General features: G+C 69.3%; 54 protein-coding genes (2 of these 54 running past the window's edge). 35 read left to right on the plus strand and 19 right to left on the minus strand.

Features of this window, described 5'->3' with window-relative positions:
• Window positions 1–521, minus strand: the 5' portion of a protein-coding gene (locus ACHZD8_RS10205; RefSeq protein WP_394770276.1) for an SDR family NAD(P)-dependent oxidoreductase. The gene continues 298 nt to the left of window position 1, outside the view; only the first 521 of its 819 coding nucleotides appear in the window; its start codon is at window positions 519–521; its stop codon lies beyond the left edge, outside the window.
• A 90-nt stretch (window positions 522–611) separates the two neighbouring features.
• Between ACHZD8_RS10205 and ACHZD8_RS10210 the strand changes: the two genes are divergently transcribed.
• Window positions 612–890, plus strand: coding sequence for a YciI family protein (locus ACHZD8_RS10210; protein WP_394770278.1), 279 nt, complete (start codon window positions 612–614; stop codon window positions 888–890).
• Here ACHZD8_RS10210 and ACHZD8_RS10215 read toward each other — a convergent pair.
• Entirely contained in the window at window positions 883–1743 is an 861-nt protein-coding gene (locus ACHZD8_RS10215; RefSeq protein WP_394770280.1) for an Fpg/Nei family DNA glycosylase, read from the minus strand. The genes ACHZD8_RS10210 and ACHZD8_RS10215 overlap by 8 nt on opposite strands.
• A 38-nt stretch (window positions 1744–1781) precedes the next feature.
• Window positions 1782–2651: an A/G-specific adenine glycosylase gene (locus tag ACHZD8_RS10220; protein WP_394770282.1), complete on the minus strand. Its 870-nt coding sequence runs from the start codon at window positions 2649–2651 to the stop codon at window positions 1782–1784.
• Window positions 2652–2710: 59 nt separating this feature from the next.
• Here ACHZD8_RS10220 and ACHZD8_RS10225 point away from each other — a divergent pair, with 59 nt between their 5' ends.
• Window positions 2711–3337, plus strand: coding sequence for a uridine kinase (locus tag ACHZD8_RS10225; protein ID WP_394770284.1), 627 nt, complete (start codon window positions 2711–2713; stop codon window positions 3335–3337).
• 6 nt (window positions 3338–3343) lie between these two features.
• Here the strand turns inward: ACHZD8_RS10225 and ACHZD8_RS10230 are convergent, their stop codons facing one another.
• Together ACHZD8_RS10230 and ACHZD8_RS10235 are read right to left on the minus strand one after the other, a co-directional pair.
• Window positions 3344–4342 carry a ketopantoate reductase family protein gene (locus ACHZD8_RS10230; protein WP_394770286.1) on the minus strand — a complete coding sequence of 333 codons (999 nt, stop codon included), beginning with the start codon at window positions 4340–4342 and terminating at the stop codon, window positions 3344–3346.
• 39 nt (window positions 4343–4381) lie between these two features.
• Window positions 4382–5812, minus strand: coding sequence for an MFS transporter (locus tag ACHZD8_RS10235; RefSeq protein WP_394770288.1), 1431 nt, complete (start codon window positions 5810–5812; stop codon window positions 4382–4384).
• A 69-nt stretch (window positions 5813–5881) separates the two neighbouring features.
• Here ACHZD8_RS10235 and ACHZD8_RS10240 point away from each other — a divergent pair, with 69 nt between their 5' ends.
• Genes ACHZD8_RS10240 through ACHZD8_RS10260 form a run of 5 tightly spaced genes read left to right on the plus strand, consistent with a single transcriptional unit; the run spans window position 5882 to window position 9215 of the window.
• Entirely contained in the window at window positions 5882–6508 is a 627-nt protein-coding gene (locus tag ACHZD8_RS10240; protein WP_394770290.1) for a TetR/AcrR family transcriptional regulator, read from the plus strand.
• Window positions 6505–7416, plus strand: a complete 912-nt coding sequence (truB, locus tag ACHZD8_RS10245) for a tRNA pseudouridine(55) synthase TruB (RefSeq protein ID WP_394770292.1) — start codon at window positions 6505–6507, stop codon at window positions 7414–7416. The genes ACHZD8_RS10240 and truB overlap by 4 nt, the downstream gene beginning before the upstream one ends.
• Entirely contained in the window at window positions 7413–7781 is a 369-nt protein-coding gene (locus ACHZD8_RS10250; protein ID WP_394770293.1) for a hypothetical protein, read from the plus strand. The genes truB and ACHZD8_RS10250 overlap by 4 nt, the downstream gene beginning before the upstream one ends.
• 10 nt (window positions 7782–7791) lie before the next feature.
• Window positions 7792–8253 (plus strand): hypothetical protein, encoded by a 462-nt coding sequence (locus tag ACHZD8_RS10255; RefSeq protein WP_394770295.1) that lies wholly within the window; start codon window positions 7792–7794, stop codon window positions 8251–8253.
• A complete protein-coding gene (locus tag ACHZD8_RS10260) occupies window positions 8250–9215 on the plus strand; it encodes a bifunctional riboflavin kinase/FAD synthetase (RefSeq protein WP_394770297.1) in 966 nt (321 codons plus the stop codon). The genes ACHZD8_RS10255 and ACHZD8_RS10260 overlap by 4 nt, the downstream gene beginning before the upstream one ends.
• A gap of 3 nt (window positions 9216–9218) precedes the next feature.
• Here the strand turns inward: ACHZD8_RS10260 and ACHZD8_RS10265 are convergent, their stop codons facing one another.
• Complete coding sequence (locus ACHZD8_RS10265; protein ID WP_394770298.1) at window positions 9219–9914, minus strand: TetR/AcrR family transcriptional regulator C-terminal domain-containing protein; 696 nt, start codon at window positions 9912–9914, stop codon at window positions 9219–9221.
• 240 nt (window positions 9915–10154) lie between these two features.
• Here ACHZD8_RS10265 and ACHZD8_RS10270 point away from each other — a divergent pair, with 240 nt between their 5' ends.
• From ACHZD8_RS10270 to ACHZD8_RS10300, 7 genes are all read left to right on the plus strand, one after another.
• The gene (locus ACHZD8_RS10270) at window positions 10155–11156 is read left to right on the plus strand and encodes an NAD(P)-dependent alcohol dehydrogenase (protein WP_394770299.1); all 1002 of its coding nucleotides are present in this window, start codon (window positions 10155–10157) and stop codon (window positions 11154–11156) included.
• Between the two features lie 22 nt (window positions 11157–11178).
• Window positions 11179–12099, plus strand: coding sequence for an alkaline phosphatase family protein (locus ACHZD8_RS10275; protein WP_394770300.1), 921 nt, complete (start codon window positions 11179–11181; stop codon window positions 12097–12099).
• A gap of 134 nt (window positions 12100–12233) precedes the next feature.
• Window positions 12234–14696, plus strand: a complete 2463-nt coding sequence (locus ACHZD8_RS10280; RefSeq protein ID WP_394770302.1) for an HAD-IC family P-type ATPase — start codon at window positions 12234–12236, stop codon at window positions 14694–14696.
• A gap of 23 nt (window positions 14697–14719) precedes the next feature.
• Complete coding sequence (locus ACHZD8_RS10285; protein ID WP_394770304.1) at window positions 14720–16051, plus strand: ATP-binding protein; 1332 nt, start codon at window positions 14720–14722, stop codon at window positions 16049–16051.
• Window positions 16051–17457, plus strand: coding sequence for a ferric reductase-like transmembrane domain-containing protein (locus tag ACHZD8_RS10290; protein ID WP_394770306.1), 1407 nt, complete (start codon window positions 16051–16053; stop codon window positions 17455–17457). The genes ACHZD8_RS10285 and ACHZD8_RS10290 overlap by 1 nt, the downstream gene beginning before the upstream one ends.
• Complete coding sequence (locus ACHZD8_RS10295; RefSeq protein WP_394770307.1) at window positions 17454–17894, plus strand: FMN-binding protein; 441 nt, start codon at window positions 17454–17456, stop codon at window positions 17892–17894. The genes ACHZD8_RS10290 and ACHZD8_RS10295 overlap by 4 nt, the downstream gene beginning before the upstream one ends.
• Window positions 17895–18055: 161 nt before the next feature.
• Entirely contained in the window at window positions 18056–18526 is a 471-nt protein-coding gene (locus tag ACHZD8_RS10300) for an Hsp20/alpha crystallin family protein (RefSeq protein WP_394770308.1), read from the plus strand.
• Between the two features lie 196 nt (window positions 18527–18722).
• Here ACHZD8_RS10300 and ACHZD8_RS10305 read toward each other — a convergent pair whose 3' ends face one another.
• The 3 genes from ACHZD8_RS10305 to ACHZD8_RS10315 all read right to left on the minus strand — a co-directional run bounded on the left by ACHZD8_RS10305 (window position 18723) and on the right by ACHZD8_RS10315 (window position 21048).
• On the minus strand, window positions 18723–19103 hold the full coding sequence (locus ACHZD8_RS10305; RefSeq protein ID WP_394770310.1) for a hypothetical protein: 381 nt from the start codon (window positions 19101–19103) through the stop codon (window positions 18723–18725).
• Window positions 19104–19202: 99 nt separating this feature from the next.
• Window positions 19203–19958 carry an SDR family oxidoreductase gene (locus tag ACHZD8_RS10310; RefSeq protein WP_394770312.1) on the minus strand — a complete coding sequence of 252 codons (756 nt, stop codon included), beginning with the start codon at window positions 19956–19958 and terminating at the stop codon, window positions 19203–19205.
• Window positions 19959–20052: 94 nt separating this feature from the next.
• The gene (locus ACHZD8_RS10315) at window positions 20053–21048 is read right to left on the minus strand and encodes a LacI family DNA-binding transcriptional regulator (protein WP_394770313.1); all 996 of its coding nucleotides are present in this window, start codon (window positions 21046–21048) and stop codon (window positions 20053–20055) included.
• Between the two features lie 172 nt (window positions 21049–21220).
• Between ACHZD8_RS10315 and ACHZD8_RS10320 the strand changes: the two genes are divergently transcribed.
• From ACHZD8_RS10320 to ACHZD8_RS10350, 7 genes are all read left to right on the plus strand, one after another.
• Entirely contained in the window at window positions 21221–22327 is a 1107-nt protein-coding gene (locus tag ACHZD8_RS10320) for a substrate-binding domain-containing protein (RefSeq protein ID WP_394770315.1), read from the plus strand.
• A gap of 90 nt (window positions 22328–22417) precedes the next feature.
• Window positions 22418–23482, plus strand: coding sequence for an ABC transporter permease (locus ACHZD8_RS10325; protein WP_394770316.1), 1065 nt, complete (start codon window positions 22418–22420; stop codon window positions 23480–23482).
• Window positions 23479–24279, plus strand: a complete 801-nt coding sequence (locus ACHZD8_RS10330; protein WP_394770317.1) for an ATP-binding cassette domain-containing protein — start codon at window positions 23479–23481, stop codon at window positions 24277–24279. Before ACHZD8_RS10325 ends, ACHZD8_RS10330 begins: the two co-directional genes overlap by 4 nt.
• A gap of 24 nt (window positions 24280–24303) precedes the next feature.
• A complete protein-coding gene (locus ACHZD8_RS10335) occupies window positions 24304–24648 on the plus strand; it encodes a putative quinol monooxygenase (protein WP_394770319.1) in 345 nt (114 codons plus the stop codon).
• A gap of 319 nt (window positions 24649–24967) precedes the next feature.
• The gene (locus ACHZD8_RS10340; protein ID WP_394770321.1) at window positions 24968–27277 is read left to right on the plus strand and encodes a glycosyltransferase family 2 protein; all 2310 of its coding nucleotides are present in this window, start codon (window positions 24968–24970) and stop codon (window positions 27275–27277) included.
• Window positions 27278–27288: 11 nt separating this feature from the next.
• Entirely contained in the window at window positions 27289–28818 is a 1530-nt protein-coding gene (locus tag ACHZD8_RS10345) for a chitinase (RefSeq protein WP_394770322.1), read from the plus strand.
• A 105-nt stretch (window positions 28819–28923) separates the two neighbouring features.
• Entirely contained in the window at window positions 28924–29781 is an 858-nt protein-coding gene (locus ACHZD8_RS10350; protein ID WP_394770324.1) for a universal stress protein, read from the plus strand.
• A gap of 6 nt (window positions 29782–29787) precedes the next feature.
• Here the strand turns inward: ACHZD8_RS10350 and ACHZD8_RS10355 are convergent, their stop codons facing one another.
• On the minus strand, window positions 29788–31251 hold the full coding sequence (locus tag ACHZD8_RS10355; RefSeq protein WP_394770326.1) for an SDR family NAD(P)-dependent oxidoreductase: 1464 nt from the start codon (window positions 31249–31251) through the stop codon (window positions 29788–29790).
• A gap of 231 nt (window positions 31252–31482) precedes the next feature.
• On the opposite strand from ACHZD8_RS10355, the gene ACHZD8_RS10360 reads away from it, so the two are divergent.
• The 5 genes from ACHZD8_RS10360 (at window position 31483) to ACHZD8_RS10380 (ending at window position 38997) form a co-directional block, all read left to right on the plus strand.
• Window positions 31483–33345: a hypothetical protein gene (locus ACHZD8_RS10360; RefSeq protein ID WP_394770328.1), complete on the plus strand. Its 1863-nt coding sequence runs from the start codon at window positions 31483–31485 to the stop codon at window positions 33343–33345.
• 54 nt (window positions 33346–33399) lie between these two features.
• Entirely contained in the window at window positions 33400–34329 is a 930-nt protein-coding gene (locus ACHZD8_RS10365; protein WP_394770330.1) for a nucleoside hydrolase, read from the plus strand.
• Window positions 34322–36823, plus strand: coding sequence for a DEAD/DEAH box helicase (locus ACHZD8_RS10370; RefSeq protein ID WP_394770331.1), 2502 nt, complete (start codon window positions 34322–34324; stop codon window positions 36821–36823). The genes ACHZD8_RS10365 and ACHZD8_RS10370 overlap by 8 nt, the downstream gene beginning before the upstream one ends.
• 87 nt (window positions 36824–36910) lie before the next feature.
• The gene (locus ACHZD8_RS10375) at window positions 36911–37582 is read left to right on the plus strand and encodes an esterase/lipase family protein (protein ID WP_394770333.1); all 672 of its coding nucleotides are present in this window, start codon (window positions 36911–36913) and stop codon (window positions 37580–37582) included.
• A 17-nt stretch (window positions 37583–37599) separates the two neighbouring features.
• Window positions 37600–38997, plus strand: a complete 1398-nt coding sequence (locus ACHZD8_RS10380) for an MFS transporter (RefSeq protein ID WP_394770334.1) — start codon at window positions 37600–37602, stop codon at window positions 38995–38997.
• A gap of 10 nt (window positions 38998–39007) precedes the next feature.
• On the opposite strand, the gene ACHZD8_RS10385 is transcribed toward ACHZD8_RS10380, so the two are convergent.
• Window positions 39008–39838, minus strand: a complete 831-nt coding sequence (locus ACHZD8_RS10385) for a UbiA family prenyltransferase (RefSeq protein ID WP_394770336.1) — start codon at window positions 39836–39838, stop codon at window positions 39008–39010.
• A gap of 35 nt (window positions 39839–39873) precedes the next feature.
• Complete coding sequence (locus ACHZD8_RS10390) at window positions 39874–40851, minus strand: NAD(P)H-quinone oxidoreductase (RefSeq protein WP_394770337.1); 978 nt, start codon at window positions 40849–40851, stop codon at window positions 39874–39876.
• 41 nt (window positions 40852–40892) lie between these two features.
• Between ACHZD8_RS10390 and ACHZD8_RS10395 the strand changes: the two genes are divergently transcribed.
• Window positions 40893–41375: a hypothetical protein gene (locus tag ACHZD8_RS10395; RefSeq protein WP_394770339.1), complete on the plus strand. Its 483-nt coding sequence runs from the start codon at window positions 40893–40895 to the stop codon at window positions 41373–41375.
• Window positions 41376–41385: 10 nt separating this feature from the next.
• On the opposite strand, the gene ACHZD8_RS10400 is transcribed toward ACHZD8_RS10395, so the two are convergent.
• The 3 genes from ACHZD8_RS10400 to ACHZD8_RS10410 are packed head-to-tail and all read right to left on the minus strand — an operon-like array spanning window position 41386 to window position 43748.
• The gene (locus ACHZD8_RS10400; protein ID WP_394770340.1) at window positions 41386–42324 is read right to left on the minus strand and encodes an alpha/beta fold hydrolase; all 939 of its coding nucleotides are present in this window, start codon (window positions 42322–42324) and stop codon (window positions 41386–41388) included.
• Window positions 42321–43364, minus strand: a complete 1044-nt coding sequence (locus tag ACHZD8_RS10405) for an aromatic acid exporter family protein (protein ID WP_394770342.1) — start codon at window positions 43362–43364, stop codon at window positions 42321–42323. The genes ACHZD8_RS10400 and ACHZD8_RS10405 overlap by 4 nt, the downstream gene beginning before the upstream one ends.
• A gap of 60 nt (window positions 43365–43424) precedes the next feature.
• On the minus strand, window positions 43425–43748 hold the full coding sequence (locus tag ACHZD8_RS10410) for a hypothetical protein (RefSeq protein ID WP_394770344.1): 324 nt from the start codon (window positions 43746–43748) through the stop codon (window positions 43425–43427).
• Between the two features lie 274 nt (window positions 43749–44022).
• Between ACHZD8_RS10410 and ACHZD8_RS10415 the strand changes: the two genes are divergently transcribed.
• Window positions 44023–44766, plus strand: coding sequence for a dienelactone hydrolase family protein (locus ACHZD8_RS10415; RefSeq protein ID WP_394770346.1), 744 nt, complete (start codon window positions 44023–44025; stop codon window positions 44764–44766).
• Here the strand turns inward: ACHZD8_RS10415 and ACHZD8_RS10420 are convergent.
• Window positions 44750–46552: a glycoside hydrolase family 15 protein gene (locus ACHZD8_RS10420; RefSeq protein WP_394770348.1), complete on the minus strand. Its 1803-nt coding sequence runs from the start codon at window positions 46550–46552 to the stop codon at window positions 44750–44752. The genes ACHZD8_RS10415 and ACHZD8_RS10420 overlap by 17 nt on opposite strands.
• A gap of 31 nt (window positions 46553–46583) precedes the next feature.
• On the opposite strand from ACHZD8_RS10420, the gene ACHZD8_RS10425 reads away from it, so the two are divergent.
• Window positions 46584–47951, plus strand: coding sequence for a glucose-6-phosphate dehydrogenase (locus ACHZD8_RS10425; RefSeq protein WP_394770350.1), 1368 nt, complete (start codon window positions 46584–46586; stop codon window positions 47949–47951).
• Between the two features lie 83 nt (window positions 47952–48034).
• On the opposite strand, the gene ACHZD8_RS10430 is transcribed toward ACHZD8_RS10425, so the two are convergent.
• The gene (locus tag ACHZD8_RS10430; protein WP_394770352.1) at window positions 48035–49078 is read right to left on the minus strand and encodes an App1 family protein; all 1044 of its coding nucleotides are present in this window, start codon (window positions 49076–49078) and stop codon (window positions 48035–48037) included.
• Between the two features lie 261 nt (window positions 49079–49339).
• Here ACHZD8_RS10430 and ACHZD8_RS10435 point away from each other — a divergent pair, with 261 nt between their 5' ends.
• The 5 genes from ACHZD8_RS10435 to ACHZD8_RS10455 all read left to right on the plus strand — a co-directional run bounded on the left by ACHZD8_RS10435 (window position 49340) and on the right by ACHZD8_RS10455 (window position 53280).
• On the plus strand, window positions 49340–49936 hold the full coding sequence (locus ACHZD8_RS10435; RefSeq protein ID WP_394770354.1) for a TetR/AcrR family transcriptional regulator: 597 nt from the start codon (window positions 49340–49342) through the stop codon (window positions 49934–49936).
• A gap of 141 nt (window positions 49937–50077) precedes the next feature.
• On the plus strand, window positions 50078–50911 hold the full coding sequence (locus ACHZD8_RS10440; protein WP_394770355.1) for an ABC transporter ATP-binding protein: 834 nt from the start codon (window positions 50078–50080) through the stop codon (window positions 50909–50911).
• On the plus strand, window positions 50908–51597 hold the full coding sequence (locus tag ACHZD8_RS10445; RefSeq protein WP_394770357.1) for an ABC transporter permease: 690 nt from the start codon (window positions 50908–50910) through the stop codon (window positions 51595–51597). The genes ACHZD8_RS10440 and ACHZD8_RS10445 overlap by 4 nt, the downstream gene beginning before the upstream one ends.
• Window positions 51594–52310, plus strand: coding sequence for an ABC transporter permease (locus tag ACHZD8_RS10450; RefSeq protein WP_394770359.1), 717 nt, complete (start codon window positions 51594–51596; stop codon window positions 52308–52310). The genes ACHZD8_RS10445 and ACHZD8_RS10450 overlap by 4 nt, the downstream gene beginning before the upstream one ends.
• Before the next feature lie 31 nt (window positions 52311–52341).
• On the plus strand, window positions 52342–53280 hold the full coding sequence (locus ACHZD8_RS10455; RefSeq protein WP_394770361.1) for an ABC transporter substrate-binding protein: 939 nt from the start codon (window positions 52342–52344) through the stop codon (window positions 53278–53280).
• 30 nt (window positions 53281–53310) lie between these two features.
• Here ACHZD8_RS10455 and ACHZD8_RS10460 read toward each other — a convergent pair whose 3' ends face one another.
• Both ACHZD8_RS10460 and ACHZD8_RS10465 read right to left on the minus strand, forming a co-directional pair.
• Window positions 53311–54009 (minus strand): DedA family protein, encoded by a 699-nt coding sequence (locus ACHZD8_RS10460; RefSeq protein WP_394770363.1) that lies wholly within the window; start codon window positions 54007–54009, stop codon window positions 53311–53313.
• A complete protein-coding gene (locus ACHZD8_RS10465; RefSeq protein ID WP_394770365.1) occupies window positions 54006–54815 on the minus strand; it encodes an aminotransferase class IV in 810 nt (269 codons plus the stop codon). The genes ACHZD8_RS10460 and ACHZD8_RS10465 overlap by 4 nt, the downstream gene beginning before the upstream one ends.
• A gap of 11 nt (window positions 54816–54826) precedes the next feature.
• Between ACHZD8_RS10465 and ACHZD8_RS10470 the strand changes: the two genes are divergently transcribed.
• Window positions 54827–56019, plus strand: the 5' portion of a protein-coding gene (locus ACHZD8_RS10470; protein WP_394770367.1) for an anthranilate synthase component I family protein. Its footprint extends 217 nt past the window's final position; 1193 of the gene's 1410 nt are visible here — the first part of the coding sequence; it begins with the start codon at window positions 54827–54829; its stop codon lies off the right edge, out of view.

Genomic DNA, 56019 nt, shown 5'->3' on the forward strand with positions numbered 1-56019 from the left:
TAGCGGCGATGGAGTTCCCGGGTGAAGAGGATGTTGGCGAGCTTGCCGTTGCCGTACGCCCGGTTTGCCGAGTACCGGTTGGCCAGGTCGAGGTCGTCGATGTCGATCCTGCCGTAGCGATTCGCCCCGCTTGACGTGTTGATGACGCTCGCCGAGCTGTCCACCAGGCGCTGCATCAGCAGGGTCGTGAGCAGGAACGGCGCGAGGTGGTTCACCTGGAACGTCTTCTCGTGGCCGTCGACGGTGAGTTCTCGATTGGCCATGATGCCGCCGGCGTTGTTGGCAAGCACGTCGATGCGGGGGTAGCGCGCGAGCAGCTCGGCCGCGAGCGACCGCACCTGGCCGAGGTCCGCGAAGTCGGCCGCGTAGCAGTCCACATCGAGCTCGGCCGCGATCGCCTGGGTCTTCTCGGGGGAGCGCCCGACCACGACCACGGTATCTCCGCGCGCCTTCAGGGCACGCGCGGCAGCCGCGCCGATCCCGTCGCTCGCCCCGGTGATCACTATGGTTCGTGCAGTCATTGTTGCCCTTCGTCGTCTCGCTCGATTAAAGCCCGGCGGCGCCGTTCTGCGCGGGTGCCGGGCGGGGATTCGCGGAATACGATGTCGTGCGTGTTGTACGTGAGCTTCTACGCCCCGAGTCCCGGTGGCTTCGATCGGGTGGGCGAGGTGTACCCGCGGCATCGGGCATACGTCGACGAGTTCGCCCTCGGCGGCGGGATCTGGATGATCGGCACCTTCGGCGACCCGGCGGCGGAGGGCGCGATGTGCGTCTTCCGGTCGCGAGAGGCCGGTGAGCGGTTCATGAGCGGCGACCCGTTCGTCACGGAGGGCGTCGTGCTGCCCTCCGCCGTGCGCGAGTGGGACCCGCTCGTGTACGACGCTACTTGAGCAGCCGGCTCAGCACGCGGTCGGCGAGCGGCCTGCCGCCGGTCTGGCAGGTGGGGCAGTACTGCAGCGTCGAATCGGCAAAGATCACCTGCCGCACGGTGTCTCCACAGATGGGGCAGGCCTCGCCGGTGCGGCCGTGCACGCGCATCCCTGACTTCTTCTCCCGCTTGAGCTCGGACGCGGCGAGGCCGTCCGCCCGTGCGATCGCGCCGCGCAGTTCTTCCTGCACGGCCGCGTACAGCCGGGACACCTCATCGGGCGCCATCGCCGCCGGCTTGAACGGTGACATCCTGGCCAGGTGCAGGATCTCGTCGGAGTACGCGTTGCCGATGCCGGCGATGATCGACTGGTTGCGCAGCACGCCCTTGATCTGAGCACGCCCGGCGGTGGCGAGGATGCCGGCGAAAACCTCCTCGGTGAAGGCGGGCGCGAGCGGGTCCGGGCCGAGCCGCGCGATGCCGGGCACGTCGAGCGGGTCGCGAACCAGCCAGAGGGCGAGGCTCTTCTTCGTGCCGGCCTCGGTGATGTCGATCCCGGACCCGTCGTCGAGCACGAGCCTCGCGGCGAGCGGTCCCTTGCCGAGGCCCTTCGAGGGCTGGGGCGGCCCCTCGCGCCAGCGGATCCAGCCGGCCCGGGCGAGGTGCAGCACGAGGTGCAGGTCGCCGATCGCGATGTCGAGGAACTTCCCGTGGCGCCGGAGCGGCCCGATCACCCGGCCGGCCAGGGCGGACACGGGCGGGTCGAAGGTCTTGAGGGCGGCGAAGGAGATCACGTCGAGCCGGTCCACGGTGCGGCCGGTGAGGCGCGCACCGAGGTCGGTGACGAGGGCGTGGACTTCGGGCAGCTCAGGCACGCCTCCAGTCTCCGCCCTGGCGGCGACATCCGGAATCCTCAGCCGGGAAGCTGGTATCCCTCTTGGTCCGAGCCGGAGACGAGGCCGTCGCCGAGCAGGCCGCGCAGCGCGCGTTCGCGCTGCGCGGCCTCCGGCCAGACCGAATCCAGCTCCGAGCGGGTCACCGGCACGTCAGACGCCCGCAGCTCGCGCAGGATGAGGCCGCGCACCTGCCGGTCGGAGCCCTCGAACTTCTTCTGCACCGGCTGGCGAGCGCCGAGGTATTCCGGGTAGCCGGCGGCCCGCCATGCGCACAGGTCGCGGATCGGGCACTCCTCGCAGCGGGGCGCCCGTGCGGTGCAGACGACCGCGCCGAGCTCCATGATCGCGGCGTTCGCCACCGTCGACTCCTCCACGTCGTGCGGCAGGATCGCCTCCATCGCCGCGAGGTCCCGCTTGGCCGAGGGCGGCGCAGGCTCGGCCTGGGCGCCGATGGCGCGGGCGATCACCCGTCGCACGTTGGTGTCGACCACGGGATGCCGGTGGCCGTAGGCGAAGACGGCGATCGCCCGCGCCGTGTAGTCCCCGACGCCGGGCAGGGCGAGGAGCTCGCCGACGTCCTGCGGAACGACGCCGCCGTGCCGCTCGGTGATGGCCACCGCCGTCGCGTGCAGGTTGAGGGCGCGGCGCGGGTAGCCGAGCCGTTCCCACGCGCGCACCGCCTCGCCGCTCGGCACCGCCGCGAGATCGGTCGGTGTCGGCCACCGGGAGAGCCAGGCCTCGAGCCTCGGAATCACGCGAACCACCGGCGTCTGCTGCAGCATGAACTCACTCACCAGGGTTCCCCACGCGGTGAAGCCCGGGCGACGCCACGGCAGGTCCCGGCCATTCGCTCGGAACCACGCGTTCACGGCCGGCACGATGCTCACCGTTCCACTCTAGATTCCGATTCCGATTCCGACGCCCGCGCCCGGCGTAGGCTTACGGCATGGCCAGATGGGCACCAGAGAAAAAGGACCAGCTCGAGGCGCTCGCCGGCGAGATCCTGCACAACTACGGCTCCGGTCGGGCGATCATCGCCATTGATGGGTCGTCCACCGCCGGCACGGCGGAGTTCGCGGCGGCACTCGCCGACGCGATGCGCGACACCGGACACAAGGTGTTCATCGCCTCCATCCGCGACTTTCGCAAGACGCACGCCAGGCGAGAGAGCCCGAGTGCCGAGACGGCCGAATCCTTCTACGCCGACGCCTTCGACTACTCGGTGTTCCAGCGCGTGCTGATCGACCCGTTCCGGGCCTCCGGCAGCACCGGTTTCGTGCTCGCCGCCTACGACGAGAAGAGGGACGCCGCGCTGCAGCCGAAGTGGATGACGGCGGGCAAGGACGCGATCCTCATGGTCGAGGGGGTGTTCCTCAACCGTCGCGAGCTGGCCGGCCTCTGGAACTATTCGGTCTGGCTCGAGGTGCCGCCGGCGGAGGACGAGGACGGGAGCGCCGAGCAGGGCGCCGACTCGCTCTACCGCGCCGAGGCGAATCCTCGGTCGGCCGCGGTCGCCATCATCGACAACCGCGATGTCGAGCACCCGCGCCGGGTGTTCGCCGACGCCTGCTGACCCCGGCTAACCGACTACAGCGGGCCGGTCGATTCTGGCGGCAACGTCGGCGGGGGCGATGAACTCACCGGTGCGTTCGACCTCGTGCACCATCTGCACCAGGAGGCGGTTGACCGGGGTCGCGACATCGACCTCGGAGCCGGTCTCCACGATCGCGCCGTTGAGGTAGTCGATCTCGGTCGGCTGGTGCCGGCGGATGCTCTGCAGCGTCGATCCCGGATTGGGCGTGCGACCCATCCTGGCCCGCATGAGCAGGGGGAGCGCCTGGCCCATCGAGGCCGGCAGGCGAACGAGCAGGCGCAGCATCCGGTCGGAGAGGCCCTGGAGTTTCTCGAACTCCACGCCCCGGGCGATCCCCACCCGTACCGCCTCGCGCATGCTCTCGGTCATGACCGCCCGCAGGGCGCGGTCGGCGATGACCTCCTGCGCGCTCAGCCCGGTGATGGCGGGCAGCGCGTTGACCTGGTTCACGATGAGCTTGGTCCACTGCGCGCCCTCGAAGTTGCCGGTGGACGTGACCGGCATGACCTCTCCGAGCACCCGGGACGCGTAGAGAGTGGGCAACAGGGCGCCGCCGAGGTAGGTGCTGCCCGCCGTGGTGACCTTCACCTGGCCGGGGGAGAGGAAGGAGGCGGCGAAGAGCGCCAGTCCGCCGACGATGTCGGATCGGGGGGCCGTGCGCGTGGCGACGACGATCGACCGGAGCCCGTTCTGCACGACGACGACGGGGATCCCGACGATCATCGCGGCGTTCGCACGCAGCGCGGACTCCGCGTCCTGTGCCTTTGCCGTGACGATGGCGAGGTCCGGGCTCCTGGTGAGCACGGGGGAGGCCTGCACGCGGGCGGTGTGCTCGCCCCACGCCCCGCTGAGCCGCAGGCCGTCTGCGACGATCGCCGCGAGGTGTTCGCCCCGGGCCGTCACGTCCACGGTGTGTCCCGCCCGGTCGAGCAGCGCGGCGATCGTGCCTCCCACGGCCCCCGCGCCGATGACCGCAACCCTCATGCTAGGAATCCTAGTTGCGGGTGCCCGTGGGCCGCGTGCCTACTTCGCGGGGGCGACCGACGGCAGCACGCGGCCGGACGGGAGGAGCAGCGCGACGAGCGCGGAGCCGAGCAGGGCGAAGGCGCCGACCGTCACGGCGGGGATCGCCGCGTCGACGTACCCGGTGGGGGTGAGCTGCCCGCCGGCGCCGGTGAAGACGGCAGTGAGCACCGCGATGCCGAGGGCCACGCCGATCTCGCGCAGCGTGGAGTTGGTGCCGCTCGCCTTCGCGCGGTCGGCGTCGACGATGTTCGCGAGCACCGCCGTCGACGACGGGGCGAAGACGAGCCCCATGCCCACGCCGGCGAAGAGGAACGGGCCGAGGAGGGCGACGTACTTCACGTCGGCGGTCATCACGCCGCCAAGCCAGAAGATGGCGATGGACTGAAGCAGCAGACCGGCCACGATGAGGGTGCGGGTGCCCACCCGGGGCGCGACCAGGCCGGCGAGCGGGGCGATCACCATGGGCGCGAGGGTCCACGGCATCGTCATGATCCCTGCCTGCAGCGGGGAGTGGCCCTGCACGATCTGCAGGAACTGGATGAGGATGAAGATCGACCCGAAGATGCCGAAACTGAACGCGATTCCCACGATGTTGGCGATGCTGAAGCTGCGGTCGCGGAACAGCCGGAGCGGCAGCAGCGGGCTGGGCGTGCGGGTCTCCCAGGCGAGGAAGGCGAGCACGAGCACGGCGCCGCCGGCTAGTGATCCGACCACCTCGAGGCTGCCCCAGCCCGCATCGTTGCCCCGGATGATGCCGTAGACGAGTCCGAGCACTCCCACTCCGACGAGGAGCAGACCCACGACATCCGCTCGCAGCCTGGCACCGAAACTGTTCGGCAGGGCGAGCAGAACCAGCGGCACGCAGACGATGCCGACCGGCACGTTGATCCCGAAGATGGCCTGCCAGTTCCAGCCCTCCACGATCGCCCCGCCGATGAGCGGCCCGAGGGCGACGCCGAGGCCGGAGATGCCGCCCCAGACGCCGATCGCCAGCGGCCGGAGCCTCGCGCTCACGGAGCCGACCAGGAGCGTGAGGGAGAGCGGCATCAGGGCGGCGGCGCCGACGCCCTGCACGGCGCGGGTGACGATGAGCATCCACGGCTCGGTGCTCAGCGCCGAGAGGGCGGAGCTCGCCGTGAAGATGGCGATGCCGATCACGAACACCGTGCGGCGGCCGTAGCGGTCGCCGAGGGCCACCGCCATGAGCATGAACGTGGCGAAGCTCAGCGTGTAGGCGTTGACGAACCACTGGAGCTCGGTGATGCCGGCGTTGAGGCTCGTGCGGATCACGGGGAGCGCGCTGGTCATGACGAGGTTGTCGAGGGTGGCCATGAACATGGGCAGGGAGGCGGCGAGGATCGCCAGCCAGACGGGAACCCGTCGGCGGGCGTTGGTGCCGGCCTGGACCGGGGCTTCGAGAGTGGTCATGATCCCTCACTTAGTTATCGGGCGATTACTTAATTCGACGATAAGGCATTGACTGATAACCTGTCAACCATGAGCGACGGAACCAGGATGCGCGCCGAAGACCGGCGAGAACTCATCCTCCAGGCGGCGACGACGGTGTTCGGCGACCACGGCTACGACGGCACGACCACGGCGCAGGTTGCCCGGGCGGCCGGCGTGAGCCAGCCCTATGTCGTGCGGGTGTTCGGCACCAAGGAGAAGCTGTTCCTGGCCGTGCTTCAGCGCGCGCTCGACCGACTGCTCGCGGCCTTCCGGGCCGCGCTCGCCGACACCGCCTCCGGCGTTCCCGTGCAGCGGCGCATCGGCCTCGCCTATGTCGGCCTCGCGGTCGACCGAGGGCTGCTCCTCTCGCTCATGCACGGTTTCGTGCTCGGTCGGGACCCGGAGATCGGGGCGGCGGCCCGCGAGGGTTTCATCCTCGTGTACCGTTTCCTACGCCACGAAGCCGGCTTCAGCCCGGACGAGTCCCAGCAGTTTCTCGCCGGTGGCATGCTCATCAACACCATGATCGGACTGCGGATGACCGACGACTTCGACCGCGATCCCGACGTGCACGAGCTGCTCACCCACGCCTTCCCGGAGAAGATCGACATCATGCTCGAGCTCGCCGAGACGGAGCGCACCGAGGCCGCCGAGCGCGCGGGGACCGGCGCGTGAGCGCGGCAGGGCGCAGCGGCATCCTGCTCGTCGACAAGCCCCAGGGCATCACGAGCCACGACGCCGTCTCGCGCACCCGCAAGCGCGCTGGAACCCGCAAGGTCGGGCACGCCGGCACGCTCGACCCGATGGCCACCGGGCTTCTCGTGCTGGGCATCAACAGCTCGACGCGGCTGCTCACCTACCTGGTCGGCCTCGACAAGGAGTATTTCGCGACCATCCGACTCGGGGAGGCGACCTCGACCGACGACGCGGAGGGCGAGGTCACCAGCACCGCGCCGCCCGGCGCCGTCGCTGCCATCGACGCGGGGGCGCTCGCCGCGGCGCTCGAACCGCTCACCGGCGAGATCAGCCAGGTGCCGAGCAGCGTGAGCGCCATCAAGGTCGACGGCAAGCGGGCGTACACCCTCGCCCGGGCGGGGGAGGCGGTCGAGCTCGCCGCCCGCACCGTGACCGTCTCCGCGCTCGAGGTGCTCGACTCCCGCTCGGTCGGCGACTTCCTCGACGTCGATGTGCGCGTCGAGTGCTCCTCGGGCACCTACATCCGCGCGATCGCCCGTGATCTCGGGGCCGCGCTCGGGGTGGGCGGTCATCTCACTGCGCTTCGCCGCACGAGGATCGGCCCGTTCTCGGTGGCGGATGCCGCAGACCTCGAGACGATGGATGTCGCCACCGCGCTGCTCGGCCCCGCCGACGTGGCGTCGCGGCTCTTCGACACCTATCCGCTCACCGAGTCGCAGGCGATCGATCTCGGCCACGGCAAGCGGCTCGTCGACGACGAGTGGTCGGGCGGGGCGGGGCCGCTCGCGGCGATCGCCCCGGACGGCCGCCTCGTCGGCCTCATCGGGTTCGACGGGCACACCGCGAAGCCGCTTGTCAACTTCCCCACCGACGAGGTGACCGCGTGATCGAGTGGTTCACCTGGCTGCAGGTGGGCGTCGCGGTGCTCGCCGGGCTGATCTGCCTCGCCCTCGGCTTCGCCGGCCGCGCCCCCAACGACTGGTCGATGGGCGCGGCGCTCCTGGTGGAGCTGCTCCTGGTGGTCCAGCTCGTTGTCGCGATCGTCGCGCCGGCCGTCGGCAACCCGCCGACGGGGAGCCTGCTCGAGTTCTACGTCTACCTCGTCTCGGCGATAATCCTCGTGCCGCTCGCCGGATTCTGGGCCCTGGTGGAGCGAAATCGCTGGAGCACGGTCATTCTCGGCGTCGCCTGTCTGGCCGTCGCGGTCATGGTCTACCGGATGTATCAAATCTGGACCGTTCAGGTGGCCTAATCTTGACGTGATGGCTGCCAACTCTTCCTCCCGCGCGGTCGGCGTCGGACGCGTGCTCGTTCTCGTCTACGGGATCCTCGCTCTTGCGGCGACCGGTCGATCCGTGTTCCAGATCATCGACCGCTTCTCCGAGGCGCCACTGGCCTTCTCGCTCTCCGCGCTCTCCGCGCTGGTCTACATCGTCGCGACCGTCGCCCTCATCGCGCCCGGACCTGTCTGGTATCGGGTGGCGTGGATCACGATCGGCTTCGAGCTGCTCGGTGTGCTCGTGATCGGCACCGTGAGCGTCGTGAGTCCGGCCGCCCTCGGGCTCACCAGCGTCAACCCGTTCGGCCGGGACTCCACGGTCTGGTCGGCCTTCGGGCTCGGCTACCTGCTGATCCCGCTGGTGCTGCCGGTGCTCGGGTTGCTCTACCTGCGCTCCCGCCGCCCCGCCTCGCCCGACGTCGTCAGCTCGGATGTGCCGGCATGAGGTTCTACTCCTCGCTCGCCGAGGTGCCTGCGGACTTCGGCCCCTCGGCGGTCACCATCGGAAAGTTCGATGGTGTGCACGCCGGTCACCGCAGCGTGATCGCGCGCCTGCGGCAGGAGGCCGCTCCGGCCGGCCTGGTCTCGACGGTGCTCACCTTCGACCGCCATCCGCTCGCCCTTCTGCGCCCGGACAAGTGCCCGGAGAGCCTCACCAGCAACGACCAGAAGCGCGCGATTCTGCAAACGACGGGCGTCGATGCGGTCGTGATGATCGAGTTCACCGAGTCATTCAGTCTCAAGACGCCCGAGGACTTCGTGCTGGACGTGCTCGTGAACTCCCTGCACGCGAGGGTCGTCTTCGTGGGCCCCGACTTCAGGTTCGGCCACCGCGGGCTCGGCACCGTCGAGTTGCTCGAACGGCTCGGCCGAAGCCACGGGTTCGAGGTGCGCATGATCGAGGCCGTGCGCCCGTACGGCGATCAGGTGATCTCCTCCACCTGGATCCGCGGCCTGCTGGCCGAGGGCCGGGTCGGCGAGGCCGCCGCCCTGCTCGAGCGCCGACCCACCGTGCGCGGAATCGTGGTGCCGGGGGAGCGCCGTGGCCGTGAGCTCGGCTACCCGACCGCGAACCTGTCCCGGTCGGTGGAGGGTTTCGTGCCGGCCGACGGGGTCTATGCCGCCTACGCGACGGTGGACGGCCGCATCATGCCCGCCGCCGTGTCCATCGGCAACAACCCGACGTTCGTCGGGGTGCCGGACAAGCAGATCGAGGCCCATCTTCTCGACGAAGACCTCGACCTCTACGGCAAGACGGTGGAGATCGCTTTCGTCGAGTACATCCGCGGCATGGAGAAGTTCGCGAGCGTCGACGACCTGGTCGAGCAGATGACGGCTGACGAGGCACGGGTGCGGGAACTCCTCGAGATGCCGGTGCGTTCCACCCCGATCGGCCCGCGCGCGTAGGCATCAGCCGGGATGCGACCGCTCCCGACCGAGGGCCGTCTCCAGGCCGTCGAGGATGAGCCGGATGCCGAAGCCGAATTCGTTGCCGTAGGCGTACCCGGGCTGCAGCACGAGCGTCTCGGCCATCTCCGCCAGGTTCGGGTAGGACTGCATAATCTCCCGCTGGGCCATGATGCCCTCCGTGACCGCCCCGATGTCGCCCGCCTCGTCGAGGGGAAGGGAGGCCTCCTGCAGGGCGAACCCGTGCACGTAGCTGTCCAGTAGCGACATCGCGTGGGCGGCCATCGCGATCGAGAAGCCCGATCCGCGCAGGGCCGCGATCGCGGCGTCGTGGTACCGCAGCGTCGCCCGGGTGGTGCGGGAGTCCATCAGGCTGATCGCCCACGGGTGCCGTCCGAGCGCGGCGCGGGCCGAGTCCGCGCGTTCGAGCATCGCAGTCTTCCATTCGGCAGCGGTTCCATCGGCACCGGAGGGCAGCGCCATCTCGCCGACCACCACTTCGACCATGCCGTCGAGCACGTCGTCCTTGCTCTTCACGTGGTAGTACAGCGACATCGCTTCGATGCCGAGCTCGGCCGCCAGCTTGCGCATGCTGACCGAGTCGATGCCGCCGGTGTCTGCGAGGGCCACGGCGGCACGCACGGCCCGGTCCCTGGTCACGGGCTCCCGGGAGGCGGCGTTCGTTCCGGACCCTGCCACGATGTCTCCGATCTCGTGATGCCGCACGCCGCGGCCCACTCCCTTGTCTACACCTTACAACGTATGGTATCGTCTTGTTCACGACCTTACACCGTATGGTCGACCGTAGGCCGCCGGCCGCGGGCGTATGTCATCCGAGGAGTCGAAATGAACCCCAGCGTCCGGTCCGCGTCAGAACCCGGCTGGACGTCCGCCAGAAACGCAACCGACAAGAAGGGGTCCACGACCATGAATGAACCAATGCCAGCCACCACCGCCTCCCACACTCGCACGATGAAGGCGATCGTGCAGCGGGAATACGGCACGTTCGACGCGCTCCGGCTGGAGGCCGTCGAGGTGCCGAGGATCGCGCCGGACGAGGTGCTCATTCGGGTGCGCGCCGCGAGCGTCAACCACGCGGACTGGGTGATGACCTCCGGGCGGCCCTTGATCGGGCGCCTCGCCTTCGGACTGTTCCGGCCGAGGCAGGCGGTGCGGGGCCGGGATGTGGCGGGCACGGTGGAGGCCGTCGGGGCATCGGTCACGCGATTCGTGCCCGGTGACGAGGTGTTCGCCGAGGTCGACTCTGGCAGCTTCGCCGAGTATGCGCTGGCCTCGGAGCGCCTGGTCTCGACGAAGCCGGTCAACCTCGACTTCGTGAGTGCTGCGACGGTGCCGCTCGCTGGTCGAACGGCCCTGCAGGGGCTCCGCGACGCCGGAAGGGTGCTGCCGGGCCAGAGGGTGCTGGTCAACGGGGCGTCGGGCGGGGTAGGCACGTTCGCGGTGCAGATCGCCAAGGCGCTGGGGGCCGAGGTGACCGCCGTGTGCAGCGCCCGCAATTCCGCCCTGGTGCGCTCGCTCGGTGCAGACCACGTCGTCGACTACGCCCGGGAGGACTTCACCTTGCGCACCGCGGGCTACGACGTGATCTTCGACCTCATCGGCAACCATTCACTCACGGCGCTGCGGCGCTCGCTCACCCCGGGCGGCACCCTCGTGCTCTCGAGCGGCACCGGCGGCCGAGTGTTCGGGCCCATGGGCCGCATCCTCCGCGCCCTCCTGCTCTCGCCGTTCGTCGGCCAGAACCTGCGCATCTTCGCGCCGACGCGGGGCGCCGAGAGCCTGGCTGCGCTGCGCGAGCTGATCGAGTCCGGTGCGGTCACGCCGGCCGTCGACCGGGTCTATCCGCTCGCCGACGCCGCGGGGGCCGTGCGCTACTTCGTGGAGGAGCACGCGAGGGGAAAGATCGTCATCACGGTGTGAGGTTGGCGGCCTACCATGAGGGATGCTTCGTCGCGCAGCAGTGCTGGCCTGTCTGCTGCTCGCGGCGCTCACGGGGTGCACGGCGGCCGCCCCGACACCCTCCGGGACGGCCCCGGCACCGGCGCCCACCTCGTCACCGTCCGCCGCCGTCGTCACCAAGGTGCTCGTGATCGTCGTCGAGAACCACTCCCTGGTGCAGATGACGGCCCAGATGCCGTACACCTTCGGGCTGGCGACCAGATTCGGCTACGCCACCCGCTACACCGCGATCCGGCATCCGTCCCTGCCCAACTACGTCGCGCTCGTCGGCGGCCAGACCTACGGGATCACCGATGACGGCGGCCCGTCGGCGAACGAGATCCGCTCGGGGGCGTCGGTGTTCGGCCAGGCGATCTCCGCCGGAAAGACCGCGGCGCTCTACGCCGAGGGGATGCCGGGCAACTGCTCCCTCGCTAACGGCGGCGACCGCTACGCGGTCAAGCACAATCCGTGGGCCTATTTCGCCGCCGAGCGGAGCCTCTGCGCACGCTACGACCTGCCGATCGGCGGCCTCGACGCGACGATCGCCGCCGGCACGCTGCCCACCGTGGGGATGGTCGTGCCCAACCTCTGCAACGATGCCCACGATTGTCCGCTCGGCACGGCCGACACCTGGATCAGGGGCTGGATGGAGAAGCTCTTCGCCGGCCCGGACTGGGCGTCGGGTCACCTCGCGGTGCTGATCACCGCTGACGAGGACGACGATTCGCCGGGCAACGCGGTGCTGACCGTGGTCGTGCACCCGAGCCAGACGGCGCACGTGGTGACCACGCCCCTCAGTCACTACTCGGTGACCCGGCTTCTGGAGGACGTGGCCGGGGTGCCCCACCTCTTCGGTGCGGCCTCTGCACCCTCCCTGTCGGCAGCATTCACGCTCCCGATCGGCGCCTCGCCCCAGGGGTGATGTGCCCCGGCCCGCTCGCTGTCAAGTCCTTAGTCCCCTAGTGCGAGGCGGTGCCGGGAGGCACACTGTGGGGAGGGACGGGCGGCCCATCGGTGGTCGCCGCCTTCCTGAGGATGCTGGGAGCACGGGACCGGATGCGCGAATCGACTGGCGAGGCGATCGCGCTGCCCGGCCGCGACGACGCGACGCTCGCGGCGGACGGTCTCGACGCCGACCAGGTCGCAGAGCGGGTCGCCGGCGGGCTCACCAACTACCAGCCGACGCCCACCAGCCGGAGCTTCTGGCACATCCTGCGCACCAACCTGTTCACCCTGCTCAACACGATCGTGATCGGCAGTGCCGTGCTGCTGCTTCTGCTCGGGCAATGGCAGGACGCGCTCTTCGGGCTCGCCGCCCTCGGTAACGCCCTCATCGGCGTCGTGCAGGAATACCGCGCGAAGCGGGCACTCGACAGGCTCGCGCTGTTCAACGCGCCCCACGCCCGGGTGCTCAGGGCGGGAGAGGTGCGGGAGATCGCCATGGCGGATGTCGTGCTGGACGAGGTGATCGTGCTGCACACCGGCGACCTGGTGCCGGCGGATGCCGTGGTGCTGCACTCGGAGGGGCTGGAGATCGACGAGTCGCTGCTCACCGGGGAGTCCGCCCCGGCGGAGAAGACGGTGGGGGACGAGGTGTCGTCCGGGTCCACGGTCGTCGCCGGAAAGGGCAACGCGCGGGTGGTGCGGGTGGGGGCCGACTCCTTCGCGAGCCGGCTCACCGTCGATGTCAAGCGGTTCTCCCTCGTCAACTCCGAGTTGCGCAACTCGGTGAACCGGGTGCTCCGCTGGATCAGCGTCGCCCTCTTCCCGCTCATCGTCATCGTGATCAACGGGCAGATGCAGGCGGCGGGCGGCTGGGCGGAGGCGATCGCCTCCGGCGCGTGGCGGCACGCGTCGGTCGGCGCCATCGCGAGCGTCGTGGCCATGATCCCGCTCGGACTCGTGCTCATGACGAGCATCGCCTTCGCGGCGGGGGCCGTGCGGCTGGGGCGGCAGAGCGTTCTCGTCCACGAGCTGGCGGCCGTAGAGGGGCTCGCCAGGGTGGATGTCGTCTGCTTCGACAAGACCGGCACGCTCACCGAGGGGGAGATCGTCTTCGACTCGGCGCACGAGCTCGAGACTCCGGCCGGCTCGGACTGGCGGCAGGTGCTCGCCTGGTTCGCGGCGGACGACAATGCGAACGCCACCACCCGGTCCCTCCGCGCCGTCTTCCCGCTCGCCGGGGAGCTTCGCGCGTCTGCCACCGTGCCGTTCTCGTCGTCGAGGCGCTGGAGTGCCGTCTCCTTCGACGGTGGGGCGGCGCAGGGCCTCTGGGTGCTCGGTTCCCCCGACGAGGTGGTGGGCGCGCAGCTGGCCGAGAACCGGCCGGCGATGCAGCTGGCGGCCAGCCTGGCCCTCACCGGCCACCGCACCCTCGTGCTCGCGCACTCCGCGCAGCCGATGACGGCGGAGCAGGCGGCTCACGACCTGCTTCCCGATACCCTTCGGCCAGCGGTGATCGTGAGCCTCGGCGAGAAGCTGCGACCCACCGCCGCGCGCACGCTGGCCTACCTCGTCGAGCAGGGGGTCGTCCTGAGGGTGCTCTCGGGCGACGACCCGCACACGGTGGCCGCGGTGGCCAGGCGGGCCGGCCTCAACTGGGAGGGGGACGGCTACGACGCCCGCAACCTCCCGCACGACCCGCAGTTGCTCGCGGCGATCATGGAGCGGTATTCGGTGTTCGGCCGGGTGACGCCGAGCCAGAAGAAGCGCATGGTGATCGCCCTGCAGAGCAGCGGGCACGTGGTGGCGATGACCGGGGACGGCGTGAACGACGCCCCGGCGGTGAAGCAGGCCGACATCGGGATCGCGATGGGCTCAGGGTCGGCGGCCACCAGGGCGGTGTCGCGGATCGTGCTGCTCGACAGCGACTTCGCCCACCTGCCCGGAATCATCAGGGAGGGACGGCAGGTGATCGCCAACATTGAGCGGGTCTCGATGCTGTTCCTCACCAAGACCGCCTACGCCGTTCTGCTCTCCGTGGTGTTCGGGGCACTCCTCTGGGAGTTCCCCTTCCTGCCCCGCCAGCTGTCGGCCTCCGACGGGCTCACCATCGGCATCCCGGCCTTCTTCCTCGCGCTGATGCCGAACTCGCGCCGGTACACGCCCGGGTTCCTCCGGAGGTCGTTGACGTTCGCGATCCCGTCTGGCGTCACCGTGGCCCTGGCGGTCATAGCGGTGAACGTCTACGCCCGGGCGACCGGCCGTTTCTCGGCGGGAGCGGTGCACACCGGCTCGATGATCGCGCTGTCCTTGGTGGCACTGTGGGTTCTGCTCATCCTCGCCCGGCCGCTCGACCTCAGGCGGGCGGCACTCGTGCTGGCGATGTACGTGGGAGTGGCCGGGGTGCTCATCGTGCCGTTCATCCGCGACTTCTTCGGCTTCGCGGTGCCGCCCGCGCCCCTGTTCTTGATGTCGTTGGCCGCCGGCGCGGTCGGAAGCGTCGTGGTGGAGCTCGTGCACCGCTACCTGGAGCGACGCCGACCGGACGACCCTGGTGGCGCCTTCTGGAGCCATTGACCCGTCCCCCAAACGCCGCCGCCATGGCACACTGTGGTGAACGGTCGTCGTCGAGAGGGAAGTGCAGAGTGCCATCGTTTCGGATCCGCGATTTCCACGCCGACGACGTCGAAGGCATCCTGCACCTGTGGGAGGAGATGCGGGCGTCCCCAGCCGAACCGGTCTACGGGCTGTCGGAGGTGCTCGCCTCCTGCCAGGAGGACCACGCGGTGGTCGCGGTGCACGACGAAGTCGTGATCGGGGCCGCCGTGGGTCGAGCGGCCCATGCGCAGGGCTGGATCGTCTTTCTCTCCACCACCGAGGCCTGGCAGCAGCAGGGGGTGGGCCGGGCGCTCCTGGCTGCGCTGGAGCGGCAGATGGCCCCGCACGGCCTGTCCAAGCTCTCCGCCCTGCTGCCGGACACCGCCATGCGCGTTGACGCCTTCGTCGACCAGGGTTTCGAGGTCAAGAAGAACCTTCGCTACTTCGAGCGGCAGATCCCCGTTCAGCGCAAGGAGCTCGACGCCCTCGCCGAGCTCGGCGGCCGGGTGCTGCCCCGTGGACTGTGGGAGGGGATCGGCGGCATGCAGCGGGAGAAGGAGCTGCTGGAGAGACGGCTGGTCATGCCGCTCGCCAAACCGGATCTGGCGGACAGCTTCGGCGTGGTGCCGCCGCGCGCCGTGATGCTCTTCGGGCCGCCCGGAACCGGCAAGACCACCTTTGCCCGGGCCATCGCGTCGCGGCTCGAGTGGTCGTTCATCGAGGTGTTCCCCTCCCGTCTCGCCGTGGACCCCAAGGGGCTCGCCGGGGCCCTTCGGGAGACCTTCCTCAAGATCGCGGACCTCGAGCACGCGGTGGTGTTCATCGATGAGGTGGAGGAGATCGCGGCTCAGCGCAGCGGCGAGCCGCCCTCGCCGCTGCAGGGTGTCACCAACGAGCTCCTCAAGATCATCCCCGCCTTCCGCGACCAGCCGGACAGGCTGCTCGTCTGCGCCACCAACTTCATCCGCGCCCTCGATTCGGCCTTCCTCCGGCACGGGAGGTTCGACTACGTGATCCCGATCGGGCTGCCGGACGAGGCGGCCCGCCGCTCGATCTGGGAACGCTACATTCCGGAGGCTGCAGCGGGCGCCATCGACCTCGAGTCGCTCGTTCGGCGAACCGACGGCTTCTCGCCGGCCGACATCGAATTCGCGGCCCGCAAGGCGTCCCAGGGCGCCCTGGAGAAGGCGTTCTACCGCAGCGGCGCCGACGACGGCGCGACGGGCCCGGTCACCGCGGACTACCTCGAGGCGGTCGCCGCCACCCGCGCGACGGTGTCGCAGGATGTCGCCGACGAGTTTCTGCAGGACATCGAACTGTTGGCGAGGCTCTGATGGCCATCGACGACACCGGCGCGATCCGCCTCTCGACTCCGCCACCCGACCACGAGGCGCGCTATCGTCGCCGGGCGAGGATCGGCGATGCGCTCGTCGTGGCGCTCTGGCTGTCCTCGGCCGTGGCGGTCGCGCTGTTTCTCGTCTCCGGCGGCACCGCACGCTTCGGTTCGGTGGCCGACGCCGTGACGAGCGTCGGCATCATGACGGGCCTGGTCGGGACGAACCTCGTGCTCGCGATGTTCATCCTCGCCGCGCGCGTGCCGTTCATCGACCGGGCCGTCGGCCACGATCGGGCCATCGCCGTGCACCGCGCCCTCGGCAAGCCCGCGTTCTATCTGCTGCTTGCCCATGGGCTGATCCTGCTCGTCGGCTACGGACTGGCCTCCGGAATCAACCCGATCGCCGAGATCGGGCCGCTGCTCGCCATCCCGGACATGCCGCTCGCGATCGTGGGGATGGCCCTCCTGGTCGTGGTGGTGGTGACCTCGCTCGGGTCGGTGCGGCGGCGGTTCAGCTACGAGACGTGGCACCTCACCCATCTGCTGAGCTACGCCGCGGTGATCGCCTCCGTTCCGCATCAGCTCAGCATCGGTAGCGTCTTCTCGCCGTTCAGCCTCGAGCGGGCATACTGGCTCGCGCTCTACGTGCTGGCCTTCGGCGCCATCCTCACCCACCGCCTGGTGGAGCCGCTCGCCTCGAGCCTCCGCCACCGGCTGCGGGTCGGCCGGATCGAGACCGAGGCGCCGGGGGTCGTGTCCATCTACCTCACCGGCCGTCGGCTCCGTTCGCTCGAGTCGGCGGGCGGCCAGTTCTTCGTCTGGCGCTTCTGGACCCTCGGAACCTGGTGGCACTCCCACCCGGTCTCCCTGTCCGCGCTTCCGACAGACACGGAGATGCGCATCACCGTGCGGGACCTCGGCGGGGGGAGCCGCAGCATCAGCGCGGTGCGTCCGGGCACCCGCGTGTGGTTCGAGGGACCGTATGGCGTGTTCACGGATGCCGGTCGCACGGCGCCGAGACTCGCGATAGTGGTGGCGGGCATCGGCATCACCCCGGTGCGCGCGCTTCTCGAGGACTCGAAGCTTCGACCGGGGGAGGCCACGATCCTGCTGCGCGCGTCGACGCTGGACGACACGTTCCTCTGGGGCGAGATCCTCCAGCTCGCGGAGAGGAAGGGCGTCGAGGTGACGACGATGATCGGGCCGCGGGCCAGAAGGGGGCCGGGCTGGATGACCCAGGCCGACGCCGACCGCGGGCTCACCATCCTCGGCCTGTTCCCCGACCTGCTCGAGAGCGACCTCTACCTGTGCGGGCCGACGCCGTGGCTCGACCTCGTCGAGGCCGACGCGCGGGCGGCCGGCATTCCCGACCATCAGATCCACGCCGAGAGGTTCGACTGGTGAGGGCGCGCGCGACGGCGGTGGGCGCCGTCGGCTCGCTCGCGGTGCTGGCCGTCGCCTGGCAGGTCGGCACGTTGCTCGACGCCGGCCAACCACCCGGCGGCGCGGCCTCCCCGGCATCCACGACCGCCGCCACGCCCGGCGCTACGGCATCGCCGGCGAAGGACGGCTCGTTCATCGGCGCGGTCGAGAACACCCGCTACGGCACGGTGCAGGTCAAGGTGGTGGTGGCCGGCGGCAAGATCACGAATGTCGTCTCCCTGCACCTCACCGACCAGGGCGGCAAGTCCGTGCAGCTGAGCAACTACGCCGCGCCGATCCTGCGCTCCGCGGTGATCAGGTCGCAATCCGCCCGGGTGTCGAATGTGAGTGGAGCCACCTACACGAGCAAGGCGTACCTGCTCTCGGTGCAGTCGGCCCTGGACAAGGCCGGGCTCTAGGCGCTGGGCATCCCGTACCGTGGCGCGGCGCTCGGGCCGTCCCGGCGCGGCGAAAACTTCGGGCAGACCGTGTGACATAAGTCCCTGTCGTTGCGGGACGACGCGCGTAGCGTCGGAGTGAGGGCCGTAGCGGGTGCGTGCCCCGGGTGAAGGAGAGAACGATGGCCGTTTACGTGGATACTTTTCGCAACGTCGACGGGGTTCTTGCCCTCCAGTTCGACGGGCACGGCCATCCGTGGAGCGTGCCGACCACCGCCCTGCGGGAGGACGATCGGGTGATCGTCTGCGCCGAGATCGCCGGCGTCGAACGCGAATCGACCGAGGTCGACATCTATGTCGCGGGGGAGTGCCTCACCATCCGGGTGAACGGCTCTCGCGCCGACGCGGCCACCGCTCGCCGCCTCACCTCGGAATGGGCCTCGGTTCCCGTGACTCCCGAGCTCGGCTCGGCGGAGGCCCTCGACCTGGAGGCGTTGACCACGAGCTACGAAGACGGCTCCCTGCGCATCGAGATCCCCGTCGTCAGCAGGCCGGCGAAGCGCCGCGTCTCGGTGCCCAGCGTGGCCCCGGTCGCCACCGTGGAGGTGAGCCCGCTGTCGTTCAACGCGGTCTCGCCGTTCCCCCGCCGCTGACGCCCCGCCGCTGACGCCCCGACGCTGAGGCCCCGCCGCTCCGTTCCGCCCCTTCCGAAATCCATGCATTTCTCGGCGACGCACGGCGTGTCTGTGTGACATCGAGCGTGTCGCGCCCGGATTGCATGGATTTCGGAAGGGGAATCTGGGGACGCGAGGCGGCCGCATGCTCAGGCCCGTGGTCTGAGGGCGAGCGTCACTTCGCCGGTGTGAAGAGCGCCACGAGCAGGGCGAGGAACACCAGAACGAAGATCGCCGGGGCGACGAACCGCACGACGGCGATCCACGGCCTCGAGGCGACGATCCGCAGGCTCAGCGCGGAGGGCGCTTCCACGTCGCCCATGTCCTCGATGATCGCCAGGCCCTCCCCGGCCACGGAGATCTGCACTAGGGCGCCGAGAATGCCGGAGGCGAGCAGGATGCCGACGGCCGCGAGCCGCACCATGAGCGGTGCGGACTGGAGCCCGGTGCCGAGCAGTGCGACGGTGACGATGAGCAGGAACGTCGGGGCGATCTGGGACACGATCAGGTGCCAGCGCGCCTTGATCCACAGCGAGATAAGCAGTTCCTCGGTCATGGTGGTGACTCCTGTCTTCGGGCGGTTGTCGGGGCTTGCCCAGGCCCCATTCTGGTGTGTCCACGGCCGCGAGCCGCCGAGGCCGCGCTGGGCGAGCCGTTATGCCTTGGGGCCGCCGGCGGCGTAGACGACCTGCCCCGAGACGAATCCGGCCTCCTCCGAGCAGAAGAACGAGGCGAGAGCGGCGATGTCCTCGGGCTGGCCGACCCGCCGCACGGGGATCTCCTTGGCCGCCTCGCCGAGGAAGTGCTCGAAGCTCACTCCGAGCCGCTCCGCGGTGCCGCGCAGCATGTCGGTGGCGATGAACCCCGGCGCGATCGCGTTGGCCGTGACGCCGAACGGGCCGAGCTCGATCGCGACCGACTTGGTGAAGCCCTGGATGCCGGCCTTCGCCGCCGCGTAGTTCGCCTGGCCGCGGTTGCCGAGCGCCGAGGTGCTGGAGAGGCTCACGATGCGGCCCCACTTCGCCTCGACCTGATGCTTCTGCACTGCGCGGGTCATCAGGAACGCGCCCCGCAGGTGCACGGCCATCACCGAATCCCAGTCGTCTTCGGTCATCTTGAACAGGAGGTTGTCGCGCAGGATGCCCGCGTTGTTGATGAGCACCGTCGGGGCTCCCAGCTCGCTGCGCGTGCGCTCGACGGCCCTCTCGACCCCGGCCAGGTCTGAGACGTCGGCGCCGATGCCGATGGCCTTGCCGCCGGCGGCGACGATGGCCGCCACGGTCTCGGCGGTGTCCGACTCCCGGAGGTCGATCACCGCGATGTCGAGCCCGTCGGCCGACAGCCGCCTCGCGATCGCCGCCCCGATGCCCCGTGCTGCTCCGGTGACGATGGCGACGCGGTTCCCGGTCATGGCGTGCTTCCTCTCGATGGTCGTTCCCCCATGATCGCCGAAGCTGCGCGGGAGCGCGAACGTCGGGGCGAGAGGGGCGGGCCGACCGGGGACGTCAGGACGGGCGGATCTCGCCCGAGCCGCGCACGATGAGAGCGGTCGGAACGACTGTCGTGCTCGGCGCGCTACGGTCACCATCCAGCCTGGCGAACATCCGCTCGACCGCCAGCTCGCCGATGCGTCGCGGGTCCTGCGCGACCACGGTGATGGCCGGCTCGAGCAGGTCGCTCAGTTCGACGTCGTCGAAGCCGACGAGCGCGATGCGGTGTTGCAGGCCGAGGCGCCGAAGCGCCCGGATCGCGCCCACGGTGACGAGGTTCTGGCTGCTGAAGATCGCTGTCGGGGGGTGTTCGCCCGCCACGAGCCTGGTGACCGCCTCGAAGGCGGCCTCCTCGCTGTGCAGGTCTTCCATCTGGGCGATGTCGCCGGTGGGGATGCCCGCCAGGCCGATCTCCTCCTGGAAGCCCCGGCGGCGCTCGCGGGCGGTCTGCAGGGCGTGGGAGTCTCCGATGTAGGCGATGTTGCGGTGACCGTGTTCGATCAGATGCCGGGTGGCCGTGGCCGCGCCGATCGCGTTGTCGCTGACCACGGCATCCGCGTCGATTCCCACGGGGGCGCGGTCGACGAACACGAGAGGTGTTCCGTGGCTCTGTTCCGGCAGCAAGTAGCCCTGGCTGCTCGTGGCCGTCGTGAGGATCAGGCCGTCGACGCGCCGCCGGAGGAAGGCGGTGACGGCGAGGCGCTCCCGCTCCGGATTGTCGTCCATGCTGGACGCGAAGACCGCGATGCCGCGCTCGATGGCCGCGTCCTCCACCGCACGGTGCATGGCGCCGGAGAACGGGTTCGCGACGCTGCCGACGAGGAGCCCCAGGGTGCGGCTTCGGCGGTCCAGTCGCTTGAGGTTGCCGGCGTGCACATCCAGCTCGTAGTTGAGCTGTGCCGCCGCCTGATTGACGCGCGCCGCGGTGGCCGCCGAGACGTTCGCCTCGCCGTTCATGACCCGGGACACGGTCTTGATGCCGACCCCGGCGAGGGCGGCGACATTCCTCATCGTGGGGCGGCGGGGCGGCGGGGCTTGTTCGGTTGGCGAACTTGACATCGTTGTCACGGATCGGTCTCCATTTCGGGGCTGAGCTTGACTATATAGGCAAAGATGCCCTAGACATAGTTCTGACACCGTTGTCAGGCACCCGCAGTGCCTCCTACCCAAGAGGGAAGTTTCAATGTCGATTCACACCGCACGCACCGTCAGGGCCAAGCGTCTCCTTGCCCTCGGTTCCATCGCCGCCATCGCGGCACTCGGCCTGGCCGGCTGTTCCTCCGCCAGCTCTGGCGGATCCGGCTCGTCGGACAAGGTGGGCATCGCGCTCATCGTCAAGACCACGACCAACCCGTTCTTCGTCGCCATGGAGGACGCGGCAAAGGCCGCCGCCTCGAAGGACAATGTTCAGCTGACCCTCGCCGCCGGCAAGAAGGATGGCGACGCGGCGACCCAGATCCAGGCCATCGAAGACTCGATCTCCCGCGGTGACAAGGGCATCCTGATCACCCCGACCGACTCCACCGTGAACAGCGCCATCACCAAGGCCCGCAAGGCCGGACTCGTCGTGATCGCGCTCGACACCCCGCCCGACCCCGCGAACACCGTCGACGTGACCTTCGCCACCGACAACTTCGCCGCCGGCCTCGCCATCGGCAAGTGGACCGCCGCTCAGCTCGACGGCAAGAAGGCCGTGATCGGCCTGGTCGACCTCTTCAGCAACCAGGTGGCCTCTGTCGACTACAACCGTGACCAGGGCTTCCTCACCGGCATGGGAATCGACGTCAAGGACAAGACCAAGAACGGCGACGAGGACAAGAGCGGCAAGTACACCGGTGGCAAGGGCGGCGACTATGTGATCGCCGGCAACCAGGCCTCCAACGGCAACGAGGCCGACGGTCGAACGGCGATGGAGACCCTGCTCTCGAAGAACCCAAACATCAATGTGGTCTACGCCATCAACGAGCCGGCCGCGTACGGCGCGTACCAGGCGCTCAAGGCCGCCGGCAAGGAGAAGGGCACGCTCATCGTGGCGATCGACGGCGGCTGCACCGGAGTGAAGGAAGTCACCGATGGCATCATCGGTGCGACCAGCCAGCAGTACCCGTCGAAGATGGCCTCGCTCGGCATGGAGGCCATCGTCAAGCTCGCCAAGTCCGGCACGAAGCCGTCGGTCTCGCCGGGTCTCGACTTCTTCAACACCGGATCCCAGCTGGTGACGGACAAGCCGGTCGACGGCCTCACGAGCATCACGAGCGCCGACGCAGCGAAGATCTGCTGGGGCAAGTAGCACCCGAGAAATCGCCGGGCTGGGCATGCGTTGCCCGCGTGTCCAGCCCGACCTATGGTGAGTGCAAGAACAAAGAAGTTCGGAGATGAAGTGACCACTAATACCTCGCAGTCCAGCACACCCGCTGCTGCCGGTCCTGAGGGTGGGGGAGTCGATCTCGCCACCGAATTCCTCGATCGGAGCACGCCCCTCAGCCGGATCCGCAACCTGCTCCACCGCTATCCGGCCCTCAGCCCGGGAATCGTGCTCGTCGTGGCCGTCATCGTCTTCGGCGTGATCAGCCCACGGTTCTTCCTGGCCAACAACCTCTCGCTGATCACCCAGCAGGTGGCAGTCGTGGGAACGCTCGCGATAGCCCAGACCCTCGTGATCCTCACCGCGGGCATCGACCTGTCGGTCGGCGCCATCATGGTGCTCGCGACGATGGTGATCGCGCAGACGGCGAGCCAGAACCACGTGCCGGCGGCGCTCGCGCTCGTGCTCGGCCTGCTGGTCGGTCTCGCCGCGGGGGCCCTCAACGGGGTGCTCGTGACGCGCCTCAAGCTCCCGCCGTTCATCGTGACGCTGGGAACCCTCAACATCTTCCTCGCGCTCACGCTGCTTTACTCGAACAGCGCCTCGGTCATCGGGCAGAACATCCCCCCGCTGATCACCTCAACCGGAGCCACCTTCAACCTCGGCGGCATCGGCATCACCTACGGCGTCGTGGCCATGCTCGTGCTCTACATCGTGATGGCCTTCATCATGGGCAAGACCGCGTGGGGCAGGCACGTCTACGCGGTGGGCGACGACAAGGAGTCGGCGCGACTCGCCGGTATCCGGGTCAACCGGGTGCTCCTGAGTGTCTACATCGCCGCGGGCGCCATCCTGGCCATCGGGGCCTGGATCCAGATCGGCCGCGCGGACGCGGCGAGCCCCAATGCGGGCAACGACCTCAACCTCGACTCGATCACCGCCGTCGTGATCGGCGGCACGAGCCTCTTCGGCGGCCGTGGCACCATCTGGGGATCCCTGCTGGGAGCCCTCATCGTCGGCGTGTTCCGCAACGGGCTCGCCCTCGCCGGCCTCGATGTGCTCTACCAGACCCTCGCGGTCGGGGTGCTCATCATCGTGGCAGTCTCGCTGGACCAGTGGATCCGAAAGGTACGCAAATGACTCTCTCTGAAGACACCCGCCCGGCGTCCACACTGCCGTACACGCAGCCGGTGCTCAAGGCGACCGGCCTCGTCAAGACCTACGGACGGGTCGTCGGACTCGATGGCGTCGACCTCGAGCTCTACCAGGGCGAGGTGCTCGCCGTGATCGGCGACAACGGCGCCGGCAAGTCCACGCTGATCAAGTGCCTCACCGGTGCCGAGATCCCCGACGAGGGCCAGCTTCACCTGCAGGGCAGCCCGGTGCACTTCAAGCGGCCCCAGGATGCGAAGCTGCACGGCATCGAGACGGTGTACCAGGGCCTCGCGGTCTCTCCGGCGCTCGACATCGCCAGCAATCTGTACCTGGGACGCGAACTGCGCAAGCCGGGAATCCTCGGCAGCGTCTTCCGCATGATGGACACGAAGACGATGAGGTTGAACTCCAAGCAGGAACTCGACCGGCTCGGAATCTCGACGCTCCAGGACGTGACCGTCGCGATCGAGAACCTCTCGGGAGGCCAGCGCCAGGCGGTAGCCGTGGCGCGAGCCGCCGCGTTCGGGTCGAAGGTGGTGGTGCTCGACGAGCCGACGGCCGCCCTCGGCGTTCGCGAGTCGAACCAGGTGCTCGAGTTGATCCGTCGGCTTCGGGACCAGGGCATCCCGGTGATCCTGGTGAGTCACAACATGCCTCATGTCTTCGACGTCGCCGACCGCATCCACATCCAGCGGCTGGGCAAGCGAGCGGCGGTCATCACGCCGCAGTCGCACACCATGACCGAGGCCGTCGCGATCATGACGGGTGCGGCGACCGCGTAACGCGGTCGCCCTGAAATCCGGGCGATGAAGTCGTTGTATGCCGAGTTCACGGCGCTGGAGGGCGCCGCGGACCTGGTGGAGCAATTGCTGAGGACGCTCGCGGATGCGGTGCGCCGGGAGCCCGGAAACCTCGTCTTCGACGCCTATCGCAAGTCGGACGATCCGCAGGCCTTCTTCGTGTACGAGATCTACGCGGACGAGGGCGCCTTCCACTCCCATCTGCGCCAGGAGCACGGGCGGGTCTTCAACGAACGGCTCGCGGGACTCGTGCACGGAGGGCGATCTCGACTCACCTGGCTGACCCCCGTCGCCCCCGCCGAAGCGGCGGATGGCCGGGGCCGGCCAGGCACGGCGGCGCCGCCGGCTTGAGCGCAGGCGGGCGCCTCGCCACGCGCGAGTCGTGCTCGAGTCGACCCTTTAACGGTCAATTCACAGCCGGGTGAACTGCGCAGTCGATGAGTCGAAAAGGTCGTGGTGTGCCGGAAGATTTCGCCCGACGGCGGCCTATCTACGGCACGTGACGATGTATTACATTCGTCTATTGCGAAAAATCCCCGGGATTCCGGGAAAAACAACCGTCCCCCCAACTGGGGACTCGGTGGGGGACATTTTTTGCCTGTAACGTTTCTTTTGGCCTCCCGAAAGCACGACCCGAATGCGTGCTGGCCGCTCTAGGAACCCAACCCGAATGATGATCCTTGGTACAACTTCGCCTGCCCGCAAACGCCAATGGGGCTCAGAGCGCCGAACCGCTCCGCTGCCCACCATCCATGCCACTCCGAGCGATCGCAAGGTCACCCTGGGCCGACTGGCCATCATCGCGACGGTGATCTTCTGGGTCGCCTACGTGATCTCCACGATCGTGCGCCAGTTCATCGAGAGCGGCAACACCTTCCGCTTCACCATGGAGGCGGTCTCCTACCTCATCGTGGTCACCTTCCTGAGCTTCTCGGCGCTGATGTACCTGGTCGCCCGGCAGGGTGCCCTCGAGCGATTCCGCAGCCACGTGCGGGTGCCCCGCGCCGAGCTCGACCGTCACTTCGCGAGCCACACCGGGTCGATGACGGTGCTCGTGCCGTCCTACGCCGAGGAACCCCAGGTCGTTCGGCAGACCCTGTGGTCGGCTGCGCTTCAGGAGTATCCGTCGCTCCGCGTGGTCCTGCTGCTCGACGACCCGCCGTTCCCCACCGAACCGGCGATCGCCGCGCGGCTCGACGAGACTCGTGCCCTGGCCGCCGGCATCATGGCGGCGCTGCGCGCCCCCTCTGAGCGGTTCGACACGGCGCAGCGAGAGTTCGCAGCGACGCCCGAATCCGGCTGGGTCGACAACGAAGACGTGCGCACCCTCTCCTCCCACTACGGCTGGGCGGCTCTCTGGCTCGAACGCATGGCCGAGGACGAGGACAACGTCGACCACGTCGACCGGTTCTTCGTCGACCAGGTGCTCGGCGGCCTCGCCGAGGAGTTCCGGCTCATCGCCGCCGCGCTTCTCGCCGCCGCCAACGAGGGCTCGGCCCCGTCCAGGGCCAGGATGACGGAGCTCTACCGTCGGCTGGCCTGGACCTTCAGCGCCGAGGTTCGCACCTTCGAGCGCAAGCTGTACGCGTCCGTGTCCCACGAGGCGAACAAGGCGATGAACCTCAACTCCTACATCGGCCTGATGGGGGCGAGCTACCGTCACGAGGGCACGCCGAACGGAACCGTTCTCCGACGGGTCGAGGACTCCGAGGTGGGCGACCTCGACGTGCCGGACTCCGAGTACCTGCTCACCCTCGACGCAGACTCGCTCCTGCTTCGCGACTACTGCCTGCGACTCGTGCACCTGCTCGAGCAGCCGGAGAACGCGAGGGTGGCCGTAACCCAGACCCCGTACTCGTCGTTCCGCGGGGCGGGCACGCGCATCGAGCGCCTGGCCGGGGCGACAACCGACCTCCAGCACATCCTGCACCAGGGGATGTCGCACTTCGGCGCGACCTTCTGGGTGGGCGCGAACGCCGTCATCCGCAAGCGCGCCCTCGAGGACATCGTGGAGACCGAGCAGGTGGGCGGTTTCGAGATCCGTCGCTACGTGCAGGACCGCACCGTGATCGAGGACACCGAGTCGAGCATCGACCTGGGGACCCACGGCTGGACCCTGGTCAACTACCCGGAGCGCCTCAGCTACAGCGCGACGCCACCGGACTTCGGCTCGCTCATCGTGCAGCGTCGGCGCTGGGCGAACGGCGGGCTGCTCATCCTGCCCAAGCTCTGGCGCCAGATGGCCGAGCGCAAGCGCAACGGCCAGCGCATCTCGCGCATCGAGCTCGCGCTTCGCCTCAACTACATGGCATCGATCGCGTGGGCGAGCTTCGGGCTCGTCTTCCTGCTCGCCTACCCGTACGACTCGCGGCTGCTGAGCCCGCTCGTGCTGTTCGCCGCCCTGCCGTACTTCCTCGCCATGGGCAGCGACCTGCGCTCGGCCGGCTATCGGTTCTCCGATGTGCTGCGCATCTACGGCTTCAACCTCATCCTGTTGCCGGTGAACCTCGCCGGCGTGCTCAAGTCGCTGCAGCAGGCGATCACCGGCAAGAAGATCCCGTTCGCCCGCACCCCCAAGGTGAAGAACCGCACGGCGGCGCCGGTGCCATACGTGGTCGCCCCGTACCTCATCATCGCGTTCTCGGTGTTCACGCTCTGGCGGGACATCGTCGAACAGAACTGGGGCAACGCCGCGTTCGCCGCCTTCAACGCGGTGCTCGCCACCTGGGCGACGCTGTCGTACATCGGTGTGCTCAACTCGATAGTGGATGTCTGGGTCGGCATGACCGGCTGGCTCTTCGTCGACAAGCCGCGGCGTTCGGTAGCGAAGGACGACCAGCCGACGGAGGCGCCGATCGACTGGCGGGCGGTGCTGTACCACGGCCACCCCGGCGCCGACCTGCCGGATGCCCTTCGGTCGGATCACCGCTCCGTCGGAGCCTCCGAGGCCGCCTCGACCAACGGGCAGGTGGCAGCATGAGCGCCCGTCGATTGTCCATACCCCGTCTCCTCGTCGCCGTCGTCGTGACGGCCGGCGTCGTGGCCGGCGGTCTTGTCGGTGCGCAGTGGGTCTCGGCCTCCTCCGAGAGTTCACCGGAGGCCTGGTTCGCCGGCTACGCGGATGTCACGGCCACGCCCACATTCGCCTTCGAGTCCCCGGCGAGCAAGGCCGGCAAGAACGTGGTGCTGTCCTTCATCGTTGCGACGCCCGGAGACAACTGCGCGCCCAGCTGGGGGGCGGCATACTCGCTCGACGACGCGGCGGCCTCGCTCGATCTCGACCGGCGGATCGCCCGGCTGCAGCAGCAGGGCGGCGACATCGCCATCTCGTTCGGCGGCCTGGCCAACGACGAGCTCGCCACAACCTGCACAGACGTGTCGAAGCTCGCGGCGGCCTACGCCTCGGTGATCGACCGGTACAAGGTGACCACCATCGACCTCGACATCGAGGGCGCCAACCTCGCCGACAGCGCGGCGAACCAGCGGCGCGCGTCCGCCATCGCGACGGTGCAGAAGCAGCGCCGCTCGCAGGGCAAGAACCTCGCCGTGTGGCTGACGCTGCCGGTCTCGCCCGCGGGGCTCGCGACCGACGGGCAGTCCGCGGTGCGCGACACGCTCGCCAGGCACGTCGATCTCGCCGGCGTCAACGCCATGACGATGGACTACGGCAGCAGCCTCAAGGCCGGCACGAGCGAGCTCACGGGATCGACCCAGGCGCTCACGGCGACCCAGCGTCAGCTCGGGGTGCTCTACCGCCAGGCCGGCACGCGGCTGTCGGACAAGACGCTCTGGAGCAAGATCGGTGCGACACCGATGATCGGCCAGAACGACGTGCAGAGCGAGGTCTTCACCCTCGCGGCGGCCAAGTCGCTCAACGCGTTCGCGCGCGACAAGGGCATCGGCCGGGTCTCGATGTGGTCGCTCAACCGCGACAAGACCTGCGGCTCCAACTACGTCACCCTCAAGCTCGTCTCGGATGCCTGCAGCGGCATCCGCCAGGGCGGCGTGCGCTTCGCCGACCTGCTCAGCGCGGGCGTCAAGGGACGGCCGCTCCTGTCGGCCGGGACCGTCACCACGCCGGAACCGGTGAACAAGAGCGAGACGAAGGACGACCCGGCGACGAGCCCGTACGCGATCTGGTCGGCCTCCTCGTCGTACCTGCAGGGCACCAAGGTCGTCTGGCATCGCAATGTCTACCAGGCGAAGTGGTGGACCCGCGGCGACCTGCCGGACAACCCGGTGCTCAACGAATGGGAGACCCCGTGGACCCTCGTGGGTCCCGTGCTCAAGGGCGAGAAGCCGATCCCGGTGCCGACCCTCGCGCCGGGCACCTACCCCGACTGGTCGGGGGCGGCCCAATACGACAAGGGAATCCGCGTGCTCTTCGACGGCGTGCCGTTCGAGGCGAAGTGGTGGAACCAGGGCGAGAGCCCGGAGGCGTCGTCGTCGAACCCCGACAGCTCGGCCTGGGTTCCGTTGACTCTCACGCAGATCAAGGAGATCGCCGCCGCGTCGAAATAGCCCGGGACCTTCGGCCCTCCGGCCGGGAACCGAGCCAGCCACTCTGGTGAAGGAGCCACCCGTCCCGCCCGGACGGGTGGCTTCCCGAGCGGGAGGGACGCGCCGATGGACGAGAAGACCGTGGTGGGCTGGAACGACTCGCTGCACGCCAGAGTGGCCCTCGACTGGGCAGTGGCCCGCGAACGGTCCCGCAAGGGCCGGCTTCGCATCGTGCGCGTCGTCGACGACTCGGCCGGCGACTACGACGCGTCCTCGCTGCAGGACGCGCTCAAGGAGGCGAAGAAAGCCGTCAAGGCAGAGGTCGCCCGCCTCGCGCAGGCCGCGCCCAGGGTGGAGGTGAGCGGGGAGGTCGTGCACGGAGAACCGGCGAGGGAACTCGGCCGGTTCTCGAACCCGAAGACTCTGTTGGTGGTGGGAACACGGGAGCGGGGAGGCCCGAGCGCCAGATTCGCGTGGTCGATCGGCGCGAGGCTCGGTGGGGTCGCCCGCGGGCCGATCGCGATCATTCCCACCGAGGTCGACGACACGCGAACGGGAGTCGTCGTGGGCGTGGACGAGACCGCGACCTCGAAGGCGGCGGCCGTCGTCGCGGCGGCGGAGGCCACCAGGCTTGGCGCCGAGCTCACGGTCGTTCACGTCTGGACGGATCCACCGGTCTGGCAGGAGGCCTACGTTCCCAACGACGACTTCATCGCCTGGCTCGAACGCCAGCACGGAGAGGTGCTGGATGCGGCGATCGCGGAGATTGCCAAGGCGAACCCCGGACTGCGGATTCGGCGGGTGCTCGCGCGCAACCCCCTGCCGGCCTGGGAGCTTCGCGAGGAGTCGCGGGGGGCCGCGATGCTCGTGCTCGGAAACCGGGGCCGGCGAGGGCTCACCCGCCTGCTGCTCGGTTCGGTGAGCCACACGATCGTGCTCAACATCGAGGTGCCGACCATCATCGTGGGGCGCAGCGCGGGCTGAGCCCAGCTACCAGGCGGCCGGTTCGTAGTCCTTGAGGAAGACGCCGCTCACGTCTTCGCCGAGCTCTCCCCGCACTATCGGGTCGTAGACCCGCGCCGCCCCGTCCACGAGGTCGAGCGGGGCGTGGAAGCCCTCCTCGGCGAGCCGCACCTTGGTCGGGTGCGGTCTCTCATCCGTGATCCAGCCGGTGTCGACGCTGGTCATGAGGATGCCGTCGCTCTCGAGCATCTCCTTCGCGCTCGTGCGCGTGAGCATGTTGAGCGCGGCCTTGGCCATGTTGGTGTGCGGATGCCCGGGACCCTTGTAGCCCCGCCCGAACTGGCCCTCCATGGCGGAGACGTTCACGACGTACTTGCGGCGGGCGGGGGACGCGGCGAGGGCCGGCCGCAGTCGCGACACGAGAAGGAACGGCGCCGTCACGTTGGCGAGCTGCACCTCGAGCATCTCGAGAGGGTCGACCTCGTGCACGAACTGGGTCCAGCTGTTCTGGTCGTGGTGGTCGGGCACCAGGCCGCCCGCGTCGATCGCCGTGCCGGCCGCGAGCCGGGCGAGCGACGACGAACCGGCCGCGAGGGCGAGCTCGGTGAGCTCGGCCGCCGAGAGACCGCCGGCATTGGCGAGGATGGGGTGGGAGCCGACCGAGGCCGCGAGCGCCTGCGGGTGGGCGTCGTTCGTGTGCCCGAAGGTAAGCAGCTCGGGAAGCGGCACATCCGGCAGCGGCGCGGATTCGGCATCCGCGAGTGGCGCGTACGAGCCGGGGGAGCGGCGCACGGTCTGGGCGGCATTGTTGATCAGGATGTCGAGCGGGCCGGCCTCGATCATCGCGTCGGTGAGGCCGATCACCTGGGCCGGGTCCCGCAGGTCGATGCCGACCACGCGCAGGCGGTGCAGCCAGTCGTGGGAGTCGGGAAGCGAGGCGAACCGGCGCACGGCGTCGCGCGGGAAGCGGGTCGTGATGGTGGTGTGCGCCCCGTCGCGCAGCAGCCGCAGGGCGATGTACATGCCGATCTTCGCGCGCCCACCGGTGAGCAGGGCGGAGCGACCGGTGAGGTCGGTTCTGGCATCGCGCTTGGCGTGGTTGATCGCCGCGCAGTCCGGGCAGAGCTGGTGGTAGAAGGCATCCACCTGCGTGTAGTGCTTCTTGCAGATGTAGCAGGGGCGCGACTTGAGCAGGGTCCCGGCGGTGGGGGCGGCCACGGTGATCGCGAGCGGGATGCCGCGGGTCTCGTCGTCGATGCGGTCGGGCGCCCCGGTGGCGGTGTTGGCCACCACGGCCCGGTCGGCATCCGCGATCTCCGCCCGCTTCTCGAGCCTCCGGTTCTTCTTCACCGACTTGAACATGCGCGCGGTGGCCTGGCGCACGGCGATGAAGTCGGGATGCTCCTCGTCGATGGTGTCCATCGTCGCGAGCACGCGCAACGTCACCTCGAGGTCGGAGGGGGGAATGCTGCGGGGAAGGGAATCACTCATGGGCTCAGGAAAGTCTACGGCCCGGTCCATCCCAACCGCCGCCCCGGGCGGGCCCGGGCGACCGCCGCGCCCGCTCGGGGCGAGTGGCCGCTCCGCCGGGCCGACACCGGCCGTTCGGCCCGTCTCGACGGTGAACTCGACCGTGAAATCACGGCGAGGGTAGGCTGTGCTCACGATTTCGCGCCGCCGCGAAACCGACATCGCGCAATACCTCTGCAGGGGAGGTGCAAGTTGTCCGACCGCGTCCCGTCCTTCGTGGAGGTGGTGGTCGTGCACGGGATGGGGCACCAGCGTTCGAGCGAGACCCTCCTGGAGTGGGCGGAGCCGCTGATCGAACGCATCCAGTGGCTCGCCGGCGCGGCGGCCGAGAATCAGGTGACCTTCGGCCGGGTGAAGGCCGACTCCAGCGACGAGGACGAGTACGTCTCCGGGCGGGTGCTCTACACCGACCTCGAGGGCGGAGAGCGCGATCTCGCCTTCGGCATCAGAGAGGCGCGCTGGGCGGACGCCTTCCTGCCGATGAAGCCGAGCCAGGTCTTCTCCTGGGGAGTCGACTTCCTCTGGCACACGACCCTGCGTCTCGGAACCTATTTCGCTCGAGTGCTGCGGCTCGGCGCGTGGCAGCTGGCCGAGCTGCGCCGACCGCCGACCCCGCCGGCGATGCGCGCGATTCTGCTCCTTCCGCTCGTCCTCACCTTTGCCCTGGCCTGGCTGGCCGTGGGCGTCATGTGGGTGCTCGTGATCGCGATCTCGCTGCTGGTGGCCGCGCTGCTGCCCGCCCTCAGCATCCTGCTGATCTTCCCCATCTTCCAGAACCTGCTGCAGCGGATAGTCGACGGGCTGGTGGAGTTCGTGGGCGACGTCGCCGTCTGGACCAAGCGCCCGGTGCGGGCCGCGGCGATGCGGGGGGTCGTGCGGGAGAGCCTCCGGAAGGCCAGGGCGTCGCTGGATGCCGCGGCGGCCGACCCCGCCGCCCGCACGAAGCTCGTGGTGCTCGCCCACTCCCAGGGCGCGGCGATCACCGCCGACACGCTCTTCGACGCCCTGAACGAGGAGCCGCTTCCTCGGGTGGACGCGTTCGTGAGCGTGGGAGCGGCGATCACGTTGCTGGGCGCGTCCCGGTGGCCGGACGGGGTGCGCGGCGAGGTCGTGAGGGCGGTCAATGGGGCGCCGCGGATGGCCATGGTGCCGGAGTTCAACCCGGTGGCGGCCTGGGCATCCGCCCCTCCCACCCGGTGGCTCAACTTCTGGGCGATCTGGGACCCCTTCTCGGCCGGCCCGGTCTCCACGAGCAGCGCGGCCAGGATCGAACGGTGGCGGCAGAGCTATCGCTGGAAGGTGCTCCCGGGTCTTCGGGTGACGGAAGACGTGGGGGTCACCGGCAGCGCGTGCGGGCCGGAGGAGCATCCGGTGCACAACACGGCCCTGCCGTTCACCGACCACCAGTCGTACTCCTCAAACATCCCGCAGGTGATCGACCCCGTGGCGCGCCTGCTTCTCGACCTCGAACCGTCGTCCAGCACTCGCACCGCGGACGGCGCCGACGTCACCCTCGCCGCCCCGGACTTCGACGGCCGGCGGGCCGAGCGGCTTCGCAACACCCTGCACGTGCGCGGCATCAAGGCGCTCGGGCTGCACAGACTGCTCGTGATGGCCGTGGCGGTCGCCGCGGTGGTGCTGCCGGCACCCGCCGAGACGATTCGCACGGTGGCGACCAGGGTGCTCGCGTTCCTCTTCGCGGCCGATCCGACCACGGGGTGGCTGGGATGGCTCGGCCGGCAGTCCTGGCTGGCCACCGTGGTGATCGTGGCGGGGGTCGCGATCATCGGGCTCTGGATCAACGCCCGTCTCTGGCGGTACCACCGCCGCAAGATCACCTGGCGCCGGGACGGCGAACTCGCCGGGGTGCACTGGATCGGCGGGCTCGTGCTGCGGGCCGTGCTCGTCGCTGTGCTGTGGTGGCTGCTGATCGTGGCGGCGCCGGGCGAGGTCATCCCGTGGCTGGCGATCGTGGCTGGCCTGGCCGGCGTCGCCCTCGTGGTGTCCCCGCTCCTCGGCCTGCGGCCCCTGGTGGTGCCAGAGCATCGCGGGTAGTCGAACCCCCGGATGATCGTCCCCCTCGCCCGCGCGATGTGGCACGGTTGACCCATGGCAAAGAAAATTCTGCTCGACTGCGACCCGGGACTCGATGACGCGCTCGCCCTGTTGCTGGCGCACGGGGATCCGAACCTCGAACTGGTGGGGGTGACCACCGTCGGCGGCAACGTGTCGCTCGAGCGGACCACCGCGAACGCCCTCGCCCTGCGCGAGTACCTCGGCTTCGGCGCCGTGCCGGTCGCGGCCGGAGCTCGCAAGCCGCTCGTGGGCGACGTGCGCGAGGCCAGCCATGTGCACGGCGAGACCGGGCTCGGCTCCGTCAGCCTGCCCGTCGCGACGATTCCGGTGAGCGAGCTGCACGCCGTGGACTTCATCATCGAGACCCTGCGCGCCACGCCGGGGGCGGTGCACCTCGTGGCCACCGGCCCGCTCACCAACATCGCGCTCGCCCTCGAGAAGGAGCCCGCGATCGCCCGCTGGGCCGCATCCTTCACGATCATGGGCGGCTCGTTCACTCGCGGCAACGCGACTCCGGCGGCCGAGTTCAACATCTACGCCGACCCGGAGGCCGCCCGCGTGGTGTTCGACGGCGACTGGCAGGTGGTGATGGTGGGCCTCGACCTCACCCACCAGGCCCTCGCGAACGGCCCCGTCGTCGAGCGGCTCGCCCGGCTCGGCACGCTCGCCCACGAACTCATCCTGCCGCTCGCCACCTACTACGCGAGCCGCAACAGCCACGATCCGGACGGCCAGGCGGTGCACGATGTCTGTGCCGTCGCGCACGTGTCCCGTCCAGACCTCTTCGCCTCGCGCGTGGCGAGGGTGGACGTGGAGACCAAGGGCGAGCTCACCAGCGGCATGACCGTCGTGGACTTCGACGCCCCGATCCCGAACGCCCTCGTGCCGGTCACCCTCGATGTCAACGGTTTCTGGGCCTACGTCGAGCACGTCTACGGCCTCGTCGCCACCCACCATGGTTGAGACGGCACTGCTCGACAGAATTCCCGCGAGCGATGACCCGGATGCCGTCTACTCGGCGTTCGTGGACTGGGCGCTCGGGCGTGGGCTGAGCCTCTATCCCGCCCAGGACGAGGCGCTCATCGAGATCGTCTCCGGCGCCAACCTCATCCTGAGCACCCCCACGGGCACCGGCAAGTCGCTCGTGGCGGTCGGGGCGCACTTCGCGGCCCTCAGCCAGGGCAAGCGCAGCTTCTACACCGCGCCGATCAAGGCGCTCGTCTCGGAGAAGTTCTTCTCGCTCGTCGAGATCTTCGGCGCCGAGAACGTCGGCATGGTCACCGGGGATTCGAGCGTCAACGCCGACGCCCCGATCATCTGCTGCACCGCCGAGATCCTGGCGAACCTCGCCCTGCGGCACGGCGCCGACGCCCCGGTCGACCAGGTGGTGATGGACGAGTTCCACTTCTACTCGGTCCCGGATCGCGGCTGGGCCTGGCAGGTGCCGCTGCTCACCCTGCCGCGGGTGCAGTTCATCCTCATGTCGGCGACGCTCGGCGACGTCGAGTGGCTCGCGAAGGACCTGCGCGAGCGGAACGGCCGGGACACCGCGGTCGTGGTGGGCGTCGACCGGCCGGTTCCCCTGCACTACTCGTACGCCACGACGCCGGTGCACGAGACCGTCGAGGACCTGCTTCAGACGAACCAGGCGCCCATCTACATCGTGCACTTCTCGCAGCTCGCCGCGCTCGAGCGCGCCCAGGCCCTCACGAGCGTGAAGATCGCCACCCGCGATCAGCGCGACGAGATCGCGGCCGCCATCGGCGACTTCCGGTTCACCACCAACTTCGGCCGAACCCTCAGCCGCCTCATCCGTTCCGGAATCGGTGTGCACCACGCCGGGATGCTGCCCAAGTATCGGCGGCTCGTCGAACAGCTCGCCCAGCAGGGGCTGCTCAAGGTGATCTGCGGCACCGACACGCTCGGGGTGGGAATCAACGTGCCCATCCGCACCGTGCTGCTCACGGCGCTCACCAAGTTCGACGGCACCAAGATGCGGCAGCTGAGCGCGCGGGAATTCCATCAGATCGCTGGCCGCGCCGGACGCGCCGGGTTCGACACGGCAGGCACCGTGGTGGTGCAGGCCCCGGACCACGAGACCGAGAACGCCAGGCTGCTCGCCAAGGCGGGCGACGACCCCAAGAAGGTGAAGCGGATCGTGCGCAAGCGCGCGCCGGAGGGCTTCGTCTCGTGGGGCGAGCCGAGTTTCGCCCGGCTGGTGTCCGCCGAGCCGGAGACGCTGTCCTCGAGCATGCAGGTGAGTCACGCGATGGTCCTCAACGTGATCGGCCGGGGCGGCGAACCGTTCGACGAGATGCGCGAGCTGATCGAGAACAACCACGAGCCGCGGGCGCGGCAGCTCGAGCTCGCCCGCCAGGCACTCGCGATCTACCGCACCCTGCGAACGGCCGAGATCGTGCAGCAGGACGCGAGCGGCGCGATCAGCCTGACGGTGGACCTGCAGCCCAATTTCGCCCTGAACCAGCCCCTGTCGCCGTTCGCGCTCGCGGTGTTCGACCTTCTCGAGCCGGAGTCGCCGAGCTACGCCCTCGACATGATCTCCGTGCTCGAGGCGACCCTCGACGACCCGCGCCCTGTGCTGTCCGCCCAGCAGTTCATGGCCCGCGGTGAGGCCGTCGCCGCGATGAAGAGCGAGGGGATCGAGTACGACCAGCGCATGGAGCTTCTCGAGGAGATCCGGCATCCGATGCCGCTCGAGGAGCTTCTTGGCCAGGCCTTCGAACGCTACCGCGCCTCCCAGCCGTGGGTGGGCGACTTCGAGCTGAGCCCCAAGTCGGTGGTGCGCGACCTCTACGAGCGCGCGATGACCTTCAATGACTTCATCGGCTTCTACAAGCTCAACCGTTCCGAGGGACTCGTTCTGCGCTACCTCTCCGACGCCTACCGGGCCGCGCGGCAGACGATTCCGGACGAGGCCAAGACCGAGGAGCTGCTCGACCTGATCGAGTGGCTCGGCGAGCTCGTGCGCCAGGTCGACTCGAGCCTGCTCGACGAGTGGGAGGAGCTCATCAACCCGAGCGCCGCGGTGGGGGTCGAGAGGGCGGCGCTCCCGCCGGCCCCGCACAACGTCACGACCAACGTTCGGGCGTTCCGCATCCTCGTGCGCAACGAGCTCTTCCGGCGGGTGCAGCTCGCCGCCCTCGAGAACTACCCGGAGCTGGGGGAGCTGGATGCCGCGGCCGGCTTCGATGCCGACGCCTGGGGAGACGCCATGGACGACTACTTCGACGCCCACAACGCCCTCGGCACAGGGGCGGACGCGCGCAGTTCGGCGATGCTCATCGTGGAGGAGGGCGCGGAGACCTGGACGGTGCGGCAGATCTTCGACGACCCGGCCGGCGACCACGACTGGGGGATCTCGGCCACCATCGACCTCGCCGAATCGAACGCGGCGGGGCTCGCCGTCGTGCGCGTGACCGCGATCGGGATGATCTAGTCTCGCGGCCCCGGGCATCGGGGACGCACGCTCGAGCGTAGAGTGCGAAGAAACGCCATCGTCGACGACCAAGGGAGGCGAACGCTCGTGATCACCGCGCGGGACCTGGGCGCCTTCGTCGCCGACCGGCTGTACCAGGCCCGCACGCAGTTCGGGCACCTGTTCCGCCGAAAGAGCGCCGACCGGTACCTCGGCGGCCGACTCGCGCCGGTGCTCCTGCTGCCGGGGGTGTACGAGACGTGGCACTTCCTGCGCCCCGTGGCGGACCGCCTGCACGCTCGGGGGCACCCCATCCATGTGGTCGCCGACCTCGGATACAACCGCCTCACCATCCCGGACTCCGCCGCGGTCGCGCAGCGCTACCTGGACGAGCACGACCTTCGCCGCGTGATCGTCATCGCCCACAGCAAGGGCGGGCTGATCGCCAAGCACATGATGACCATCGACGACGTCTCCGGCAGAATAGACCGGCTCATCGCCGTGAACAGCCCATTCGCCGGCTCTCCGCTCGCCCGGTTCGCCCCGAGCGCCACCCTTCGCGCGTTCGCGCCCACCGACAGCACGCTCGCCGCCCTCGCCGCCAACCGGGACGTGAACCGGCATATCGCCTCGATCTTCAGCCGCCGCGATCCGCTCATCCCGGGCGGCAGCCGCCTCGACGGGGCGACGAACATCGAGCTTTCGATGGTCGGGCACTTCCGGCCGCTCGGCTCGCGGGAGCTCTTCGACGCCATCGACCGTGTGCTCGACGCCGAGTAGACACCAGAATAGAAGCCATGCAGAAGCACCAGCGACTCGTTCTTGCCATCGCGGTCCTTGCCTCCTTCGTCGCCTTCCTCGACGGCTCGGTGATCAACGTCGCGCTGCCGGCCATCGTGCGTGAGCTGGGCGGGGGCCTGAGCACCCAGCAGTGGGTCGTCGACGCGTACCTGATCACCCTCGGCTCCCTTATCCTCGTGGCCGGGTCGCTCTCCGACGTCTTCGGCCGCATCATCGTGCTGCGCTGGGGGCTCGCCGGCTTCGGCGTCGCGTCGCTGCTCTGCGCCCTCGCGCCCACCGCGGAGGTGCTGATCGTGGCGCGGGGACTCCAGGGGGTGGCCGGGGCGCTCCTGGTGCCGAGCTCGCTCGCCATCATCCTGTCCAATTTCCGCGGCCCGGAGCAGGCGAAAGCCATCGGATCGTGGACGGCCTGGACGAGCGCCGCGTTCATCGCCGGCCCCCTGCTCGGTGGCATCTTCGTTGACCTGTTCTCCTGGCGCTACGTGTTCGCCATCAACGTGCTGCCGATAGCCGTGACGCTGTGGCTGCTCTTCGTGCTCAAGCAGAAGGACGAGCGCGAACCCGGCGTGTCGATCGACTGGCTCGGCGCGATCCTGGGGGTGTTCGGGCTCGGACTGCCGGTGTTCGCGCTCATCGAGCAGGGTCGATACGGCTGGACGAGTCCCGCGATCTACCTGCCCATGACCTTCGGCGTGCTCGCGCTCGCGGCCTTCTTCTGGCGGGAGAGCGTGGCGAAACAGCCGATGGTGCCGCTCGGTCTGTTCCGGGTGCGCAACTTCGCCGTGGGCAACGTCGCCACGACGGCGATCTACGGGGCGCTCTCCATCGGCGGGTTCCTGCTCGCGGTCTTCCTGCAGCAGGTTGGCGGCTACAAGGCGACCGTCGCCGGGGTCGCGATCCTGCCGGTGACGATCATCAGCATCCTGTTCTCGTCGTACATCGGTGCGCTGGCCGGCCGCTTCGGCCCGAGGATCTTCATGACGGTCGGCCCCATCATCGGCGGCCTCGGCTTCCTCTACTTCCTGCGGATGGGGGCGTCGCCGAACTATTGGACGGATGTGCTGCCGGGCGTGATCCTGTTCGGAATCGGGCTCACGATCACGGTCGCCCCGCTGACGAGCGCCATCCTGGGGTCCATCGACCAGCGGCAGGCGGGCATCGGATCGGCGATCAACAATGCGGTGTCGAGGGTCGCCGGACTCATCGCGATCGCCATGCTGGGCCTGATCATCGGACCGCTGCTCGACGTCGACGGCTTCCACCGGGGAATGATCGTCACCGCCGGCCTGCTGTTCACCGGCGGAATCGTGTCCGGCCTCGGCATCCGCAATTTGCCGCATCCGGCGGCGGCCACGGCAGTGGCATCTCCGGAGGGGCTGGCGCAACCGGAATAATCGGCCGGGGTCAGAGCAGGAGGCGCTCGCCGCTGAAGGCCAGCACCACCACGTTGACGAGCGCCGCGGCGATGATCAGCTGAAAGAGGAGCCTGGTCGGCGGGCGGCGGAGCGCCACGGCGACTCCCGCGGCGAGCAGCAGCGTGGCGGAGAGCCCGACCCACTGGAGCACCGAGCGGTCCCCGGTCGGCCCCAGGAAGGCCAGGATGCCGGCCGCGGCGAGTGCCAGGGTGATCACGACGCCGGACGCCCGGCGACCCAGTCGATGGGGGAGTCCGCTCACGCCCGTGCGTCGATCGTCGTCGAGGTCGGGCAGCACGTTGGCGAAGTGCGCGGCCACCCCGAGCAGGGCCCCGACGCCGATCGCCCAGGGAGCCGCGATCGCCGGGGGAAGGCGGGCGAGCGAGACGATGAGGGGGATGGTGCCGAACCCGACGGCGTAGGGAAGCACCGAGAATGCGGTGTTCTTGAGCCCGGCGTTGTACGTCCATCCGCAGGCGAGGAAGACGACGTTAGCCACGGTTGTCGCCGGCCCGAGGGCGAGACTGATCAGGATCGCCAGGGCGGCACACGCGAAGGCCGCGGCACGCACGGTGCCCGTGCTCACCAGCCCGAGCGCCACTGGCTTGTCGGTTCGCCCGACCGTGCGGTCCCGCTCGGCGTCCAGCCAGTCGTTGCTGAGCCCGACCGAGAACTGATTCGCGAGAAAGGCGAGCGCGAGCAGCGCGAGTCGCGCCGCGTCGAGGCCGAGCCCGATGCCCAGCACGACCGCGACGACGCTCACCGCGAGCGACGGCCCCGGGTGCGTTGAGCGCGCGAGCGCGGCGAGCTTGCTGGGCATTCCCCCATCGTATGGGCTGGCCCGGTCGAGCCTTTTCAGGGGATGAGCAGCAGCTTTCCGATGTGCTCGGATGCCTCGAGCCGCCGGTGCGCGCGGGCGGCCTCCGCGAGGGGGATCCGCTGGTCGATCACGGGGACCACCTGGCCGGCGACGACGTACGGCCACACGTTCTCGCGCACGCTGGCCATGATCTCGGCCTTCTCCTCGGTCGGCCGGGCTCGGAGGGTGCTGCCGTGGATCGTCGCCCACTTGCTCATCAGGGTGCGCACGTCCACGGTTCCCCGCGCGGCGCTCTGGTTGCCGATGATCGCCAGGCGCCCGCGCGGCGCAAGCGCGTTGAGGTTGCGGTCGAGGTATGCACCCCCGATCGCATCGAGAATCACGTCGGCGCCCCTGCCGTCCGTGGCGTCGAGAAGACGCTCGACGAAGTCCTCGGTTCGGTAGTTGATCAGGATCTCGGCGCCGAGCCGTTCGCAGGCGGCGAGCTTCTCGTCCGTGCCCGCCGTGGTGGCGACGAGAGCGCCGTGTGCCCTGGCCAGCTGGATCGCCGTCGTGCCGATGCCGCTCGAGCCGCCGTGCACGAGCAGCGTCTCGCCGGCCCGAAGCCCGGCGAGCATGAAGACGTTCGACCAGACAGTGGCCAGGGTCTCCGGGAGGCCGGCGGCATCCACCAGGTCCATCGAATCCGGCACGTCGAGCAGCAGAGTGGCCTCCGCCACGGCCAGGCTCGCGTACCCGCCGCTCGGCAGGAGCGCGCAGACCCGGTCGCCGATCGTGCGGCCGGCCACGCCGTGGCCGAGCCCGACGATCGTGCCGGAGACCTCCATTCCCGGCAGCGGGGAGGTGCCGGGCGGCGACGGGTAGTGGCCGAGTCGCTGGGAGATGTCCGCCCGGTTGACGCCGGCCGCGGCCACCTCGATGAGCACCTGCCCCGGCCCGGCGACCGGGTCGGGGTGTTCACCGAGGGTGAGCGCCTCCGGGCCGCCGGGCAGGGGGATCGATATCGCTCGCATGCGTCAACGGTACGCCCAGCCAGTGCGGCTAGGTTTGGGGTATGCCCAGCGCTCCAGACGAAGTCTCACTTACGCGCCTGCTCCCGGGAACCTGGCGGATCGGGGCCACCAATTTCCCCCTCTGGCTGAGCGGCGATCGATTGTCTCCCACCTTCACCTACGAGCTCGCCAGGACTCACCCGCTCGCCCTCCGCGACACCGTCGAGTGGACGACGCCGGACGGCCGGGAGAAACGCCTGGTCGGGGTCGACCGGTGGCGCGGCGACGGGTTCCGCTGGCGCGGCAGGGGCCTGCTCGCGGTCACGTCGAGCCGCTGGTCGGTGACCGGGGTGAGCGAGGATTCGACCATAGTCGTCATCCGCTTCGCCAAGAGCCTCTTCTCCCCGGCCGGCGTGGACGTCGTGACGCGGGAGGGCACGGACGCGCATACGCTCCGCACCAGGGTCGCGGAGTCGCCGGAGGGGCTCGGGCTCAGCCACGAGGAGTTCGCGAGCCTCACCTGGCTCGAGCTGCAGCCGGAGTGACCCCGAGCGGTCAGGCGTCGAGGTAGCCGAGGGCCACGAGAACGTCGACCGGACGCTCGACGGCGCCGAAGTGGCCGCAATCGGCGACCACGGTGCGAACGCTCGACGGCAGGAGGCGGCCGAGCTCGTCGAGGTCGGACTGCGTGACGAACACGTCGCGGTCGCCCTTCATCGCGCGCACCGGGCACTCGATGGCGGCCCACATGCCCTCGGCGTCGTATCCGCGGGTGACCTCCGCGGCGGAGGCGAACGAGCGCGGGCGAACCTCCTCGGCGAGGGCGAGCATCTGCGACCTCGGCACCTTCGTCCAGTGGCGGAACAGCGGGAACGTCGCCGGGCGCAGCAGCCCGATGGCGTGGAATCCGCGCACGATGGCCGGGCCGGCCGGTCCGATGGCGGCGAGAAACTGCATGACCCGCCAGAGCATGGTGAAACCGGGGAGCTCGGCGAAGTTGCGTACGGGGTGTTCGACGCTTCGGATGGTGGAGAAGGTGGTGCCGGACACGATTCCGACCGAGAGCACGCACTGCGGCCAGATCGAGGCCATGTGCAGCGCGATGAATCCGCCGAGGGAGTGTCCGACGAGGTCCCACTCGGTGTAGCCGAGCTCCTCCGCCATGTCCTTGACGAGGCTGCACACGGCGATCACGGTCTGGTCGGCACGGTCGCTCGAGAGCGAGGCGTCGCCCCAGCCCGGCAGGTCGAGCAGAACGACGTCGCCGAGATCCACACCGAGCCCGGCGGCGGTCTGCAGCAGGGGAGTCCACGTGGTCCAAGAGCCCGCCGCGCCGTGCAGGAAGATCGTCGCCCGGGTGGAGGTCCTCCGGGCGACGTGGCGCGCCACGCAGGTGCCGAGCGGGCTCGCCACCGTGGTGCTGACGAGCGCCAGGTCGGCCGCGTCGGTGATCAACTCGTGCGGTGAGTACCGGTCGACGAGGCGGATGGTCATTCTTCGGCTCCAATGATCTCTTCGCGAACGCGTCGAAGGTCCTCGAGCAGGGAGCCGACGAGAATCCAGTGCTGCGAATCGGGAGTGGCCACCACGAGCGGGGCCGTGAGCGCCGGCAGCTCCGCCGTGATCGGGGCGGTCAGCGGGGGGAGGGATCGGGGCGGCCGGGCGAGCAGTTCCAGGTCGTGGGCCGCCCGGTCGAGTTCGATGCCGATCGAGGCGGCGACCGGATCGTGCACGAGCTCCGAGTCGTACCGGTCGTGGAGGGCCCTCGCCATGCCGATCACCCGGGTCACCAGGGGGGACAGGATGGCGAGCAAGTCGCGGTCGTGCTCGAGCAGAGACCGATGCCGGCCGCGGCGCGGGTTGAGCATGAGGCTCTCTTCCGCGCGATCGAGCGCGTCGCCGGTCGAGTCCCTGAGCGTCCTCAGCGCCCGGGCCCCCTCGAGGATCGCGGCGAGTTCAGTGGCGTCCTGGGGTTGCCGCAGCGACAGGGCGAGCGCACGCAGGGATGCCGCGACCTGGGTGGCGAGGGACTGCACCGCGTCGTGCGCCGGGGTCAGCAGCACCGGCGGCACGATGGCGGCATTGACGGCGAGGCCGACGACGGCGCCGATCACCGTCTCGATGATGCGGTTCGCGGCGTAGCCGGGCGTCTGCACGCCGATGGCGAGCACGAGCATCGCGCTGATCGGGATCTGGTTGGCCGACCCGGGGGAAAGCCGCAGCGCCCACGCCAGGAGAAGCGAGACCACGATGATGCCGAGCACGATCCAGCTCGAGTGGCCGAAGAGGGCACCGGCGCCATAGGCGAGCAGCACTCCGAAGACCACGCCGACGCTGCGTTCGATTCCCTTCGCCAGGGACTGGTTCACGCTCGGCTGCACCACGAGCAGGGCGGCGATCGCGGCGAAGATCGGCAGGGGCTGGCCGAGCAGCAGGACGCAGAGCAGCCAGGCGACGATCGCGGCGACGGAGGTCTTCAACACCTGCAGGATGGGGCTGCGAGAGGATGCTCGAAGCGAGACGATCAATCGCATCCCTCCACAGTATCGCTCGGGCGGAGGGCCGGGACTCAGGCGGGGACTGCCTCGGTCGCGCTATTCGGTGGGGAGCTGAAGTCCCGGGAGATCGTTCGGCACCGTATCTGTCGGCACGGTCACGACCGGCGTCGGGTCGCCGGTCGCCGACGCTGCCGTCGCGCTGCCGAGAGCGACGCTGATCAGCAGCGCGCTCACGAGGACGCCTGCCGCCGACACTCCACTGGCGAGCAGCTTGACGGGGGTCAACCGCCCGGTACGGCGCAGGCGCCTGACCGCGATCGCGATGCCGACTAGTGCCACGGTCGCCAAGACGACCGTGAGCACTAGCGGCAGCGTGAAAGCAACCGTCGCCGCGGGCACGGCGACAAGAGCAGCGATCATGATCTGGCTGTTCCTTTCGGGTAAGGAACGATTCGTGTCGGGTTACACGAACAGTGCCGTCCTGTCCGTCTTTAGGGGGACATGAGGTCGGCAAAAATGAAGCTATCAGCCCCCTTTACTGGGGTCAAGCCGAGGACCGCCCCAGTTTGGGGGCACGGTTGTGTCAAAAGTCGCACCGCGACGAGGATCCCTCCGGGGGTCGCCGACTTGTCGTCGGCCGCCCGCGCGGGGATCGCCGGGGCGGGACGCCTAGACTGCTGGCACAGGAGGACCCATGCCGAACCCCGCCGAGGCGCAGACCATCGACATCCCCACCGTGCAGGGGGCGAGTCCCGGCCTCACCGGTGTGCTCGCGGTGCCGGCGGGCCCCGGCCCGTGGCCGGGGGTGGTGCTGGTGCACGAGGCGTTCGGCATCAACGACGTGATGCGCCGACAAGCCCAGCGCATGGCGGATGCGGGCTATCTCGCGCTCATGCCCGACCTGTTCACCAACGGCGGCGCCCGCAAGTGCCTCACCGAGACCTTTCGGGCCCTGACCGCGGGCGAGGGCAAGGCCTTCGCCGACATCGAGTCTGCCCGGCAGGCCCTCATCGCGCGAGTCGACTGCACCGGGGCCGTCGGCGTGATCGGGTTCTGCATGGGGGGAGGATTCGCCCTCGTCGCCGCGACGAAGGGATTCGACGCCGCCTCGGCCAACTACGGCAGGCTGCCCAAGGAGATAGACGCCGCGCTCGCCGGGGCCTGCCCGATCATCGGAAGCTACGGCGGCACGGACAAGTCGCTGAGGGGCGCGGCGGCGCGGCTCGACGGCGCTCTGACGAGGCTCGGCGTTCCGCACGATGTGAAGGAGTACCCCGAGGCCGGTCACGCCTTCCTCAACGAGGAGGAGACCGGACCGCCGATCATGCGTTTCGCCCTCAAGCGGATAATCGGAGCGGGGCCGAACCCGGAGGCGGCGGCTGACGCGTGGCGGCGGATCGACGACTTCTTCGCCGAGCACCTCACCCCGGCTGGCTGACCCGCGCAACCGTGTCGATCGCCGCGGATATCGCGTCGGCAGCGCGCACGAGGGCGAGGTGCGAGAAGGCCTGCGGGGTGTTCCCCGCGTGCCGCTTCGCCTTCACGTCGTACTCCTCGCTGAGCAGGCCGACATCGTTGCACAGGGCCACGAGGCGGTCCATCAGCTCGGTGGCGTCGTCGAGGCGGCCGCTGCGGGCGTACTGCTCGACGAGCCAGAACGAACAGGCGAGGAACGGATGCTCGCCCGCCGGGAGGCCGTCGACACCGCTCTGGGTCAGGTAGCGGAGCACGAGCCCGTCGTGCAGGAGCTCGCGCTCGATCGCCGCCACCGTGCCGAGCATGCGGGGGTCGTCCGCGGCGATGAAACCGATTTGGGAGAGCAGCAGCAGCGAGGCGTCGACACTGGTTCCGCCGTAGTACTGCGTAAAGGTGTTGCGCTTCTCGTCGAAGCCCTCGGTCTCGATCTCCTCGCGGATCACGTCGCGGAGCCGCTCCCAGCGTTCGACCGGACCGTCGAGGCCCGACTCCCGTACCGCGCGCACGGCGCAGTCGAAGGCCGCCCAGACCATGGCGCGGGAGTGGGTGAAGTGCTGCTTGGCCCCCCGGATCTCCCAGATCCCGTTGTCCGGCCGGCTCCAGTTGTCCTCGATGAAGGACATGAGCGCGCGCTGCAACGGCCAGGAGAACTTGGTCTCATTGAGCCCGACTCTTCGTGCCGACTGCAGGGCGAGCATCACCTCGCCGAAGATGTCGCCCTGGTACTGGCGCCACGCGTCGTTGCCGACCCGCACCGGGGACGCGCCGTGGTAGCCGGGCAGGCTCGGCACCTCCCACTCGGAGAGTCGGCGTTCGCCGGAGAGACCGTACATGATCTGGATGTCGCCGGGGTCGCCGGCCACCGCCCGCAGGAGCCAGTTGCGCCAGGCGTCCGCCTCCTGCTCGAACCCGTGGCCGAGAAGCACGTCGAGCGTGAGCGACGCGTCCCGCAGCCAGACGTAGCGATAGTCCCAGTTGCGGCTGCCGCCGAACTGTTCGGGAAGGCTCGTGGTCACGGCCGCGACGATGCCGCCCGTCTCCGCGTGGCTGAGGGCCCGCAGCACGAGCAGCGAGCGGTGCACCTGTTCGTGATAGTGCGGCGACGCGATGCACATCGACGCCCACTCCTGCCACCACTTCTCGGTTTCTGCCTGGCGCTTGTCGACCTCCAGCGGTGCCGGCGGCTCGCGGTGCGCGTGGAACCAGGTGAGGGTCATGTTCACGGTCTCCCCGGCCGACACCGTGAACTCGGCGGCGTGCGAGTGGTCCCTCGGACTCAGCTTGGGCCCGCGAAGGACCACGGCGTCGGGTCCGGCGACAGCGAGCAGCGCCGGCCCGCCCGCCTCGTGAACCTGCCGCACCCAGGGAATCGCCTCGGCGTAGGCGAAACGGATGCGCACATCCTCCACCATGCGCACCGAACCGGTGATGCCGCGCACCCGGCGCACGACGTCGGCCCGACGGTCACCGATCGGCATGAAGTCCGTGACCTCCACCTCGCCGGTCTCGGTCACCCAGCGGGTGATCAGCACAAAGGTGTCCTCGAGGTAGTGTCGGCTGGTCTCGAGCACCCGGTCGGCGGGGGCGAGCAGCCAGCGGCCCTGGTCCTCAGAACCGAGGAGTGCGCCGAACATCGACGGGGAGTCGAAGCGGGGGAGGCACAGCCAGTCGATGCTGCCGTCCCGGCCGACGAGGGCGGCGGTGTGGCAGTCGCCGATCAGGGCATAGTCCTCGATGTGCATGGGCATTCAGTCATCCTCCCAGAGGTAGCCTGTCGGGATGGTAGACGGCATCGGCACCCTGGTCATCCTCGGAGCGGGGGGAGACCTCGCGAAGCGGCTTCTTCTCCCGGGGCTCGGGCAACTTCTCGACGCGGATCGCGGGCACGACTTGCGGCTCATCGGCGTGGGATTCGACGAGATGACCGACGACGAGTGGCGCGCTCGCGTCGCAGACTCGTTCGCGGCAGGCGAGGCCACCGGCCCGCGAGCCACTGCCGTGGCGCGCGAGACCCGGTACCTGCAGGCCGACGTGACCAACCCGGCCGACCTCCGCCGCATCCTCGCGAGCGTGACCGGTGTGCCTGCCCTCTACTTCGCGCTGCCTCCGAAGGTCACCATCGCGGCGTGCGCGGCCCTGCGAACCGTCGGCGTGCCGAAGGGAACGGTTCTCGGGCTGGAGAAGCCGTTCGGCACCGACCTCCGTAGCGCCCAGGCCCTCAATCGCAAACTCATCAAGCTCGTGCCCGAGAAGCACATTCACCGGGTCGACCACTTTCTCGGCAAGTCGACAGTGCTCAACCTGCTCGGCCTGCGTTTCGCCAATCGGATCTTCGAGCAGGTCTGGAGTTCGGAGCACGTGGAGCGGGTCGACATCCGCTTCGATGAGACCCTCGCCCTCGAGGGCCGCGCCGGCTATTACGACAAGGCGGGGGCGCTCGTGGACATGATCCAGAGCCACCTCCTGCTGGTGATGGCGATCGTGGCGATGGAGCCCCCGTCGAGCCTCGACGCGGACGACCTCCGCGGGGCGATGACGCAGGTTCTGAGGGCGACGAGGGTGTGGGACGGGGATGCCGCGACCGGGAGCCGACGCGCGCGCTACGGGGCGGGCTCGATCGACGACCACAAGATCCCCGCCTACGACAAGGAGCCGGGCGTGAATCCGGACCTCTCAACCGAGACCCTCGCGGAGGTCACGGTGGGCATCGAGAACTGGCGCTGGGCCGGGGTGCCCTTCCACCTGCGGTCGGGCAAGGCGCTCGCCGACAAGCGGCAGGAGATCGTGCTCACCTTCAAGGACGTTCCGCACCGGCCGTACGGGTTCACCGGCAATCCGGGTCCGGCGCGCCTGCGGATCTCGCTCAACCCGGACAGCATCGAACTCGATCTCAACATCAACGGCGAGGGCAATCCGTTCACTATCGACCGGGTGAGCCTCGACGTCAACTTCGCGGCGGGCGAGATGGCGCCGTATGGCGAGGTGCTGCACGGCATCCTCTCCGACGACCCGACGCTCTCGGTGCGGGCGGATGCCGTGGAGGAGTGCTGGCGGATAGTCGCCCCGGTGCTCGCGGCCTGGCGCAAGAATGCGGTGCCGCTCGACTCCTATCGGGCCGGCTCCGCCGGGCCGACCGCCTGGCGTTAGCGATGCGGCCGTAGTCCGCTTCTCCAGCCGAGCCAGCCGGGTGCCGGCCGGAGATGAGTCGGTTCTGGCAGCAGACGTCCGCGCTAGAGCAGTCCGAGATCCTCGAGTCGCTCCGCGAGACCGGCTCCGTCGGTCGCGTAGACCCACGGCGCGCTCGTGTGGGCGGTCTCTTCGCCCTTGCTGCGCCCGCCGGCCAGCACCGCCTCGCTGTTGGACAACTGCCGAATCGCGATGCCGGTGACGTTTTCGGGATGCGCGATGGCGAAGTTGCCGTAGATCTCCTCGTCGTGCTGCCCGTCGTCGCCCACGAGCAGCCAGCGCACGTCGGGGAATTCGTCGGCCAGCCGGCTGAGCGTCTCGACCTTGTGGGCCCGGCCGCTGCGGAACCAGCGGTCGTGGGTCGGGCCCCAGTCGGTGAGCAACAACGGGCCCGGCGGATAGAGGTTGCGGGAGAGGAACCGGGAGAGCGTGGGCGCCACGTTCCAGGCACCGGTCGACAGGTAGAACACGGGGGTCCCCGGGTGCGCGCGGGTGAGGCGCTCGTACAGCACGGCCATTCCGGGGACCGGCCGACGCGCGTGCTCGTCGAGCACGAAGGTGTTCCAGGCCGCGAGGAGCGGCCGGGGGAGGGCGGTGACCATGACGGTGTCGTCCACATCCGAGATGATGCCGACATCGACGCTCGGGTCGACGATGAAGACGGGGGCCTCCACCATCTCGGCGTCGTCGGTGTGGATGGCGATCGTGTGCCAGCCCGGTGCCAGATCGACCCTGATCACCGTGTCGACGACTCCGCCGCGGTCGGCGACGACCCGCTGGCTGGTTCCGCCGATGTCGATGGTCACGGCCACGTCGTTGACGGGCACGCTGGTGAAGCTTCGCCAGCCGCGGATCTTCTTGTAGCGGATCCCGCCGTCCGGCGTCGGCTTGGTCAGCAGCACCCGGCAGAGCACGCGAACCCAGCCCGGAGCGCCGTAGCCGGTGTAGGGGATGACGGTCGGCGTGTGGCCTCGCTTGCGCGCCCGTTTCTCTCGAAACTCGTGCATCGCGTCTTCGGCTCGCGCCGCGAGATGGATGATCGGCTCGGCACTGGACGCGCCTGCCAGCGTCTTTCGGGTCCTGGCCATTCGGCAAGTCTTTCACGTCTCGGCTCCGATCCCCTGATCGGCGGTGCGGAGCAAGAACTGGGGACTTGTCACATTGCCGAAATGGGAGTAGTACGGCAATCTGAGATTCTTCCACGATCTTTGGGCTCGAGTCGAAAATAGCCGCGCCCCCGCGACGGGGGCACGATATGATGCGAGTCGACTTGAAAGGGAGTTGCATTGGACGCCGTTGACCCGACACACCCCGTACCGGAAGGTGCGACGCTACTCCGAAATGAGCCGGTGCAGGCACGCAGCACCGCGAGGATTGCGAGCCTGCTCGACGCCGCCGCGGCGGTCGTCGACGAGATCGGCTACGAGCGGCTGACGACCGCTCTCGTGGCCGAACGCGCCGGTGCGTCGATCGGAACCGTGTACCGCTACTTCCCGGACCGCATTGTCGTTCTGCAGGGCCTGAGCGCCCGTTTTCTCCGCGACCGCATCGAGCGCACCCAGCAGACGCTCCTCGACCCGGCCCGTCTCACCTGGCAGGACGCCATCGACGGCGTCTTCGACGACCTGATCGACGCCTTCCGTACGATTCCGGGTTTCCGGTCCCTGCGTTTCGGTGACGTGCTCGATCTCAAGCCGGACCCGGCGGGCCGATCGGGAAGCGCGATGTACGCCGGTGTGGTGGCTGCCGCTCTCTCCGGGCGGTTCGGGCTCGCCGACGATCACGATCTCGCGGTGCGCACGACGGTCGTCATCGACATCATCGACGCCCTCTTCTCGCGCGCCTTCTCGGTCAACGCCACCGAAGACGACCGCTACGTCGACGAGGCTCGCTCGATCTGCCACAGCTACCTCGCTGGGTTTTACGGGGAGGCCACGAACTCCTGAGCCATCGGTGCCGGCTCGCACCTTCTGTCTCGAATTCGTAATGTTGACCAGTCGGGAATGACGGCGGCGCCGAATAGTGTTTAGCTAGAAAGCGTCCGGCAAGTGTCGATTCGTGTAGCCCACGAGGAATGAGCCGCCCCGATGATCGAGTTCGTCAACGTCTCCAAGCAGTTTCCGGATGGCACGGTTGCTGTCGAAGACTTCAGCCTCGTGATGCCCTCCCGCAAGACGACGGTGCTCGTGGGGTCGTCGGGCTCGGGCAAGACCACCCTGCTGCGCATGATCAACCGCATGGTGGACCCGACGTCCGGGCGCATCGAGATCGACGGTGAAGACACCTCGAGTCTCGAGCCGGTCGCCTTGCGACGGCGCATCGGCTACGTCATGCAGAACTCCGGTCTACTGCCGCACTTCAAGGTCATCGACAATGTCGCCACGGTTCCGGTGCTCAACGGAGTGCCGAGGAAGCAGGCGCGCGAGCAGGCGCTCACCCTCCTCGACACCGTCGGCCTCGACCGTTCCCTCGCCGACCGCTATCCCAGCCAGCTCTCCGGGGGGCAGCAGCAGCGCGTCGGGGTGGCCAGGGGTCTCGCCGCCAACCCGAACATCCTGCTCATGGACGAGCCATTCGGCGCCGTCGACCCCATCGTGCGGGCCGAGCTCCAGGTCGAGCTGATCCGCCTTCAGCGTGAGCTCGACAAGACCGTGGTGTTCGTCACCCACGACATCGACGAGGCGTTCCTGCTGGGCGACCAGGTCGTGATCCTGGAGACCGGAGGACGGGTGGCCCAGGTCGGGTCCCCGACTGAGATCCTCTCCGACCCGGCGAACGAGTTCGTGGCGAACTTCATCGGCGCCGAGAAGGGCAAGCGCGCCCTGAGCATTCGCAAGACGCCGCGCGGGCAGATCCTGGTGGACACCGAGGGCCGCGCGGCGGGAGTGCTGGTGCCCGGTCCGGACGGAACACCGGCGTGAACTGGATCGTCAACAACCTTCCCCAGGTCTGGCAGCTCACGCTCCAGCACCTGGCCACTGCCCTGCCGCCGATCGTGCTCAGCTTCGTCATCTCGGTGCCGATCGGCTGGGCGGCGAACCGGTTCCGCTGGAGTCGCGGCTTTCTGCTCACCGTCTGCGCGCTGCTCTACGCCGTGCCCTCCCTGCCCCTCTTCTTCGTGCTCCCGGCGCTCATCGGCACCGGGCTGCGGGACTCGATCAACGTGGTCATCGCGCTCACCCTGTACGGGGTCGCCCTGATGGCGCGCTCGACCGCCGACGGTCTCGAGTCGGTCGACTCGGACATCCAGCTGTCGGCCACGGCGATGGGCTTCTCGGGCTGGAGCAGGTTCTGGCGCGTCGAGCTTCCCCTCGCCGGGCCCGTGCTGCTGGCCGGCATCCGGGTCGTCGCGGCGAGCACCATCAGCCTCACCACCGTCGGCGCGGTGCTCGGCATCCCGAGCCTCGGCATCCTCTTCACCGACGGCTTCCAGCGTGGCATCGTCGCCGAGATCCTCACCGGCATCGTCGTGGTGATCGCCATCGCCCTGCTGGTGGATGCCCTGCTCGTGCAGATCGGCCGGCTCCTCATGCCGTGGGGTCGCGCTAACGCGACGGCTCGCACCGGGCGCCCCGGCCGCCGGGCCAGACGGGCGGCGACCGCATGAACTTCTTCGTCGAGGCGATCGCCTGGATTCTCGACCCGAGCCACTACGGCGGCGAGAACGGCATCGACACGCGCATCGTCGAACACCTCGTGATCAGCTTCGGCGTCGTGCTGATCGCCGCCCTCATCGCGATTCCGCTCGGCTACGCCATCGGCCACACCGGTCGGGGCCGGGCGGCGGCGATCGCACTCTCCGGCGGGATCCGGGCGTTGCCGACCCTCGGCCTGCTCATCCTCATCGCCCTCGGTGTCGGCATCGGTCTCACCGCCCCGTTCATCGCGCTCGTGGTGCTCGCGATTCCCTCGATCCTCGCCGGTGCCTATTCCGGATTTGAGGCCGTCGACCGGCGCACCATCGACGCGGCCCGATCGGTGGGGATGACCGAGTGGCAGATCGTGGGGCGAGTCGAGGTGCCCCTTGGCCTGCCTCTGCTCATCGGGGGCCTGCGCGCGGCCTCCCTGCAGGTGATCGCCACCGCGACCCTCGCCGACTACGTGGGCGGCGGCGGACTCGGCCACTTCCTCTTCCTCGGCCTCAAGACCAACGACTACCCGCAGGTGCTCGCCGGATCGATCGTCGTGATCGTGCTCGCGATCGTCTCGGAGATCCTGTTCGGCGTCATCCAGCGCCTCGTCGTTCCGGCCGGAGTCTCGGCCGGAATGTCCACCAACGTCCGCGTGAGATCACCCCGGTCTCAGGCGGCAACGGGTTAATCAACCCCTGACAGTTAAAGGAAACGCAGCTATGTTCACAGCAGGAAGAGGCCGGCTCGTCGCACTGGGCGCAGTCGTGGTTGGGGCGGCAATAGCCCTTTCAGGGTGCGCCACGAGTAACCCGCTCGCCACGGGGGCGTCGACGCCCGCCGGCGGAACGCTCGTCGTCGGATCGCAGGCGTACTACTCCAACGAGATCGTGGCCGAGATCTACTCCCAGGCCCTCGAGAACGGTGGCTTCAAGGTGGACCGCCAGTTCAAGATCGGCCAGCGCGAGGTGTACCTCCCCGAGATCGAGGCCGGCAAGATCGATGTGTTCCCGGAGTACATCGGCAGCCTGGACCAGGCCATCTACAAGGGCCTCAACAAGGAAGCGGCGGGCGGCGTCGAGGACGCCGTCTACAAGGACCTGACGTCTGTGCTCCCCAAGGGACTGCGCGTGCTCAAGCCGGCCGAGGCAGCCGACCAGAACTCGTGGACCGTGACCGAGGCCTTCGCCAAGAAGTGGAAGCTCACCGACATCGCGTCGCTCAAGAACGTCACAGACCCGATCATCGTCGGCGGCAACTCCGAGCTCGAGACGCGACCGTACGGGCCGACCGCGCTCAAGTCGAAGTACGGCATCACCACTGCGGGCTTCAGCGCGGTGGAGGACAGCGGCGGGCCGCTGACGGTGAAGGCGCTGGTCGACAACAAGATCCAGCTCGCCAACATCTACACGGCCGACCCCAACATCAAGTCCAACAACCTCGTGGCCCTCAAGGACCCTGACGGGTTGTTCTTCCCGGACAACATCGCCCCGGTCGTCTCCAAGAAGGTCACGGACAAGGCCGCCGCGATCCTCGACAAGGTGAGTGCGAAGCTCTCCCAGAGCGACCTCGTGAGCCTCAACTCCGAGAGCGTGAACGAACAGAAGTCGGCCGACGTCATCGCGAAGGACTGGCTGACCAAGAACGGCCTGCTCAAGTAGCCGTTCGGCACGTCACGGCGGGACCAGCGGCTAAGGAGCCCTGGTCCCGTCTTCGTCGTGCGGCATGTCCGCATCCGTGAGGTCCGGCCCTGGCACGTCCATGTGCCGCGCCTCCGAGCGCACGATCAGCTTCTTCGCGAGCAGGGCGAGCAGGAGGAACACGGCGATGATCGCCGCGAACAGGTAACCCGCATAGTGCAACTGCGACGAGAGCTGGCGGTACGACCCGGCGGCGAGCCAGCCGACGGAGACGTAGGCGCCGGCCCAGAGCACGCACGCCGGTGCCGTCCAGGCCAGGAACTTGCGGTAGCGCATCGCACTCATGCCCACGGTGAGCGGAATGAGCGCGTGCAGCACCGGCAGGAAGCGGGAGACGAACACCGCAACCCCACCGCGGCGATCGACGTAGTTCTTCGCGCGCACCCAGTTGACCTCGCCGAGCCTGCGGCCCAGGCGGCTCACCCGGATGCGCGGGCCGAAGTACCGGCCCAGGGCGAAGCCGAGGCTTTCCCCGGCGAGAGAGCCCACGACCACGGCCGCGAAGAGCGCCGCCCACTCCGCCCAGTTGGTGATCGCGGTGGACGCCACGAGCACGATGGTGTCCCCGGGCACGATGAGCCCGATCAGGATGGAGGTCTCGAGGAACATCCCCAGCGCGGCCAGCAGCACGCGCAGCACGGGGTCCACCTGCCGCACGGTGTCCAGGATCCAGCCGAGAACCTCGTTCACGACTCGGGCCCGGTCGCCGGGGTGTCGGGCAGGGGCTGGCGCAGTCGGTCGAGCCTGGCGCGCCAGAGCGCGAGACGGCCGGGAAGTTCGGCCGGCTCGGGACCGTCGATCCACCCGGTGACGATGCGGATGCCCTGAAGCGCGTTGAGCGCCCAGATCTCCAGCCCGTCCAGCTCGTTCGGGGTCACCGACTCGTAGTGCACGTCGATCCCGAGGGCGGTGGCGAGCGCGATCACCGATCTCGCGGTGACGCTGTCCACTCGGGGGAGGTCGAGCGAGGGTGCACAGAGGAACTCTCCCCGCCACCAGAGAATTGAGCTGTACGCCCCCTCGATGACGAACCCGTCCGGCGAGACGATGACCGCCTCATCCGCCCCTCGCCCCTGCGCCTCGGTGCGCAGCCGCAGGAGGGCCGCGGTGTCCGGTCCCTTGACGAGCGGGGAGGTTCGCGGGTCGGGGCCGCGGTGGGTGGCCAGGCGCACCGCCTTCGTGCGTTCCGGGGCGGAGCGCAGGCGGAACACCAGGAGGGGCGCGCCGTCCCTGAGCTGAAGTTCCACGCGAGGGAACCAGTCCCCGGTGCGCGGGATCTGCGCGATCGCCGCATCCCAGAATCCGGCCGGATCGAGTCCGGGATGCTCGCCGGTGATGCCGGCGAGAAAACGGGAACGGTGCACCTCGAGAGCCAGCGCCGATCCCTCGGTCACGAGCCAGGAGTCGGCCACGGCGACGGCGGCGCCGAACATGTCGCAGTACTCGAGCGAGTGCAGGTGGCCGTCGTGCCAGCGGTAGATCGAGGTCGTACTCATAGAGTTAGGTTATGCGCCAACGGCTGATCGAAGCGCCCCTGCCCGGCTGGACCGACCCGGCCGACGCCTTCTCCTCGCTGCTCGGGGACTCCGAGCGGGCAGTCTGGCTCGACTCCGGAATGCATGCCGTCACAGGCATGAGTTATCTGGCGGCGGGATCCCGGCTCGTGACCGCCTCGGTGCCGCACGGCACCATCACCGTCGACGGCGCCCGGCAGGATGGCACGATTCTCGACTTCCTGCGCCGGGAGCTGCCTTCCGCTCGACTCGGAGACGGCGCCGGATTCCGGCTCGGCTGGGTCGGCTGGCTCGGCTACGAACTGCGCTCCCAGACCATGGGCACGACGGTCACTCACGAATCGGCGGTGCCGGATGCGTCGCTGCTCTTCGTCGACCGCGCGATCGCCTTCGACCACGAGAGCCGCACGATGAGCGTTCTCGCGCTCGGCGACGACTGGCTGGGCGACCTCGGCGAGTGGCGGCGCGCGGTCTCCCGACGACTGGCCGAGCCGGTCCGGGCGCCTGCGGCCACCGTGACGGCGCCCGCGGGGGAGCCCCCGCGAGTCACCTGGGCCTACGGGGACGACGAGTACCTCGCGATGATCCGGGAATGCCAGGCCTCGATCGCGGCGGGGGACGCCTACCAGCTCTGCCTCACCACCGAGGCGGTCGTGGAGGCCAGGCCCGATCCGCTGGCGACCTATCTCGCACTGCGTCGATCGAGCCCGACCCACCACGGCGCGCTGTACATCGCGGACGGCATCGCGCTGCTCAGCGCGTCGCCCGAGCTCTTTCTCTCGGTGTCCCCGGACGGAGTGGTCGAGTCCCGGCCGATCAAGGGCACGAGGGCGCGGGGCGCCACGCCGAACGAGGACGCTGCGCTCGCGACCGAGCTGGAGGAGAGCGACAAGGAGCGAGCCGAGAACCTGATGATCGTGGACCTCATGCGCAACGACATCGCCCGGGTGAGCGAGGTCGGCTCGGTGAGCGTGCCGAGCCTCATCGCGCTGGAGAGCTACGCGCACGTGCACCAGCTCGTGAGCACGGTGCGAGGCCGGCTCGCCGCCGGCAAGACCGGCATCGACGCGGTCGAGGCCTGCTTCCCGGCCGGCTCGATGACCGGTGCGCCCAAGCTCAGCGCGGTCACCATCCTCGAGCGGCTCGAGGACCGCGCGCGGGGCGTGTACTCCGGCGCGTTCGGCTA

Source organism: Lacisediminihabitans sp. (assembly GCF_043726815.1).
Classification (GTDB): Bacteria; Actinomycetota; Actinomycetes; order Actinomycetales; family Microbacteriaceae; genus Lacisediminihabitans.

Bases quoted from the DNA above. Each gene is read 5' to 3' on its own strand.
- ACHZD8_RS10225 (WP_394770284.1), top strand. From the start codon at position 2,711: ATGGCCAGATGGGCACCAGAGAAAAAGGACCAGCTCGAGGCGCTCGCC.
- ACHZD8_RS10230 (WP_394770286.1), bottom strand. From the start codon at position 4,342: ATGAGGGTTGCGGTCATCGGCGCGGGGGCCGTGGGAGGCACGATCGCC.
- ACHZD8_RS10235 (WP_394770288.1), bottom strand. From the start codon at position 5,812: ATGACCACTCTCGAAGCCCCGGTCCAGGCCGGCACCAACGCCCGCCGA.
- ACHZD8_RS10240 (WP_394770290.1), top strand. From the start codon at position 5,882: ATGAGCGACGGAACCAGGATGCGCGCCGAAGACCGGCGAGAACTCATC.
- ACHZD8_RS10255 (WP_394770295.1), top strand. From the start codon at position 7,792: ATGGCTGCCAACTCTTCCTCCCGCGCGGTCGGCGTCGGACGCGTGCTC.
- ACHZD8_RS10260 (WP_394770297.1), top strand. From the start codon at position 8,250: ATGAGGTTCTACTCCTCGCTCGCCGAGGTGCCTGCGGACTTCGGCCCC.
- ACHZD8_RS10270 (WP_394770299.1), top strand. From the start codon at position 10,155: ATGCCAGCCACCACCGCCTCCCACACTCGCACGATGAAGGCGATCGTG.
- ACHZD8_RS10275 (WP_394770300.1), top strand. From the start codon at position 11,179: ATGCTTCGTCGCGCAGCAGTGCTGGCCTGTCTGCTGCTCGCGGCGCTC.
- ACHZD8_RS10280 (WP_394770302.1), top strand. From the start codon at position 12,234: ATGCGCGAATCGACTGGCGAGGCGATCGCGCTGCCCGGCCGCGACGAC.
- ACHZD8_RS10285 (WP_394770304.1), top strand. From the start codon at position 14,720: ATGGCACACTGTGGTGAACGGTCGTCGTCGAGAGGGAAGTGCAGAGTG.
- ACHZD8_RS10290 (WP_394770306.1), top strand. From the start codon at position 16,051: ATGGCCATCGACGACACCGGCGCGATCCGCCTCTCGACTCCGCCACCC.
- ACHZD8_RS10300 (WP_394770308.1), top strand. From the start codon at position 18,056: ATGGCCGTTTACGTGGATACTTTTCGCAACGTCGACGGGGTTCTTGCC.
- ACHZD8_RS10305 (WP_394770310.1), bottom strand. From the start codon at position 19,103: ATGACCGAGGAACTGCTTATCTCGCTGTGGATCAAGGCGCGCTGGCAC.
- ACHZD8_RS10310 (WP_394770312.1), bottom strand. From the start codon at position 19,958: ATGACCGGGAACCGCGTCGCCATCGTCACCGGAGCAGCACGGGGCATC.
- ACHZD8_RS10315 (WP_394770313.1), bottom strand. From the start codon at position 21,048: ATGAGGAATGTCGCCGCCCTCGCCGGGGTCGGCATCAAGACCGTGTCC.
- ACHZD8_RS10320 (WP_394770315.1), top strand. From the start codon at position 21,221: ATGTCGATTCACACCGCACGCACCGTCAGGGCCAAGCGTCTCCTTGCC.
- ACHZD8_RS10330 (WP_394770317.1), top strand. From the start codon at position 23,479: ATGACTCTCTCTGAAGACACCCGCCCGGCGTCCACACTGCCGTACACG.
- ACHZD8_RS10335 (WP_394770319.1), top strand. From the start codon at position 24,304: ATGAAGTCGTTGTATGCCGAGTTCACGGCGCTGGAGGGCGCCGCGGAC.
- ACHZD8_RS10340 (WP_394770321.1), top strand. From the start codon at position 24,968: ATGATGATCCTTGGTACAACTTCGCCTGCCCGCAAACGCCAATGGGGC.
- ACHZD8_RS10350 (WP_394770324.1), top strand. From the start codon at position 28,924: ATGGACGAGAAGACCGTGGTGGGCTGGAACGACTCGCTGCACGCCAGA.
- ACHZD8_RS10355 (WP_394770326.1), bottom strand. From the start codon at position 31,251: ATGAGTGATTCCCTTCCCCGCAGCATTCCCCCCTCCGACCTCGAGGTG.
- ACHZD8_RS10365 (WP_394770330.1), top strand. From the start codon at position 33,400: ATGGCAAAGAAAATTCTGCTCGACTGCGACCCGGGACTCGATGACGCG.
- ACHZD8_RS10370 (WP_394770331.1), top strand. From the start codon at position 34,322: ATGGTTGAGACGGCACTGCTCGACAGAATTCCCGCGAGCGATGACCCG.
- ACHZD8_RS10380 (WP_394770334.1), top strand. From the start codon at position 37,600: ATGCAGAAGCACCAGCGACTCGTTCTTGCCATCGCGGTCCTTGCCTCC.
- ACHZD8_RS10385 (WP_394770336.1), bottom strand. From the start codon at position 39,838: ATGCCCAGCAAGCTCGCCGCGCTCGCGCGCTCAACGCACCCGGGGCCG.
- ACHZD8_RS10390 (WP_394770337.1), bottom strand. From the start codon at position 40,851: ATGCGAGCGATATCGATCCCCCTGCCCGGCGGCCCGGAGGCGCTCACC.
- ACHZD8_RS10395 (WP_394770339.1), top strand. From the start codon at position 40,893: ATGCCCAGCGCTCCAGACGAAGTCTCACTTACGCGCCTGCTCCCGGGA.
- ACHZD8_RS10400 (WP_394770340.1), bottom strand. From the start codon at position 42,324: ATGACCATCCGCCTCGTCGACCGGTACTCACCGCACGAGTTGATCACC.
- ACHZD8_RS10405 (WP_394770342.1), bottom strand. From the start codon at position 43,364: ATGCGATTGATCGTCTCGCTTCGAGCATCCTCTCGCAGCCCCATCCTG.
- ACHZD8_RS10410 (WP_394770344.1), bottom strand. From the start codon at position 43,748: ATGATCGCTGCTCTTGTCGCCGTGCCCGCGGCGACGGTTGCTTTCACG.
- ACHZD8_RS10415 (WP_394770346.1), top strand. From the start codon at position 44,023: ATGCCGAACCCCGCCGAGGCGCAGACCATCGACATCCCCACCGTGCAG.
- ACHZD8_RS10420 (WP_394770348.1), bottom strand. From the start codon at position 46,552: ATGCCCATGCACATCGAGGACTATGCCCTGATCGGCGACTGCCACACC.
- ACHZD8_RS10425 (WP_394770350.1), top strand. From the start codon at position 46,584: ATGGTAGACGGCATCGGCACCCTGGTCATCCTCGGAGCGGGGGGAGAC.
- ACHZD8_RS10430 (WP_394770352.1), bottom strand. From the start codon at position 49,078: ATGGCCAGGACCCGAAAGACGCTGGCAGGCGCGTCCAGTGCCGAGCCG.
- ACHZD8_RS10440 (WP_394770355.1), top strand. From the start codon at position 50,078: ATGATCGAGTTCGTCAACGTCTCCAAGCAGTTTCCGGATGGCACGGTT.
- ACHZD8_RS10450 (WP_394770359.1), top strand. From the start codon at position 51,594: ATGAACTTCTTCGTCGAGGCGATCGCCTGGATTCTCGACCCGAGCCAC.
- ACHZD8_RS10455 (WP_394770361.1), top strand. From the start codon at position 52,342: ATGTTCACAGCAGGAAGAGGCCGGCTCGTCGCACTGGGCGCAGTCGTG.
- ACHZD8_RS10465 (WP_394770365.1), bottom strand. From the start codon at position 54,815: ATGAGTACGACCTCGATCTACCGCTGGCACGACGGCCACCTGCACTCG.